Genomic DNA, 57671 nt, shown 5'->3' on the forward strand with positions numbered 1-57671 from the left:
GCCAGGTCCGACAGACATCACCACATCGGATGTGTCGACGATGACTGTCGATTGGATCCGCTACTTTCGCTGAGTTCGGTAGTTGGAACTCGTGCTTATCCTTTGCAGCATAGTGGTATTCGCATGGAGAGGATGTGCGCGTGAGAGCAGTCGATCCCTACTGATTCCGGGAATGTTGTGTTTCTCCGCGAAGGGATCGACTGCAATTTGTCCGCTTACCACGTAGGTGTGGGCGCCAGTCAGTTTTCGTGGAACCATCGGACATAGTCCACGGTCATGGTAGCTGGCCATGGGGTCGTGGAATTCACTGCGCCAGGCCAGTCTCCGCCAATCGCGATGTTGAGCAAGGTATATGCGGGGGCGTCGAATACCCATGCCTCGGCTCCGGAGACTTGGGACTTGTCGAGATACAGCATTCGGACACCGTCGATGTACGTTTCGATCCGACCAGGTCGTTTCAGAATGCCATAGGTGTGAAATGCCGTGAAGTCGGTGCCAGGGCGGGTTCCACCGACGCTCCGATCCCACACGCCGGTTACTCTCGTGCCTGATTTTTTCGGACCATGGACCGCGCTCGTGTATGTCGTTGCGTCGTTGATGGTTTCGATGGCATCGATTTCACCACAGCCGGGCCAGCCTGCTGAGTACAGGTTCGTTCCGAGCGTCCAAAACGCCGGATGTAAGCCCTTCCCCGCGGGCAGTTTGATTCTTGCTTCGAGTAGCCCGTAGGTGAAGTCGACCTTGCCGTAAGTCCCCAGCCTTGCGGAAGTCATCGTATTGCCAACTTTTTGGGTCTGAATCAGGAGATTGCCTTGTCCGTCCAAACGGGAGTTCGCGCGAGAATCGGTATATACCTGTTTCTCGTTGTTTCCCCAGCCTCCGCCGGTTTCGTAACGCCAGATGTTTGGATTCGGAGCTGAATTTGCAGGACCGTTGAACTCGTCGTAGGCGTAGACCGTGAAGCGGTCCGCCGCAGCTGTCGGTGATACCAAGGGCGACAGCGTAATCGCCGCCACTGCCAGAGTTGTTGAAACTATGGAAGTGCGAAGGATCGATGAAATTGTCATGCGCAGATCGTAAGTTCGAGTTGTCGGTTTAATCCCGATCGTTCGGAATTGTTATAATTTCGATATAGTAATAACGTGCAGTTTGGTTCCAAGTATGGTATCGGGATTTTTCCCGGTCTATTCGCTCGAAAACAGTGTTTCGCCCCAATAACTTCCTGTTGAAAGTCCACCAGGGCAGGCAAAGACGGCAGAACCGACGTGCTGGATGTATTCGTTCAGTGCGTCGTGCCGGGAGAGGTTTTGCTGCATCGGAACAAACTGCTCGACAGGGTTCCGGCAGTACGCAACAAAGAACAAGCCGGCGTCGAGGTGACCGAGCCCGTCGGAACCATCGGTGAAGTTGTATCCGCGCCGCAGGATTTGGATTCCGCCCAGTTCTTCGGAAGACGCCAGACGGACGTGCGCGTCCTCGGGAATGACAAAGTCGTGGCCTTCCTTCGAGTCCAGATCGAGTTCGTCGAACTCGTCCTTTCCGCCGAGCGGAGCGCCACTGCGCTTCGACCTGCCGATGACGGCTTCCTGTTCCTTGAGGACTGTGCGATCCCATTGCTCGATCAGCATCCGGATGCGGCGGGCGACCAGAAATGATCCCCCCGCCATCCATTCCTGATCGTCGGCGCCGTCGACCCAGACGTGTTCGCTCAGTAGCGCTGGATCCTCCGCCTTGATGTTGGCGGTTCCGTCCTTGAACCCGAACAGGTTTCGCGGAGTTTGTTGTGTCGTGGACGTCGAGGATGTTCGCCCGAATCCTAGTTGCGACCATTTGACCGACGCCGTTCCGAAGGCCACGCGCGCGAGGTTGCGGATGGCATGAACCGCGACCTGGGGATCGTTGGCGCACGCCTGGATTGCGATGTCGCCGCCACTGCGCGCCGGATCGAGGTTGTCGGCCCGGAAATGCGGAAGGTCCAGTAGCGCAGCAGGCTTCTTGTCAGCCAGTCCGAAACGGTCGTCGAACAGTGACGGTCCGAAACCGATAGTGAGAGTCAGTTGTGAGGCAACAAGGTCGAGTGCCTCGCCGGTATCGCTCGGCGGTGCATACGGGCCGTCACCGGTTGCACCGTCCTCGGTTGCTTCCTCACCCTTTGTCATTCGCTCGGCCATAGTGGTCCAGGTCTGCAACAAAGCGATCAGTTCGTCGCGGGACGTCGTCGTCACGTCGAACGCGACGAAGTGCATACGATCCTGGGCGGGCGTTGTGATGCCGGCCTGATGGTCACCACGAAAAGCCACCACGTCGGAGTTGTCGGTGCTGGAACTGTTGTCAGCGGTGACCCGTCCGACAACAGCACCGGCACCAGCGAGGGCAACACCGGCTCCCACGGCGCCGAACAGTTTGCGCCGTGAGAGTCCTTGCGGTGTCGGATTTTCCGGGCTAGGTGTGCCCTCTGGTGCATCAGTCATTACTGCCCCGCAACTACTTCCTGAACCTGGCTGACCTCTGCGGACAGAGCGTCGATCTTACGTGAAAGATCCTGGCGCTGAGCTTCGGTGACGGTGTCGTAGAAGACAAATCCGTCGCCGACGCGGAACTGCGCGAGCGCTGCGTCGAGGTCGGCAAATCGATCCGAGATACGCTGGGCAAGTTCGGGATTGCGTTCCTGCAGAATCGGGTTCAGAGCGGCGATCGCAGCCTGGGAGCCGTCGACGTTGGCTTGGAAGTCCCACAGGTCGGTGTGCGAGAAGATGTCTTCTTCGCCGGTGATCTTGGATGTCGAGATCTCGTCGAGCAGTCCCTGTGCATCGCCGGCGATCTTGGTGGGATCGACCGAGTAGTCTTCGGCGTTTACCTGATCAGCCAGATACTGGATATCGACGAGCAGCTGATCTGCGACGGCATTGGTGTCGGGCTGCAGGCCGGTGACCCACAGATCCTTCTCGAGGCGGTGGAAGCCGGTCCAGACCTGGCCGGGCTCTAGGTCTGCCTCACGCAAGTCGAGCTTGGGATCGAGCTCACCGAAGCTCTCGGCCTCGGGCTCGATGCGTTCGTAGTACGTGCGATTGACCGGGAACAGCGCCTTGGCCTGCTCGATGTCGCCCGCCTGAACGGCTGCGACGAACTGAGCGGCGGTGTCCTGTAGTGCCACGATCTGGCTGCGGATGTATCGGCGGTACCCGTCTGCTGCTTCTGCGAGCTGGCCACTCTCGTCGGTGGCTGCCTGCGAATCGCCGGTGACGACAAAGTCCTGTCGGATACCGGTTCCGACCATTCCGGGCTTGCACGCAAGCTGATACGTCGCTGCCTCGGGGAGTGAGACGATGAGCTGACGCGTCAGACCGGGCCCGATGTTCTCGACCTCGCCCATCGCGCGGTCACCCTCGGCGAAGACGTAGAACTCGGTGACCTTCGTGCCGTTGTTGGTGACCTGGAACGTCGACTTGCCCGTCGTACCCGTGGTGGCACTGACGTCGCACGAATCATCGGTGGCAGTGACGATGACGTCGCCGTCGCTTGCCGTCGACTTCTCGGTGCACGCGGCAAGTGAGAAGGGGAGTACCGCGGCTGTCGCGAGCACGAGAGTGGATTTGCGCATCGTTGGAAGTGCCTTTCAGGATTCTGTCGGTTCGGACGAAGTGGTCGGCGATGCAGCGATGGCAGGTGCCGGTGACGATTGCGGACGCAGGAAGAGCGCCAGCACGACGACGAGATACACGACCCACGCGGTCGCTTGCAGAACCGTCGGGTCAGGGCGGAAGTTGAAGATGCCGGCCAGGACAGTGCCGTACCACGTGGACGGGTCGTAGCCCGGGGTGAGGTTGAAGGCGATGTTTTCGGCTCCTGGCAGGACGTTCCCGATCTGCAGGGCGCGGATGCCGTACGAGAGGATTCCGGCGGCCACGACGATGAGGAAAATCGCGGTGTAGCGGAAGAACGTCGTGAGATTCAGACGTAGCGCCCCGAAGTACATGGCGACGGTCAGGATGGCGGCCAGGAGAATGCCGAGCAGCAACCCGATGAGTGGCCATGAACTGCCTGCCGTGTTCTCGGCGTACCCGACCATCAGCAGTGCCGTCTCGACGCCTTCGCGGCCGACAGCAAAGAATGCGAGCGTCAGGATTGCGATCGGTCCGGCGACGAGGGCCTTTTCCATTCCGGCCTTGAGGTCGCCGGAGATGGTCTTGGCCGCGGTTCGCATCCACAACACCATCGCAGTCACGATCACCACGGCGATCAGTGACGCAATTCCGGCGATGACTTCCGCGGTAAGGCCGTCGACGGTGGATGTTCCGTAGTGGATGACAAGGAAAATGATCGCGACCATCGCCACGGCGGCAAAAACGCCGAGCCACACCCACTTCAGTGCGTCCCGCCGCTGTGCCTTGACGAGGTACGCGGCCAGGATCATGACAACGATGCCGGCTTCGAGGCCTTCGCGGAGACCGATCAGGCCACTGCCGAATAGCTGCGTGGCAACTGACGGACTGCTCGACGCTGCGAGTACCGACACGGGCACGGATGCTCCTTAATTGGAGGAAGCTCGGCAGCTTCACGGAATCGGCCAAAAGTAGGACAGCCTTAACTCCGATGAAGATACTCCACCTTGCGGCTGCTATCCACACCCTGACCAGGCCTTTTAATTCTCTTTACTATCAAATTCGGGTGTTCAGTCGACTCGTGTGGATGATGGAGGGGTGTACCGAACCACTGCCAAGACCCCGAGACCCCGGCGCGTCGTGCGCGTCGTCGCCGCGATAGCTGCCGGAACGGTGCTTGCCGGAGTGGGTATTGCAGCGTGTGGATCCGACGAACCGAAGATCGCGATTCCCGAAGGAATCCCGCCGGGCGTTGGCTTGCCGACACCGCCGATCGACATCAATGCACCCGGCCGCAGCGCAGATCAACTCGGTGATTGGGCCGCCGGACTGAGCAGTGACGTCGGAATCGGTACGACAGCGCTCACGGCCTACGGGTACGCCGCCGCCGTGATGGCTGAGACGTTGCCCGGTTGCGGGATCGGGTGGACGACCCTCGCGGGGATCGGGAGCGTCGAAAGCCGTCACGGAACGTACGACGGCTCAGCGGTAGACGCCGTGGGTCAAGTCAGTCCGATCATTCGCGGCATACCACTCGACGGTGGGCCGGGCGTAGCCGAGATTCCCGACACCGACGGCGGCACCATGGACGGAGATTCCGTCCACGATCGCGCGATGGGACCGATGCAGTTCATCCCGGAAACCTGGTTGAAGTGGGGCGTCGACGCCAACGGTGACGGTCGTATCGATCCCGACAATATCGATGACGCCGCCCTCACCGCGGCGCGGTATCTGTGTGCCCGCGGGGGAGACCTGACCACAGCCGCAGGGTGGCAGCAGGCTCTGATGGCGTACAACCTCTCCGGGGACTATCTCGCGCTCGTGCGCGATCGGGCTTCGGCATACTCGGTGGGAACGCGGCCGGCATGAGTGCTCATGACCGCAGTTCAGGCCGGTGTGTGCGCGTCGATAAAGAAGCCTTCGCGCGCTGCGGTTAGGCTGTGTGCTGGCACTACGGGGGCCCCGGCACGATCGTGGTCCAATGCCCATGCACGCAGTGTGTGTCCCAATGTCCACGCACGCGGAGTGCGCCCCAATGCGAAGCCCATCGAAGGAGAACCACACAGTGGCCAGTATTGAGCAGGTCGGAGCTCGCGAGATCCTTGATTCCCGTGGCAACCCCACGGTTGAAGTTGAGGTTTTGCTCGACGACGGAAGTTTCGCCCGGGCCGCAGTGCCCTCCGGCGCATCCACCGGTGAGCACGAAGCCGTCGAGTTGCGCGATGGTGGCGCTCGCTACGGCGGAAAGGGTGTCGAGAAGGCAGTCGAGGCAGTTCTCGGCGAGATCGCGCCCGCAATCATCGGCATCGACGCCACCGAACAGCGCACCGTCGACCAGGCGCTGCTCGACGCCGACGGCACCCCGGACAAGTCTCGCCTCGGCGCCAACGCACTCCTCGGCGCTTCGCTGGCAGTTGCCCGCGCCGCAGCGGAGTCCTCGGGCCTCGAGCTGTTCCGCTACGTCGGTGGCCCCAACGCCCACGTCCTGCCCGTCCCGATGATGAACATCCTCAACGGTGGCGCTCACGCCGACACCGGCGTCGACGTCCAGGAGTTCATGGTTGCTCCGATCGGTGCACCGAGCTTCAAGGAATCCCTGCGCTGGGGTGCCGAGGTTTACCACTCCCTCAAGTCCGTCCTGAAGGAAAAGGGTCTGTCCACGGGCCTCGGAGACGAAGGCGGCTTCGCGCCTGACGTTGCCGGCACCAAGGAAGCTCTCGACCTCATCACGATCGCCGTGAACAAGACCGGCCTCAAGCTGGGTACCGATGTCGCGCTCGCGCTCGACGTTGCAGCCACCGAGTTCTACACCGACGGCACCGGCTACAAGTTCGAGGGCAAGAATCGCACGGCAGCCGAGATGGCAGCGTTCTACGCCGAGCTCATCGACGCGTACCCGCTCGTCTCCATCGAGGATCCGCTCGACGAAGACGACTGGGACGGCTGGGTTGCACTCACCGATCAGATCGGCAACAAGGTTCAGCTCGTCGGCGACGATCTGTTCGTCACCAACCCCGAGCGCCTCGAAGAGGGCATCGTCAAGGGCGCGGCAAACGCACTGCTGGTCAAGGTCAACCAGATCGGCACGCTGACCGAGACCCTCGACGCAGTCGACCTCGCTCACCGCAACGGCTACAAGACGATGATGAGCCACCGGTCCGGCGAGACCGAGGACACCACCATCGCGGACCTCGCAGTTGCCGTCGGCAGCGGCCAGATCAAGACGGGTGCGCCGGCTCGTAGCGAGCGCGTCGCCAAGTACAACCAGTTGCTGCGCATCGAGGAGAACCTCGGTGATGCCGCTCGTTACGCCGGCGAGGTTGCATTCCCGCGCTTCGCATTCGAGGCCTGAGCAACACATTTAGGTATCAGCAGTGTCTGCACAACGCGGTAAACCACGATCCCCCGGCGGAAGTCCGGGGGGTCGTGGTTCCGGGCGCGCGGACACTGCTCGTCGCACCAAACCCGGCAGCACCCGCCGTGCACGCGGCACGGAAGCCGAGTCGGCGGAAGCAGCGTCGACCGGGGCAAAGGCAACGTCGGCCTCGACGCGTAAGTTCTGGTCGAGACTGCCCAGTTCCGACAACACAGTCTTCGGGCTCTCGACCAGCCGGGCTGTCATTCTCGCGATGGTTGTTCTGATGCTCGCGTTGACGTTGGCGGTGCCGTTGCGCACGTACATTTCTCAGCGTTCCGATGCCGCTCAGATCGCTGCCGAACGACGGGTACTCCAGGAGGAAGTTGACGCGCTCCGGCAGCAGAATGCGCGTTTCGATGATCCCGCCTATGTCGAAGCGCTTGCGCGGGAACGCCTTCGGTACGTCAAGCCTGGCGAGACGCCGTTCCAGGTACAACTTCCCGGTGACTATCAAGAACCCGAGAAGAAGCAAGTTGAAGAAGCCCCGCTGACAGGTCCGTGGTATCGCGATCTGTGGCAAACGATTTCGGAGCCACCAGTGGTTCCCGAGACGAAGGCAACGCCGGCGCCGATGCCGGTGATGCCGACAGAGCAGTCAGAAGAACAAGGAGTACCCACCGGGTGAGCAATCCGTCCGAAAATTCCCCTCACGTCGCGCAGGCAGATCTTGACGCCGTCGCAGCTCAGTTGGGCCGTGAGCCGCGCGGAGTGCTCGAGATTGCATACCGCAGTCCCGACGGCACACCAGGCGTGGTCAAGACAGCTCCCAAACTTCCTGACGGAACACCTTTTCCGACGCTCTACTACTTGACAGACCCCAGGCTGACCGCAGAGGCCAGCCGTCAGGAATCTGCCGGTGTGATGCGTGAGATGACCGAGCGCCTGACGCAGGATCCCGAACTGGCTGCTGCGTACCGCCGCGCGTACGAGTCGTATCTTGCCGAGCGCGACGCCATCGAATCCCTCGGTACCGACTTCGCCGGTGGCGGGATGCCGGATCGCGTCAAGTGCCTGCACGTTCTGATGGCGCATTCACTGGCCAAGGGGCCTGGCGTCAACCCGCTCGGTGACGAGTCGGTGGCTCTTGCAGGGAAGGGCAAGCTGCGCGGCACCGCCATCCCCGCTGATTGGCCGGGCATCGACGACGCGGTAGATCCCGAGAAGTGAAGGGTCGCGTTGCCGCCGTCGATTGCGGCACCAATTCGATCCGCCTACTGATCGCGGATGTCGGTGCAGACGGGCGATTGGTTGACGTCCGCCGCGAAATGCGGGTTGTCCGTCTCGGTGAAGGTGTTGACGCAACAGGAACTTTGGCTCCCGAAGCCATCGAACGCACCCGCGTCGCATTGGTCGAGTACGCGGGCATGATCGCCGAAGCCGGAGCAAGCGCCGTTCGGATGGTTGCTACATCCGCGACGCGCGATGCTGCCAACCGCGACGACTTCTTCGCGATGACGCAGGAAGTGCTGGGCGGCGTGATTCCCGGTGCGGGCGCCGAGGTGATCTCCGGCGACGAGGAAGCGCGATTGTCCTTCAGTGGTGCTGTGGGAGAGCTTGATCCGTCCGAAGGCCCCTTTGTTGTGGTCGATCTCGGCGGCGGTTCCACCGAGTTGGTTCTCGGCGACTCTGCTGGTGTTCAGGCTGCGTATTCCACCGATATCGGCTGTGTGCGGGTGACCGAGCGGTGCCTGCATTCCGATCCTCCGACCACTGAACAGGTCTCCGATGCAACAGAATTCGCGTCCGCGAAGCTTGCGGAAGCATTTGCGGTTGTTCCCATCGAGAAGGCTCGGACTTTTGTGGGTGTCGCGGGAACCATGACGACGCTCTCGGCAATCGCGCAGGATCTGCCGGACTACGACGCAGACAAGGTGCACCTGTCCCGAATCTCGTTCGGCCAGTTGATCGACGTGTGCGAGCGCCTCACCGCGATGCCGCGCGCCGAACGAGCGAAATTCGGGCCCATGCATCCCGGACGCGTCGACGTGATCGGCGGCGGAGCGATCGTCACCACCATCCTCGCGCGGGCATTCGAGGACAAAGCGGGAATCACCGAACTGGTGGTCAGCGAGCACGACATCCTCGACGGTATTGCCATGTCGATTCCGCTGCCCGCATCCCAATAGTGCTGATGGGCATCACGATCGGTGGGTCTGATTACGATGCCTGAGAGCGCACGATAGTGTGATCCCTGTTGTTGTCGGGAAACCGGCAACAGCAGGGAAGGCCCCCATAGCCCAATTGGCAGAGGCAACGGACTTAAAATCCGTCAAGTGTCGGTTCAAGTCCGACTGGGGGCACCAAAAAGACCAGCTCACCGCACAATTCGAAGCCTCGGATGTTCATCCAACTTCGCTTCGGTACGCAGAGGGCACGCAGGTCTCTCCGACCAGCCGATCGCACGCATTGTGCGCGGTGCTCGGGCAGCGTTGAATACTATGATGCAGGATTTCCACGCGACCATCGGCCTGGAACGGCGGCGGGCAGAGCACCGCTTGGCATCACTCCGCGAAGGGCTCGAATCCATAATCGAAGGTTCCCGCTGGACTACCGATGACGATGAACACGATCCCGAAGGGTCGACCATCGCGTTCGAGCGGGCCAAAATCGCGTCTCTCATTGCCGATACCGAAGCCGAATTGCGGGATTTGGATGCGGCGACAACCCGCCTCCGGTCAGGTGAATACGGAATTTGTGAGGTCTGCCAGGAGCCGATTGCAGACGCCAGACTGGAGGCGCTACCCACTGCGCGGCAGTGCATCGAGTGTGTGCGACGGAGTCGATGACAGTTCTGTGCGTGTATCCGGCATCGAGAAGACTGTCCTGCGCCCCTGTAGCACGGATCGATGTCGAGCAGTCGCGATGGTCCGCACAGTTTCCGCCCGCATCGTGGGTTGGCCATTCCAGTTCGAGTCGCCACCGAATCCGGTGGTGGGTCGGCTAAGCCGAATTGGTGAGAAGGTTCGCCAGCTGATCCGGTATCGGCATCGGTGTCGTGAGCCCAGCAGCAGTGCGCCCAGTGTTGCCGGAGGGGTAGCGGCCCAGGACCGAACCGGGTGCCGCAACCACGATCCGCACGAGCTGTCCGCGCGCTTCGCGCCAATCGCGTTGCCGCAGTGCCAGTGTGAGCATTGCAACGTGATTACGCGTATGCGGCCAGGGGTACGGCTGAGCCAGGATGTGCGCCTGTTCGAGGTGAATCCATTTCTGCGCGTCGTCGCTGGTAGTTCCGACGTCGTACATTTCGGCGTTATACGCGGCGCGAATACGCTCGGGCATCCTTGTCATGCGGGTTCCTTCGTTCGGATTCGACTGTGTGGTGTTCGCGCCGCGTATGCAATCAGATGCTCTAGCTGCCGAACTGGCTCAAGACGCCGTTGAGCAGGCCCTGCAGCAGGGCCGCCGGGTCAAGTGAACCGGTAGCCGGCGGAGTGGTGCTGGTGACCGTGACGCGGACCGATGCGATCGGATCCTGGTACTCGGTGTCGCCGTCTTCCTTGCACTTGGTGCGGACCTGGTACTCGCCGTCGGGGAAGACTGCAGAGGTGCCGATGCCGGAGGCATTGGTCAGTACCTGACCGGCGACCATGGTGTCGCCCACGACGAGGTAGCTCGAGCCGACCTTGGTGGTCGAGTCGAGGATGGTGGCGTCGGCGCGGTAAACGGTGCCCTCACATTTGACGAAAGCCTTGGTGGTGTTGAGGCCGGTGATCGAGGTCGTGATGGTGCCTGCGCCGGCGTTGGCATGCACGGATGCGCCGCCGGTAATCGCTGCGGAGCCGATTGCCGGGTTGACGACGAGGGCGAGTGCCGACAGGCCGGCAATGGTGCCGGCGACGGCCAGGCGGTGCCCGGTACGAGTAGCCATGAATGGTGTCCCTTCGGTTCGTGTGGTGACGACAGCATCTACGGCAAGTCGCACAGAATGCATCCTGGACCAGCAATACTTAGGGGACGCTGAGTTGCGCTACGGATCGAGCGCATGGCGCGTCTACTGTCTTACTCGTGCACTCATCACTCACTGCGTGGACCGGCCGAATTCGTCGGCGGCTCAGGCCTGTGCGTACCCGTCTGACGGTGCTGGCGACGTTGTTGGTTGCGCTTACGTTGACTGTTGCGGCAGGGGCAGTGCTCTACGCTCTGCACCAGTCGTCGCGCCAATCAGCCGACGTGGCAACTACAGCCCGTGCGAGGCAGATCGCGGCGGTCATTGAGTCGAAGGGGCTTGCGGGCCTCGACGAGTCGTTGCTGACTGACAGTCGGTACGTCGACATCATTCAGGTGGTGGACGACGCGGGGCACGTGGTGTTCAGTGGGGAGCGCTATCCCGTTGGTCCGCTGGGCTCGGGGCTGCGGCCTGGCGAGGAACGACGGGAAAGCGGTTTGCAGACAACCCCGGACGGTCCCGCGTATCGCGGGGCACTTGTCGGTGCACTCGCCCCGGGTGGCGAAGCGGTCACGGTGGAGGTCGGGGCGGCCGAGAGTCGCCTCGATTCGCTTTTTCGCTTTGTTGCTGTGCTGGCCGCCGTGGTGATCCCGATCATCGTGATCGGGACAGCTGTCTTGACCCATTACTTTGTCGCCCGGACCCTGAAACCGGTTGACGACATTCGTAGACAGGTTGACGACATTACCGGTGGAGACCTCGATCAGCGGGTGCCTGTACCGGATACCGGCGACGAGATCGCCACTCTGGCAACCACAATGAATGCAATGCTCGAACGCATCGGCACTGCCCGGGCCGAGCAGATGCGCTTCGTGAACGACGCGTCGCACGAGCTCAACAGTCCGTTGACCACATTGGTGGGTCTGCTTGATCTGTCCCGGACAACGAAGCAGCCCATCGACCCGGAGACCGTCGCGACAGTCATGATGCCTGAGGCACTTCGGCTGCAAGGGATGGTTTCCGACCTGTTGTTCCTCGCACGCGCCGACGAACGCGGTGTGCCGCTGCGGCTGGCCGACGTTGACATCGACGAGGTGGTCAGCGCCGAGGTTGCACGGCTCGAAGCGCTTGGTCGGCATACGATTACCGCGAAGATCAGCGCGGTGCGGGTGCAAGGTGACGGCGAGAAACTGGCTCGTGCCTTGCGTAACATCGCGGACAACGCATCCCATCACACTCATGACCGTCTGGACTTCGCGATAACCGTCGACGCCGATCGGCGCCATGTGAGTGTGACCGTGTCCGACAATGGGCCCGGGATTGCCGATGCCGATAAATCGCGAGTACTGCAACGCTTTGTCCGTCTCGACACTGTCCGTGAACGTAGCAGTGGGGGTTCAGGTCTCGGTTTGGCGATTGTCCACGAAATCGTGCGGGCCCACCACGGAAACGTCACTGTTGCAGATGCTCCCGACGGCGGCGCCACAGTCGGATTCACGCTCCCGGTGCCACCGTGGAGCGAATAGCCTCCACGATCGGTGCCGTGGAGCGAATAGCCTCCACGATCGGTACCGTGGAGCGACTAGCCTCCGCCGTCGGCTGCCAACCGGTAGCCGACTCCACGAATCGTTTCGATCGACTTGCACCCGAACGGGGTATCGATCCGTCGCCGCAGGTAGCTGACGTACACCTCCACGACGTTCTCGTCGCCTCGGTAGTTGATATCCCACACGGACTGGAGGATTTCGGTTTTGGTCACGACTTCGCCCTTGTGGCGCATCAAGAACTCGAGCATTCCGAATTCCCTTGGTGCCAAGGTCAACTCGGTATCTCCTCGTTTGGCAACGTGAGACGTGGGATCGACGCTCAGCGAACCCGCAGTCAGCACCACCGGCCGCTCCGGTGCGCCGCGGCGCACCAGAGCTCGCAAGCGCGCGATCAACACGACAAACGAGAAAGGCTTTGTCAGATAGTCGTCGGCGCCGAAATCGAAGGCATCGGCCTGGTCGTACTCTCCGTCCTTGGCGGTCAGCATCAATACTGGTGTCCACACACCGTCGCGGCGCAGCTGGCGCACCACCTCGTACCCGTTGAGTGCAGGCATCATGATGTCGAGTATCACGACGTCGAAATGCTCTGTAGTCGCCTTCTCCAGCCCAGCGCGGCCGTCATGTTCCACGTCCACGACCCAGCCTTCGGTCACCAGCATCCTGCGCACAGTTTCCGCGACATTACGGTCGTCGTCCACCACAAGAATTCGCACGGCTCTACTATCCCTGCTCCGGTCCGGCACCACCAAAGTCCGGTATCGGAACCACCACTGCGTTCGAGCAAGCACGACTTCTGTTTGGAAAGGCACCTGGCCGCGTGAAGGAAATCGTCAACACCACTGAGATGTATCTGCGCACCATCTACGACCTCAACGAGGATCGTGTCCCGGTGCGGCAATCTCGCTTGATCGAACGAATGCACCAAGCCGCTGCGACGGTATTTCACACTGTGACACGGATGAAACGAGCCGGTCTGGTCTCGATTGCCGACGATAACCTCATTGAACTTACCGATCCGGGAAGCATCCGTGCGATCGAGGTGACTCGCAAACATCGACTTGCCGAGCGACTGCTCACCGACGTCATCAACATGCCAACGACACTTGTGCATGGGGAAGCCAGCCGCCTGCAACACGTCATGAGCGAGGAGGCTGAGCGGCGCATTGTCGACCTCCTCGGTGGTCCGACCACTTCGCCGTGGGGAAACCCCATCCCGGGGCTGGAGCACTTCGGAATTACAGTTGAATCAACGGGTGCAGCAACAAAACTGGCCGACATTCCGGAATCGACACTGCCTGTGGCCGGCGTCGTCAGGTCCATTTCCGAACATGCGCAGTCCGATCCCGAACTCATCAGGTTCCTGGTCAACGCCGGCGTCATTCCCGGTGCCCGCGTGACGATCAAGCCGAGTGGAAAGTCCTACGCCGTCAGAGGTCTTGATGAGATCGAAATCCCGAAGAAGCTGGCCCACATCATTGATGTCGACTGCACATCCACTTCTTCGAATATATCGGCATTCAACTGACAGGTCAGAATTATTGCGGTACTTGACTATTCGTTTACGGCAGGGATGAAGGTCATTTCGGGGAATGGAATCCGTGGATGAATCCGCAGGCGATCCAGAAGGTTGCGGCAGCGGCGACGGTGACCCCGATCGACGCGGCGAGGTGAGAACTCGAGATCCACACCATGATCCCGAGGATGACGGCAACGATGACGATCAGCACTGTGTCGGTTCGCTTCACCCACATTCGGATCACCAGTTCAGTCTTGAGAAGCTCGAGGAGAACTTCTTCTCTGGTACCCGTGCCGGTGAGCCGCGAAACCGCGTGTGAAATGGCGAAATTGCGGCGCATTACGTGGCGACGGAGCTAGGTGATGCCCCGATCTCGAGGGAATCGGGGCACCACCGCCGACCAGGCTAAGCACATAGCACGGCCGACCCACTATCGGTGTCGAGTTGACCCCTCATGTCTGACCCCACAGAAATCGAGCCTAGCCAATTCCACAGTCAAATATGGACAAATTGCGCAATAGTGGCAGACCCTGATTGGTCTCGTCGCTGCCTATTTACGGCCCGCAGACCACTGCATGCCCCAACTGTAGGCGCGGTCGAGGTCGGACTGACTGCCGTTGATGTACTGCACTTCCCGGGTAACACTCACGCCTTGTCCAGAACTCTGGATGAAGGCGATTGCGCAGATGCGAGCCTGATTGCTCGCAGAGTCCAGTCGAACTTCCACTTGGGGTCCTGTGGTCGGCTCCAGGGTGACAACGCCGTCGACGGCAGCCCAGTTGGGTGCGCCGTCGTAGATCATCGCGAAGATCAGAATCCGTCGGAAGACGCTCGGGTCGGCGAGATTGACGTGCATGTTCTCGCCGCCGGTGTTCGAACCGCTGCGATCGTCGCCGTCCAACATGATGAACGGCGCGGTATTCAATGCTCCGAAGCTGTTGCCCAGTGCCTGGACAACCCCTTTGGAACCGTCTGCGAGTTCGTAGAGACAGCCGAGGTCGAGATCGACGGCACCAGATCCTGCGCCGGCGAGTTTGGCCAGGAAACCCGTTTTCTTCGGCGCGGCACCTTGTGACCAGTTGAGATTCACACGCATGTTTCCCTGGCGTTCGCCGGCCTTGGCGAGATTGACCGTCGGTGCGGCTTTGGTCAGTGTGATCTTGCTCAGATTGACCGAGCCTGTGGAGGGTGTGGATTCCGAGGGGCGCCGGGTGTAGTCGATTGCCATCGTAGTTGTCCTTCTCTGAACCCGAAGAGTTCGATCGTGGAACCTGGTGCGCGATCAGTTGCGAATTTTGTCCGTTGTGATGGTCGATCAGATCCCATTGTTCCTGATGTCCGATTTTGGTGACGGTGTGGACATCAACCGAGCCTCCTCGACCAGTGCGGAACCTAGCCGGTGTCCGGCCGATGTCACGGCCGGTGTCACGGCCGGTGTCCGGCCGATGTCACGGTCGATTCACATGATGTTGCCATGACGGCGCTCGTGGTTTGCTGACTTTGGGGCAATCGTGTGGTTTCCTACCGTAGTGCCACTTGGACGTCCGTATCGATGGGTGAATTCTTGTTACGGCATAATTGCCGGATTGGTGCAAGGCTGCATGTAGGTCGGTCCGCACAGAGTCCGACGGGCGAGGGGGCTCGATGGGTTTCGAACCACGTTCGGCACTGCTCGCCGAGCAGCGCGCACTGACAGCGGCGCAGCGGCGTGACCTCAGGAACCGGCAGATCACCGTCAGCTTCACGATGTTGCCCTGGGCAGCAGCGGTACACCTTCTGGTTGTACTCGGATTGTCGATGTACGTCATTCCCGAGGACGGCGGCCTTTTGCTCAGGGCCTGGCCGATTGCTGCAGGAGTAGTCGGCCTTGTCGGCGCGTATGTAGGGGTTGCCGTCAGACGAGGGGCGATCGTGCAGTCCGAGCACCTTGCCTATATTTTCCTGGCATTCGAGTTTGCCGCCGCGGGTGTCCTCTACTCAGCGCTCGCGATTGTGTTGTACCCGATCCTCGACGACGCCGGCGACCTGGTGATGACGGGCACGATGGCGGCGATTATCGGTGCGGGTGCGCTGACTACGGCGGTGCTGCGTTCTCTAGGTGTCATCTGGATTCTGTCGAGTACGGTGATTCTCGGCATCGCGTTCTGGCAGCAACCAGGCCCGGAGTTCGGACGGCTTCTGATCAGTCTCCTGGTATACGGAACCGCGCTGATCGCCGGCACGATCGTGGTATCGGGGCATATCGAAGGGCGCTACAAAGCGGAACTCAGCGCCGCGGCAGAGCGGACTGTTGCGCAAATGCTGCTCGACGATTTCGAAGGCAATGCCGCGGATTTTGTGTGGGAGACCGATAGCAAAGGTCGGTTCTTGCGGATTCCCAGCAGGCTCGCGTTCGACGCCGGGATCGATCCGGCTGCGGTGCGAGGTGTGTCATGGCAGCAACTCTTTGCCGAGCTGGGGTCATACGAGCTACCTGGCGGACGTGACGCGTTGTTGGAACTGGAGAAGGCTCGCAGCGCAAAGGACGCGTTTGTCGACGTCATGCTTCCGGTGCGGGTACGTGACGCCATACGGTGGTGGAAACTGTCCGGTCGGCCTACCCCCGGACTGGCACCTGACGATTTTGTCTGGCGAGGCGTCGGCTCGGACGTCACCGATGTGAAGATTCAGAGCGACGAAATCGTTCGCATGGGTCTGATCGACGCGCTGACCGGGATGCCCAATCGACACAATTTCTGGTTGGAACTCGAACGCAGCGTGCGTAACTCGGAGCAAGGGAAACCTCGGATCGCGCTTGCGATGCTGGACCTCGACAACTTCAAATCGGTGAACGACACGCTGGGACATTCGATAGGCGACGAAGTGTTGAAAGAGGTGGGAGCACGCCTGGTGGAGGTAGGCGGAGCAGCACACCTGTGTGCGCGTCTCGGCGGTGACGAGTTCGCAATCTTGTTCCGAACGGTTGACGATCACGACAGCGTGCACACGGATCTGCTGAGTTACGTCGATATTCTCCGAGAACCGGTTTTGGTGTCCGGTAACCGGTTGGATATCGGATGCAGCATAGGGTTCCACGTTCCGGCTGATCGGGGACAAACCGCTGATGCGCTACTGGTGGCGGCGGACCTTGCGCTCTACGCAGCCAAAGAATCGGGGCGAGGAACAATCCTCCAGTATCAGCATTCGATGCAACTGACCGCGACCAGACGCGCACATCTGTTGGAAGACATCGGAAATGGCGTATCTCCCGACGATATCGAGCTCCGCTTTCTGCCGCAGCTCGACGTGGCTTCGCGCTCGATAGTCGCGGTCGAGGTCAAAGCGACGTGGAACAACGCGAGGCTGGGAATGGTGCCGGCAACCGAATTCATGGTTGTTGTCGACGACGCCGGACTGTCGTCGACCGTCGGCTCGATGCTGTTCGAGAAGGCATGCAGCGCTGCGTCGAAAATGCCGGGTGATATCCGGTTGGCAATCAGCGTCTCTGGGCGCGAACTCGAATCGGATGGGCTTGTCGACCATGTTGCGGACGCGCTCGACAGATGGGGTGTTCTTGCTCGTCGAATCGAGTTGCAGCTCACCGAATCATCGGCGATCTCGGATCGAGCGAAGGCTGGGATGCGTGGGGTGGCTGGGCTTGGTGTTTCGTTGACCGTCGACGAGTTCGGAACCGGATTCTCGTCCCTTGCATCGCTGTCGGATCTCCCTTTTACTCGCGTCCGCGTCGATCGGTCGTTCTCGGGAACCGTTCCGGGGCAGTGGCCGATTCTTGCCGCCGTTGTGACCTTGGTCGAGTCGTTGGGTTTGGAGGCGGTGATGCTGGGGGTCGACAGCGAGGAGCAATTCGCGGGTGCGGCCGACATGAAAGTGCGGACGGTGCAGGGTCGTGTCGCGGGTGAGGCGATGACGCTCGAGAATCTGATGCGGATCTTGTCGGTGCACCATGAGTGAGAGCAGAGGGATGAGGCAGCAGGCATTCCACACGGTGCTTCATCTCATCGATCCGTCGTGGACGGGCGACCCCGCGTCGTACTACGAAGATCGAAGACTCCTCGTCCGCCGATTGCACTACTCCGCGCGTGTCATGCCCTTGTCATTCCTCATCGCAGCTTGTTCGTTGAGCATTATCGTTGCTTTCATGCCAGTCGAAACCGGTTGGTTCAGATGGACGTGGATGGCATTAATACTTGCAACCAATGTCGTGCTTACCGTTTTCTGGTTGACGCGGCTCAAGACGCGCGAGCCCGCGTGGGAGATCACGGGCCTTTTCGTCATGGCGGTTCAGGTACTCGTGTGGGGGGCGCTGCTGGCGTGGGCGGCGGTAGTTCTCTTCCCGCTTCTCGAAGCCGCCGAAGAATTGACGCTGACGGCAATCTTGTTGGGAGGCATAGTAGTAGGGATCATTCCGGTAGTCATGTTCCGGGGTTTGACGACAGTGTGGATCTTATTTGTCGGCGGTGGTCTGGCGTGGGGATTCTGGACTGAACCAGGTTCGGAGCGTTGGGTACTACTAGGATTGCTCGGTCTCTATCTCGTGTCGCTCCAATGCGGAACATTGGTGTTGGCAAACGTTTTCGAGCGTCGCCTCCGCGCAGAACTCAACGCGGAGGATCAGCGCGATCTTGTCGAACTGCTACTCAACGATCTCGAAGACGGTGCGCAGGACTGGCTGTGGGAAACCGACGACAAGGGTATCGCGGTGGCTGTGTCCCATCGTTTTGCGGAGAGTCTGGGATTGCCGGCCGCCGAGATCAGTGGACGGGCTATGAGCGAGATTCTGAAGGGCGTCGGGGCCGACAGAACAGCGACCGGACGCATTGCGCTCGACACACTTGTCGAGCGCCTCGACAACGGTGACGCATTCCGTGACATCGAATTGGACGTGTGGATCGGCGGTCGACCTCGACGGTGGTCGATGTCCGGGCATCGTAGGAGTGACAGCCTTTCCGACGGCGGTTGGCGCGGCGTCGGCTCCGACATCACGCGCGTTCATCAGCAGCGGGAGTACATTCGCGAACTTGCCGAGGTGGATTCGCTCACCGGACTTCAGAATCGGTACACGTTCACGGCGCGGTTGTCGAAGATGATCGCCGACGGAGACGATGTCTGGCTGGCCATGCTCGACCTCGACAATTTCAAGTCGATCAACGACCGCTGGGGGCACCGCGTCGGCGATAACGTGCTGGTCGATGTGGCGGCGCGGCTGAACGCCGTGCTGCGCCTGACGGAAATCTGTGCTCGACTCGGTGGGGACGAATTTGCCGTGGCTTTCAGCGGGATCGACGACGAGCAGGAAGTCAAGGAGCGGTTCCAGTCGATCGTCGATGCGATCGATGTTCCATTCGACCTCGCCGGCAACTCGATTCGGGTTCGGGGAAGTCTTGGATACGGTTCACTTCCGAATGATGCGGCAAACCTCGACGATTTGGTCGTTGTCGCGGACCTCGCGCTTTATCACGCGAAGGTGAGTGGTCGGAATCAGATTCGACGGTTCGACTCGACTCTGCGTGAGCGCGCTACCGGTAGGGCCAGGGCACTCCTGGATCTTCGAATGGCGGTGCAGAACGGCGAGTTCGAACTTGCCTACCAACCGCAGGTGTCGGCAGCTACTGGAGCGGTCGTGGGATTCGAGGCGTTATTGAGGTGGAACCACCCCGTCTCGGGTGTGGTTTCACCGGCTGACTTCATCTCGGTCGCGGAGGAAACAGGGCTTATGGTTCCTATCGGGGCAGAGGTCTTGCGCACCGCATCCGCGCTGGCGACGACGTGGCCCGACCACGTGCGTATTGCAGTGAATGTTTCTCAGGTGCAGTTGCGTTCCGTGGGGTACGTCGAATCCGTTCGCGAAGTTCTTCGCGAAACAGGCTTGGCTGCGGAGCGACTGGAGATCGAGGTGACCGAGTCGCTGGTCATCGACGACTCGGATCGAGAAGTCCTGCTACGGATCGCGGAGTTGGGTGTTGCCATTGCCATGGACGATTTCGGCACCGGGTACTCCTCGGTCGCGAGCCTGTCCTTGCTGCCGGTGGACAGATTGAAGATCGACCGAGCTTTTGTGAGCCAATTGGACGCGGATCCGGCGGAGTCGAGAACCGCGGTATTTCGCGCCATTGTCGACATTGCCGAGTCGATGGGCTTGGAAACGGTTGCCGAGGGCGTCGAAACCGATCGTCAGAGAGCCGTGGTGACCGAGTGTGGCTGCCGCGTCGTTCAGGGCTATCTGGAAGGTCGCCCGATGCCGGCGGCGGACGTCGACGCGTTCATCGAGTCTCGCCGGAATTACAGATTGCCTTCTGCCGCTGAGTGAGAACGCGCGCCGCGTTTGGTTTCTCTTTGTGTGATGGTGCATTCCGGAGCGGCCTCATCTCGAGTTGCCGAGCGAGAACAGTGACGGAGTGATGTGTGGTGAGCGATTCGGCGTTTGTCCCGGGGCCGATGTTGGTGGGCAAGAAGGCGGTGGTGACGGGTGGCGCGCACGCCATCGGCGCCGCAATCGCACGGGCCTATGCGAGTCATGGCGCCCAGGTGCTTGTTGTCGACGTCGACACCGAGCCTGTCGCGGACATCGAATTCGATTCCACAGCAGGTGGTTCGGTTGCGAGTTTGTCCTACGACGTCCGCAGGGCCGAAATTCCGCAGGAGCTGATCGACTTCGCACCGGACATTCTGGTGAACAACGTCGGCCACTTTCTGGCACCGCCGCAAACCTTTTCAGCCACGACGCCGGCGTTCTGGTCGGACATGGGCAATATCAACTTCGACCAGGTTCTGCGCCTGACACATGCCCTGCTTCCCGGCATGATCGAACGCGGCGCAGGCGGATCGATCCTGAATCTGACCACCGTGGAAGCGCATCGGGCAATCCCGGGACACACCGTGTACTCGGCGTACAAGGCCGCGCTGACGCAGTTCACCAGAAGCCTCGGCGTCGAGATTGGTAGAACAGGCGTGCGCGTCAACGCAATTGCGCCCGATCTCATCGAATCCGTGCAGGTGCCGTACCGGTCGATCGTGGCCGCCGACGACTGGGCCAAGTGGCCGCAGTGGGCACCGTTGGGTGGTCCGGGGCAACCAGTGGATATCGCCGGGCCGGCACTGTTTCTTGCATCAGATCTGGCAAGGTACATCACCGGCACCGTCATCCACGTCGACGGTGGCTCCCACGCCGCGGGCGGTTGGTTCCCCACCGAAGAGGGTGGTTGGACCAACCGCCCCCGAAAGGCTTGACCCATGACAACTTTGAGTCTCAACGTTCCGAACTTCGGCACTACGTTGGCAGCGGATTCCTACGGGAAACTGGTTCAGGTCTGCCAAAGCGCGGAGTCAGCCGGGTTCGATCGAGTCCTGGTCACCGATCACGTCGTGATGGGTTCGGACAACTCCGCATACACATGGTCGGCGTTTCCCACCGAGCCGGACGCGAATTGGCTCGAACCCTTGAGCGTGCTGGCTTTTGTTGCCGGACAGACTACAACGATTCGACTGGGCACTGGCATCGTGATCGCGGCGTTGCGCGGGGGAGCCGTGCTGGCCAAGACCGCGGCGACCATCGACCTTCTCTCGCGGGGCCGCTTGGATCTCGGAGTCGGAACCGGCTGGCAGCAACGTGAATACGACGCTGCGGGCATGGACTTCGGCAAGCGCGGACCGCTTCTCGACGACGCATTGGCGATCTGCCGGGCACTGTGGACTTCGGCACCGGCGAGCATCGACACACCCCGCCTGAAGTTCGACGACGTGTACTGCGCGCCTCGGCCGGCCACTGGAATCCCGATCTGGGTGTCCGGTTCGTTGTCGAAGGCCGTCGTGCGGCGTGTCGCAACCTGGGGTGACGGGTGGATTCCGATCATGGGCGCCACCAACGACGACCTGCGAGAGGGTGGAGCGCTCATCCGTAAGGCGATGGCGGATCTCGGACGGGATGCGTCGACCCTGGACATTCGTGGACGTCTGACGATTGTCAGGGCGTCGGACGGATCGATCGACCTACATGCGACGATGCTCGGGGCCGAAGAACTTGTCGAGGCCGGCGCGACCGATGTGCTGGTGGCACTGGGAGCGCTCGACCCGAACCCGGACGAGGCGTTGGCCGTATTCGGGGAACTGGCATCTGCCTTCACATCCGTAACCACGTAGTGTCTAACGAACGCTAGTAAATACTCGCTGGTCAAGCCCGAGGAGACGCATACATGACCGAGACCACCGCCACCTTGTCGAGCCTGGAATCTCTCCTCGACTCCCGAATCAGTTGCCGGGCATACGAGGATCGTCAGGTTCCTCGCGAGGTCGTCAACGAGATCCTGCGGCTCGCGCAGAAGACCCCGTCCTGGTGCAACACACAGCCGTGGCAGGTGGCAATCACGGAAGGTGAGGGGACCGAAAGGTTCCGGGCCGGTCTGGGCGCCTATGTCATGGCCAATCCACAGGAGTCCGATTTCGAGTTCCCGCGTGAGTACCAGGGTGTCTACAAGTCGCGCCGGTTCGATTGCGCGATGGCGCTGTATTCGAGCGTAGGTATCGAACACGGTGATCGTGCCGGGTCCGGTGCGCAGACCATGAAGAACTTCGAACTCTTCGGCGCTCCCCACGTCGCCATCATCACCACGGACGAGGCATTGGGGACCTACGGGGCCGTCGATTGTGGGCTTTACGTCAACAGCTTTCTCCTCGCTGCTCAAAGCCTTGGCGTCGCGACGATCCCGCAGGCGGCACTTGCCGGTTGCTCCAAGTTCATCCACGAGCACTTCGGCATCGACGACACCCGCAAGGTCGTGTGCGCGATCTCCTTCGGATACGCGGACACGGAACACCCCGTGAACGGGTTCCGCACAGCCCGCGAGGACGTCGACAACGTCGTGCAGTGGATGTCGAACTGATCACCTGCTCGGAGCGGGATTGAGTGTTGGGCAGGCGGACCTGAGAGACTGGTCCGCATGTCCGACACCCCCGAAATGTTCGATCGACTCCGCCGCTTTCCCGACATCGAGGCACCCAATCTATTTGCTGTCGATGCGGCTGATCGGCTGATCCTCGACGAGGCGGCCGACGCCCTTGCGGCGGCGCCGTCGGGATCGGTAGTTGTTGTCGGCGATCACTACGGAGCGTTGACGGCCGGAGCGGTTCTCGAGCACGGCCGGTCCGAGGTGCGTGTCTACCAGGACCCGCTCACCGGCGAACTGGCGTTGACGAACAATGCCCGCGAACTCGGATTCACCGAGCGCTACACATCGCACGGACTGGGCGAAGCCCTGCTGCGCGGCGCTCGCGTTGTCCTCATGCAGTTGCCGCGCAGCCTCGCCGAGCTGGGGGAGATCAGCCAGCTGATCGCGCTGCACGCCGATCCAGAGGTACGCGTCTTCGCAGGCGGGCGCGACAAGCACATCACCCCGGCCATGAACAAGGTTCTCGCAGAGTCCTTTTCGGCGGTAAGCGCGTCGCGAGGCCGGCAGAAGTCCCGGGTTCTGCGGGCCGCTGAGCCGAAGGCCGACGTCGCCGTCACGTTCCCGATGACCGAGTGGCTCGACGAATTCGGTCTCGACGTGGTTGCACACGGAGCGGTGTTTGCCGGTGCGAGTCTCGACATCGGAACCCGGTTGTTGCTCGAGAATCTGGGCAAGATCGACATCACGCCCCGCGACGTCGTAGACCTGGGCTGTGGCAGTGGCATTCTGGCGACAGCGATCGCGCTGAAGTTCGCAGACGCGCAGGTCGTTGCCACGGACCAGTCGTCGGCGGCCGTGGCGTCGTCGATCGCCACGGCGTCGGCCAACGGTGTCGGAGATCGAGTGCGCGGCCTGCGTGACGACGCGATGAGCACTCTGCCCGACGCCAGCGTCGACCTTGTCCTCCTGAACCCGCCGTTCCACGTCGGTGCCGCCGTTCATACCGGTGGTGCACTCAAGCTGTTCGAGGCAGCAGGTCGGGTACTGCGCCCGGGCGGGCAGCTATGGACCGTGCACAACGCCCACCTGGGATACCGGGAACCGTTGAAAGCAGCAGTCGGTGAGAGTCAAGCGATGGCGAAGAATGCAAAGTTCATCGTCATGCGATCGATCAAAGCGTCCTAGTATCGGGAACTGTTGACCCGCCGGAAACCTGCCGGGAACTACGGCGAATGCTCCGACGTTGTAAATTACGAGTGCTTTACTTTTGTAAGTACACGGACCGGTCGGAAACTCGGATCCGTTCGGCGAACCCGCGACGCACCCGTCGCAGGTCACCACGATGAAGGGATGATCACGGTGCGCACCACCAGCAACCCGGTGTTCCGCAATCTGCCCAAGCAAGAGGGCAACGGATACGCCTCGTTCGGATCTGCGACGGCGGGCGCCTCGCAGGTCACCCAGCAGTTCGGTCAGCCGCAGTACGCTCCGGCCGAGCCTTACCAGACCGGGCCCACCTCACGGGCGATGACAATTGACGACGTCGTCACCAAGACGGGTATCACCCTCGGTGTGCTGTCGTTGTCGGCACTGCTGTCGTACTTCCTCGTCAACAACAACACGGACCTCGCAGGCCCGTTGGTTATCGGCGGCGGCATCGTCGGTCTTGTGCTGGTCCTGGTTGCCACCTTCGGCCGCAAGATGGACAACCCGGCCATCGTGCTGGCCTACGCCGTCGCTGAAGGTCTGTTCCTCGGCGCATTGTCGTTCATGTTCACCGACGTGCAGTTCAACGGCGTCGGAGGACCGACTCTGATCGCTCAGGCCGTCCTCGGCACGTTCGGCGTGTTCTTCGGAATGCTCGTGGTCTACAAGACCGGCGCGATCCGCGTGACACCGCGTCTGACTCGCATGATCATCGGCGCACTGATCGGCGTCGTGGTTCTGGCTCTGGGTAACCTCGTCGCCAGCTTCTTTGTCGACGGCGGTCTCGGCCTGCGCGACGGTGGCACCTTCGCCATCATCTTCAGCCTCGTCTGCATCGGTATCGCAGCCTTCAGCTTCCTGCTCGACTTCGATTCCGCTGATCAGCTGATCCGCGCTCAGGCTCCCGAGAAGGCAGCCTGGGGCGTCGCTCTCGGCCTCACCGTCACCTTGGTCTGGCTGTACGTCGAGATCCTGCGCCTGCTGAGCTACTTCAGTCGCGACTGACAACTCCTACAAATCGAATGGCCTCCGCAATGTTGATGCGGAGGCCATTCGTTTGTCATAGCGCGTTCTGTCGACGCCTGCTCGCGAAGAACCACGCCGCAGGGCCGACGATGGGCAGGATGACGGCGAGGGCAGACCATCCGATTTTTGCGACCGGATCGGCATCGGACCTCACGATGGACACCACCGCAGTCACCGTGAGAATGATCCACAAGAGCATGAACACGGACCAGGCGATGTCGAAACCGATCGGCACCGTCGGATTGTGAGTCTCTTCATTCACGTCGTACTCCTCCATTCCCGCTCCCGTCCCCGTAGACGAGTCCAGGGAGGCACTGGCATTAACCGTATAGACAGGGTCTCCCTCCTTCGGACAAACCGAGTTTGACTGTGTGTCATGTCTGAAAAGAAGGTTTGGTTCATTACCGGCGCTGGTCGAGGAATGGGTGTCGACATCGCCCAAGCCGCGCTCGCCGCCGGACATTCGGTCGTCGCGACGGGACGAAACGCGGACCGGGTCGAGAAGGCTATCGGTGCACATGAGGAGCTACTCGCCGTTGCTCTCGATATCACCTCAACCGAAGCGGCGCAGGCGGCAACTGCGACTGCGGTCGAACGATTCGGTCGAATCGACGTGTTGGTCAACAACGCCGGAAATTTCTACGCCGGTTACTTCGAGAACATCAGTCCTGAACAGTTCCGGGCGCAGATGGAAACCAATTTTTTCGGCCCGCTCAACGTGACTCGTGCTGTCCTCCCCGTCATGCGGCGCCATCGCAGAGGTCAGGTCATCACCATCACGTCCACTGCCGGTCTGATCGGTCAGGAGTTCTGCGCCGCCTACGCCGCATCGAAGTTCGCTCTCGAAGGGTGGATGGAGTCTCTGCGCTTCGATCTCGAGCCGTACGGCATCAGCACGATGGCTGTAGAGCCCGGATTCTTCCGGACGGAACTGTTGGTCGAAGGCTCGTCCACGATCTGGCCGGAGCTCGAGATCGAGGACTACGCGGAACGTACTGCACAGACGATCGAGGCGTGGAAGAGCATGAACGGACAGCAGGGCGGCGACCCCAAGAAGCTCGCCCGAGCTCTCGTTACTCTTTCCGACTCGGAGACATTGCCGCTGCGATTCGTCGCCGGCGCGGACGCGATTAGCGGAGTCGAGCAGAACCTTGCCGTCATTTCGGCCCAGCTCGATGCGAACCGCGACCTTTCGGAATCTCTGTCCTACGACTCCTGACAACTTCTTTTGTCGGTGCGGCCGGGTTACGGTGCTTGGACCTAGCAGTTGCTTGGTTTCCCGTAGATGAAAGGCGTGCGTATATCCATGTCGACACCGGTACTCGTTTCGGACAACGGATCCGTACGGACAGTGACGTTCAACAAACCGGAGCGACTCAACGCTTTTGATGCCGCAGGCTTCCGGGCTCTGACCAAAGCGCTCGACGACGCGGCCGCAGATTCAAGCGTCGCGGTGGTGGTGATCGAGGGTGCGGGCAAGGCGTTTTCGAGCGGAGTGGACCTGCGCGCGCTCTCCGCACCTGGGGCGGACACCGCTGATTTCGGACACGCATTTGCTCCTTTGATCGTGGCGCTGGTGGAGTTCCCGAAGCCGCTCGTCGCTGCCGTGCACGGCGCCGCTGTCGGCATCGGTCTGACGATGCTGCTCTTCTGCGACGTCGTCTACGTTGCCGACGATGCTCGGTTGCGTGCCCCGTTCACATCACTCGGAACGGCGCCAGAGGCGGCAAGTAGCTGGATGCTGCCCAAGGTGATCGGCGCGCAACGTGCGTCCGAACTTCTGTTGACGGCCAGGTGGCTGAGCGGAAAAGAAGCAGCCGAGATCGGCATTGCGGTCGCGGCAGTTCCGGCTGATCAGCTACATCCCCGAGCGATGGAGGCTGCGTCGCAGATCGCGGGCAATATCGGACCCGCAGTCCTGGCCGCGAAAAAGCTACTGCGCCAAGGATGGTCGGAGGAAGCCCGAGCGGCGGTCCAACGCGAAGACGATGCCGCGCGCGAGCTGATCCGCGAGTTGGGAAGTTTTGCTCAGAAATTCACGACTACCTGAAAACGGCCGCCCGGCAGAAGCCGGGCGGCCGTTTTCGACGTGCTCAGGAGATCAGCTGAGGCGCTCGATCACCATTGCCATGCCCTGTCCGCCGCCGACACACATGGTCTCGACGCCGAAGGTCTTGTCCTGCTCGCGCAGGTTGTTGATCAGGGTGTTGGTGATACGTGCACCGGTCATACCGAAGGGGTGGCCGAGTGCCAGTGCACCGCCGGAGATGTTGAGCTTGTCCTCGTCGATGCCGAGCTCACGAGCAGATCCGATGACCTGGACCGCAAAAGCCTCGTTGATCTCGAACAAGTCGATGTCGGAAATCGACTTGCCCGCGAACTTCAGGGCGTTCTTGACGGCCTGGATCGGGCCGAGGCCCATGATCTCGGGGGACAGACCCGAGACGCCGGTGGAGACGATGCGGGCGAGGGGCGTCAGGCCCAGAGCCTTGGCCTTGGTGTCGGACATGATCACCAGAGCGGCAGCGCCGTCATTGAGCGGGCAGGCGTTGCCTGCGGTGACGGTGCCGTCGGGACGGAAGACGGGCTTGAGGCCGCTGATGCCTTCGTAGGTGGTGCCGGCGCGCGGGCCGTCATCCTTGGAGACGACGGTGCCGTCCGCGAGGGTGACCGGGGTGATCTCACGCTCGAAGAAGCCACGGTTGATGGCTTCCTCTGCGCGGTTCTGGCTGCGAACAGCGAAGCGGTCCTGATCTTCGCGGCTGATGCCGGTAGCGGAGGCAACGTTCTCTGCCGTCTGGCCCATGCCCAGGTAGACGTCGGGGAGCAGTCCCTCTTCGCGAGGATCGGTCCAGGCGACTCCACCTTCGGCGAGCTTGGCGCTACGCGCCTGCGCTGCGTCGAAGAGCGGGTTCTTGGTGTTCGGCAGGCCGTCTGCGTTGCCCGTGACGAAGCTGGAGACGGACTCGACGCCGGCGGAGATGAAGACGTCGCCCTCGCCTGCGCGGATGGCGTGCAGTGCCATCCGGGTGGTCTGCAGCGACGAGGAGCAGTAACGGTTGACCGTCACGCCGGGGAGGAAGTCGTAGCCCAGCTGAACTGCGACGACGCGGGCGATGTTGAAGCCCGACTGTCCGGCAGGCTGACCGCAACCCATGATGAGGTCGTCGATCTCGGTGGGATCGAGCTCGGGGATCTTCGCCAGCGCGGCTGCAACCATCTGGGTGGCGAGGTCATCGGGGCGGATGTCCTTGAGCGAACCCTTCATTGCGCGGCCGATGGGCGACCGTACTGCTGAGACGATTACTGCCTCGGGCATGAAAACTCCTTTTGTGTACTGCGTGGTCGGCGCAGACGACTGCGCGACGAGCAGGGCAAGATGAATGCAGCTTCGACTGCCAATTTACGTTGCCGACCCGAAAACAGGGGCACGGAGTCTCACTCAGTCGTCGCCAAGCTCCTGTACTGCGGGTTTCGGGTGGCCGATCCACCCAACGCGGTGCAGAGCAGTGGATACGCGGGCAGCCATCGTCTGTGCCTGTGCGGCGTCCGAGATCTGGGGGAGATCGGGGAGTGGTCCGCCAGTCCATTCGCCTAACGCCGCAGCGAGCACCGGCACGATCTGGCGGGCCGCGAGCTCGTAGCCGGCCGCCGACGGGTGGAACCGATCAGCCGAGAACATCGTGTCAGGCGAAGCGAGGAATTCTTTTGCGAGCAGATCGGCCAGCGGAACAGGATGCCCACCCGCAGCTCTTGTCGCCGACGCCTGCGCTGCCGCCAGACGATGTCCCCACTCGCGTACGACGGTTCGCAGCGGTTGTGGGATCGCGGTGACCACCCCCAGATCGGGACACGTGCCGACCACGACGACGGCGCCGCTCTCACGCAAGCGCCGTACTGCGTCACCGAGACGCCTGGCCGATGCTCGAATAGCGTTCTTGGCAGTCACGTCGTTTGCGCCGATCAGGATCACCGCCGCGTCCGGCGCCGCCCCGGCAATGAACATGGCGTCGACCTGGCCACTCAAACCGCGCGACGTGGCGCCGCCGATAGCCTTGGTGCTCAGGCGGATTCGCTTCCCGGTCTCCTCCGAGAGGAGTTTTGCGATCCGTACCCCCGGTACCTCGTCCGCCGTCACGGCGCCAACACCAGCGGCTGACGAATCGCCGAAAATCATCAGATGGAGGTCGAACGGAACGCCGCGCCACCACCGCTCCGGTGCGTCGATGCCCGGCGAATACACACCGTCCGCTTCGGGTGGTTTGGAGACATTGCGTCCGATCAAGCCGCGTGCGGCACCGGCCTGCGACATCAGGTACTGGTACGCCAACCACGTCGCCGTGCCGGCGCTCGACCCGGCCACCACTGTGGCCACCGACGCTTTCACTCCGGTCCGACTCACAGTGGTCAATCTAGCCGGATCGCCGCACCTTCGCCCGACGTCTACGCGCAGCGATTCGCCGGATCTGGGAACATGGAGCGATGCGCATCGCGGAACACGTCGTAGACCTCATCGGCAACACCCCACTCGTCAAACTCACGTCCGTCACGGGCGAGAACTACGGCACTGTGGCAGCCAAGGTCGAATACCTCAACCCGGGCGGAAGCTCCAAGGACCGTATCGCCGTCAAGATGATCGACGCGGCGGAAGCCTCCGGAGAATTGAAGCCGGGCGGCACCATCGTCGAACCGACGTCAGGCAACACCGGAATCGGTTTGGCGCTCGTCGCTCAGAAACGCGGATACAAGTGCGTGTTCGTCTGCCCCGACAAGGTCAGCGAAGACAAGCGAAACGTTCTGCGTGCTTACGGAGCCGAGGTAGTCGTCTGCCCCACAGCCGTCGCACCCGAGCACCCCAACAGTTACTACAGCGTCTCCGATCGGCTCACCCGTGAGATCCCGGGTGCCTGGAAGCCCAACCAGTACTCCAACCCGGGCGGACCGGCAAGCCACTACGAGACCACCGGCCCCGAGATCTGGGCAGACACCGACGGCAAGATCACGCACTTCGTCGCCGGCGTCGGCACCGGTGGAACCATCACCGGCACCGGCCGCTACCTCAAGGAGGTGTCGGGCGGCAAGGTCAAGGTTGTCGGCGTCGACCCCGAAGGTTCCGTCTACTCCGGCGGCACGGGTCGTCCGTACCTGGTCGAAGGTGTCGGCGAAGATTTCTGGCCCACGGCTTACGATCCGTCCATTCCGGACGAGATCATCGCCGTGTCGGATGCGGACTCCTTCGAGATGACGCGTCGTCTGGCCCGTGAAGAAGGCCTGCTGGTCGGTGGATCGTGCGGCATGGCTGTCGTCGCGGCACTCGAGGTCGCCAAGCGCGAAGGCCCCGACGCACTTGTTGTCGTACTCCTTCCCGACGGTGGCCGCGGCTACCTGTCCAAGATCTTCAACGATCAGTGGATGGCGTCGTACGGCTTCCTGCGGACTCCGCTCGACGGCAAGGCAAACGTCCCCACCGTGGGCGACGTGCTGCGCGGAAAGTCGGGTGAACTGCCCGATCTCGTGCACACGCACCCGTCGGAAACCTTGCGTGACGCCATCGAGATCCTGCGTGAATACGGTGTGTCACAGATGCCGGTGGTTGGTGCCGAACCGCCCGTCATGGCAGGTGAGGTGGCCGGCAGTGTCACCGAACGTGATCTGCTCAGCGCAGTCTTCGAAGGCCGTGCGCAACTTGCCGATTCGGTCGAAAAGCACATGAGTGCGCCGTTCCCGCTCATCGGATCGGGCGAGCCGGTCTCGGCCGCGACCAAGGCACTCGGCGATACTGACGCCCTCATGGTCGTCGACGACGGTAAGCCCGTCGGTGTCATCACCCGCCACGACCTTTTGGGATTCCTCAGCGCCGGATCGTGAGACATCCGAGTTTGTCCCCCGGAAGGTAGGGTCAGCGCCCATGGGGGACAAACTCGTCGGATATATCGGTGTTCTTGCGGCAGTGCTGGTGACAACGGCGTGTAGTTCGACGGTTGCCGGCACTCCGCAAGCAGCATCGGGGGCAAAGGTAGCGGTGTCGACTAGCGCCCCGTCTGGGAAGTCGACTACCACCAAAACGGCGCCGACGACGGTTAGGCCGACGGCATCGCTCGCTCCGGCCTTCTCAGGCTCGGTGAAATGCTCGACCCTCATGCCGGCAGTCCGTGACATCGTCGAACCGTACGGCGCCCCCAACGACATGCCGAACGGGTGCATCTGGATGGACGGCGGCAGGTCCATCGCCATCACGTCCTTTACGATGACCAACTCGCAGAGTACGCGCGACACGATGGCACAAAGTGGATACGACCTGCAGGACCCGCGACTGAGAAGTTTGGGTGCGGTTGCCAAAGGTGGTCTGACGATCACTGTTCTCTCACCCGAACACATGACCATGGTGATGTACAGCCCCGACCTCACCGAGACCGCCGCGTTGGATGCGGCAATCAGAGTCGTGGAGTTGGTCGAGAACTGACACAGCCGCCCTGCATCGGCGAGGTGGCTACTAGTCTGGTGGGCATGAGCGAGCAACGCAGCAAGGCCGACAACATCAGCTGGCAGGGTTTCTCCACGAAAGCGGTACACGCGGGCTACGAGCCCGATCCGCTGACCGGTGCCGTCAACGTTCCGATCTACGCGAGTTCGACCTTCGCGCAAGACGGTGTGGGTGGGATGCGCAGTGGATTCGAGTACGCGCGCACGGGCAATCCCACTCGTCGACCGCTCGAAGCGAACCTGGCGGCACTCGAATCAGGTAGCTACGGTCGGGCTTTCAGCTCGGGCATGGCTGCCACTGACTGCCTCCTCCGATCCGTTCTGCGCCCGGGTGACCACCTCGTCATCCCCGACGACGCTTACGGCGGAACCTTCCGACTCATCGACAAGGTGTTCACACAGTGGGGCATCGAGTACACCCCGGCTCCGGTCTCGGACGTCGACGCGGTACGCGCAGCGATGCGACCCAACACCAAGCTGGTGTGGGTGGAAACACCCACGAACCCATTGCTCAACATCGGTGACATCGAACTCCTGGCCGAGGTTGCGCACGAGGGCAATGCAAAGATCGTGGTGGACAACACCTTTGCATCGCCGTACTTGCAGCAGCCCTTGCAGTTGGGCGCCGACATCGCTCTGCACTCCACTACCAAGTACATCGGTGGACACTCCGATGTTGTCGGTGGCGCACTGGTCTGCGACGACGAAGAGCTCGACCACGCTTTCGCGTTCCTGCAGAACGGTTCCGGCGGCGTTCCCGGTCCGTTCGACGCCTTCCTCACGCTGCGCGGCATCAAGACACTGGCATTGCGGATGGAGCGTCACAGCGACAACGCCGAAAAGGTTGTCGAACTGCTCGACGGGCACCCCGCCGTCGCGAGCGTCATCTACCCGGGTCTCGCCTCGCATCCGTCGCACAAGGTTGCGGCCAAGCAGATGCGGCGATTCGGCGGCATGATCTCCGTGCGGCTCAAGGGTGGCAAGGCTGCTGCTCTCGACTTGTGCTCACGCACCGAAATCTTCACGCTCGCAGAATCTCTCGGCGGCGTCGAATCGCTCATCGAGTTCCCGGGCGCTATGACCCACGCGTCGACGGCCGGTTCGGCGCTCGAAGTTCCCGACGACCTGGTCCGTCTGTCGGTTGGTATCGAAGATGCCTCCGACCTGGTCGGTGATATCGAGCAGGCGCTGGCGTAACTCTGTGCTGTGCGCCTTTGTCAACCGCGGGCGGTTGACAAAGGCGCACAGTGTCAGTCGTCCGGCCACCCCGCCAGGGTGGTGACCCGGAACTCCTGATCGACCAGGCGGGCCGGGCGATCCAGCTTGTGCAGCCAATCGATGGCGGAGCCGCTCATTCCTACGGCTACCCGGCTCAGTGCTGCTGCCTCCGCACAGGATTCGGCTATCACCGATACCGTGCGCCACATCGATGTTGCCGTCGATTCCCGGGCAAGCGGCTTGACGGTGCTGGCCGTCGCGATGCCGCACCCGGAAGGAACGGCAACCTGACACGTGGGGTCACCCGGGAGATCTTGAACCTGAATCTGCCAGCCGCCTTCCGGCGACGGTCCGGCCACGGCTATGTCTCCGCCCAAGGCAACGAGAACCCCGCAGCCGAGAAGTTGGGCTGTGGTTGCGGCGCAATGGTCAGCCGAACTGGCGCGCGCAGTGGCGGATAGATCGAGGACAACGTCGGCCGGGCTGAACACCCGGTTGCTCTCGACGCGGATCTTCCACCAGGAGTGTGGATCTCGCGAGCCTGCCGTTGGGGTGAGTTTGCCGTCGGTGAGGCGCGCGATCGCGAGTGCGTCCGTGAGGAAATGCGCAAACATCGGCGTTATGGGGGCGCCGTCGACCTCGAGAGCCGGGCCGGATCCGAATGTGCGGATCTCGGAGTCTGCGCGATCGCGATTGGTGGCCGCGTCGGCAGCGCTCAGATAACCCCGCACGAGACTGGCGGCGGAGGCGAGGGCACCGGGATCGGTGACGACTACGCGGGCCTGGACGCCCCAGGTGAGCCATTCGGTTGCGGCGCGTGGTGCGTTCACGAACCGTTCGAGACGGCGTCCGGAACTCCGAACCCGCTGGCTACGACCAGTCGTGATGCGGCCGCATGCTTCGAGGTGGTGTCGGTGGAGATGGCCGTCGTGGTGGAACTGTCGGTGGGGTTGGAAACGAGGGATAAGCCACCACTTGCGATGGCGCCCGCAACAGCCGTCGCAGCAAGCGCGAGGTGAACGGGTCGGTATGCCGAGGTGCGAGCCCGAGTGGGCCGTGTCCGATCGTCGCTCATGTCCACAGCCTGCCCGCCGAACCTGAGAAAAGCCTTGGGGTATGTGGTCATTTGGGTAACGTCTGACGTGATAAATGAGACATTGGTTACAGGTTGGTGTGCCACCGGGGATATCGAATGCATGTTCGAAACCCTAGGCGGTGCCACCGACAGGTTCGGCCGGCTCGTGGATCGATCAGTTACCGGAGGTTTTTGATGGCAGTGAGTGTCCTGGCGATCACTGTGTCGATCGGTACTGCACTGGGGGTGATAGGAGCAACACTGGGGACGCCCGCAGTGGCGAATGCAGCTCCCGCCGCGGAAATCTCACTCGCGGCCTGGGGCGGGCCGGTGCGAGCACAAGAGAATCCGGAAGGGCTTGTGCCCTCGGTGCCGTCCAATTTTCCCGGTGCTGCTCTGGCGCCGGTTGGCGCGGTCGCGGTATTTGCTCCGTGGGTCAAGAAAGCGGGCGCAATCTGCCCGGAGATCACGCCGGCGGTGGTGGCATCTCTGTATTCGACGCGCAGTGGCTTTCAATACGGCCCCGGCGCAGAAGTGTCGGACGAGGGTGGGCGCGGACCTGGCCGATTCACCACAGCAGCGTGGACGGCGTACGGCAAGGACGGCGACGGCGACGGCAAGATGGACATCTTCGGTGTCGCAGACCCCGTGATGACGTCCGGCTACCGACTGTGTGAACTGGTGAAGCAGGCCCAGTCGTGGCAGCAATCAGGGGAGGTCCAGGGCGATACCGTCGAACTGGCGCTGGCAGCCTACGACGTCGGGCCCGAGGCAGTGCGGGCAGCGCACGGCGTTCCGCAGGATCAGACTGCGGCACCCTTCGTCGCGCAGGTCACGTCCTTGCAGGATTCCTTTGCCCTGATGCTTGCGCCGTTCAATTACAACAATCTTGCGGCCGCGGTAGGCGGTGTAGTCCAAGCCGGACTGAAATTCCTCGGACTGCCGTACGTGTGGGGCGGAGGAAACATCAACGGTCCGTCGATGGGCGGGTTCGACTGCTCGGGACTGACGTCGTACGCCATCCACGCCGCAACCGGGATCACTTTGCCACGCACGTCGGAAACCCAATGGGGTGTCGGCGTCGAGATTCCCCTCGATCAAGCGCAACCAGGTGATCTGCTGTTCGGAAACTGGCAGGCAGGCGGCCCCGGACACGTCGCGATCTACGTCGGAAACGGGCAGATGCTGCATGCGCCGACCTTCGGCGACGTAGTGAAAGTCGGTCCGATCTTCGCCGGTATGAAGGCGCGACGAGTGATCTAGGCAAGAAAAAACGTCGCCCGGACGAGCAGGTCCGGGCGACGTTTGTTTCGTGTGTAACCGATCAGCTGTGGTACGGCTCCGCGCTAACGAGGGTGACCTTCATGGTGCCGCCGTTAGGCAGGTTGTACTCGCGAGTCTCGCCTTCCTTGGCCTCGAGAAGTGCGCTACCCAGCGGAGAGTTGGGGGAGTACACCTCGAGCTTGGCGTCACGCGCGCCCTCTTCGCGGGTTGCGATCAGGAAGGTCTCGGTGTCGCTCTCGTCGCCGTCGTAGTACACCTTCACTACCGAACCCGGGAGTGCAACACCGGACTGAGTGGGTGCTTCGCCGACCTTTGCGCTGTTGAGCAGATCCTGAAGCTGGCGGATACGAGCTTCCTGCTGCCCCTGATCCTCACGTGCAGCGTGGTAGCCGCCGTTCTCCTTCAGATCGCCCTCTTCGCGACGCTCGTTGATCTCGGCGGCGATGATGGGGCGGTACGCGATGAGCTGGTCGAGTTCCTTCTTGAGCCTGTCATGTGATTCCTGCGTAAGCCAGGTCACCTGGGTCTCGGTCATCTCGATCACTCCCTAGTAGTCGGAGCCGGGGGCTCCCTCGACAGATCACTGCGACAGCACTGAACTCACTGCAACAGCAATAAACAACGGCTCGAACGCGCCTGGGCTAGGCGTGATCTTGCCGTCAGCGCTGCGCTCGACGCCAACCTGGCCGTCAATGCAGCAATACACGGTTCCACCCGGAACCGTGTACCAAGCAATTCTATCACGCAGGACTACCCGCCCTGTCGGAACTCAAACGTCGGGCAGGGCGGGTAGTAGGCGCAGTCAGTTTTTGGTCAGATACTCCGGGACGTCGAGGCTGCATCCGAAGACGTCGGCCATGCCTGGTGGGAGGGACGTTTTGATCTCGGTGTTGAACTCCAAGGTCTGGTACGTCGTAGCCGGAACGTAAACCTCGCGTCGACCGGTTTCGGATCCGCCCTTGGAGCGGGCGCGAACGATGCACACAGCTTCCTGGCTCGGATCGTCACGCGTGACGGTGAACCGGATCTTCATGGTCGAGTCGTCGGCGATGTCGTACGAGATCGTCTCGGTCGTGATCTCTTTCACCGAGAATTTGGTGTATCCGACGTAGGCGATACCGGTGCCCACAACGATGACGAGGGCGGTCAGAGCCCACACGATCCACTTCTTGGAACCGCCCGTGCGAGTCGCGCTCGGGTACCGATCTTGGGGAAGCGTATTACTCATCACTCTGCTCTCGAAGACTCGAGTTCGTGTTCTACGCAACCGCGGACTGGGGTCATGGCTGCATCAGGAACTCTCGGGTGGAACTATAGAGGACGCGCCCACTGGCGCTGCCGGTAGGTTTGACGGCAAGAGTTCGGAGCAGACGCCGGTAACGGCTACAGGTGAAGTTGAGGTGAACGAACACGTGAGCGGATTCCGGCTCATGGCCGTCCATGCCCATCCCGACGACGAGTCGAGCAAGGGTGCGGCCACCACCGCCCGTTATGCAGCCGAAGGCCATGAAGTGATGGTCCTGACGCTCACCGGGGGTGAACGTGGCGACATTCTCAACCCGGCCATGGATGTCCCCGGCGTCCGCGACCGCATCAGCGAGGTGCGCCAGGAAGAAATGGCGGAAGCTGCGCGGATTCTGGGCGTCAAGCACCGCTGGCTGGGCTTCGTCGACTCGGGCCTGCCCGAGGGTGATCCGTTGCCGCCGCTTCCGGAGGGCTGCTTTGCGCTGGTGCCGCTCGAGGAATCGACGCGCGCACTCGTCAAGGTGTTCCGCGAATTCCGTCCGCACGTCATCACGACGTACGACGAGAACGGTGGATACCCGCACCCCGACCACATTCGGTGTCACGAGGTGTCGATGGCTGCGTACGAAGCGGCTGCCGACCCGGAATATCATCCCGAGGACGGCGAACCGTGGGAGATCAAGAAGGTCTATTACTCGCACGGCTTCATCCGTAAGCGTCTCGAACTCTTCCAGGAGGAGTACGAGCGCCGCGGCGAGCCGTTCCCCATGGCGGATTGGCTCAAGAAGGGGAAGACCGAGCGCGGTGACATGATGGTCCGGGTCACCACCCAGATCGCCTGCGGCGATTACTTCCCCCAGCGCGACGACGCTTTGCGTGCGCATGCGACGCAGATCGACCCCAATGGTTCGTTCTTTGCGGTGCCGCTCGATATTCAGCAGAAGATCTGGCCCACAGAAGAATTCGAACTCGCGAAGACGCGGGTTTCTACGTCCATCCCGGAAACCGACCTGTTCGCAGGTCTTGAAGAGGACGTCTGAAAGTGAATGCACTGTCCGCCGAGTTGGTAATCGGCACAACACAATTGCTTGCACAGAGCCCGAGTAACCCCTCCGGGCCCGAGTTCGGCAAGTCGTCGCCGGTCGGACTGGTTGTCGTCTTGGCATTGTTCATCGGTGTGATCCTGTTGGTCGTGTCGATGAACCGTCAGCTCAAGAAGTTGCCGGAAACTTTCGAACCCGAACACCCGGAAGCCGATCAGCAGTTGGATGAAGGAACGGATCGTGGTGCGATCGCCACGCCGGAAACGGATGCCGGCGACGCATCAGCCGAGAAGACTCCCAAGCACGATTCCTGACGCGAGCGAGGTAGGGCACATGGACCCACGGATGAAGAACAATCTGGGTGGGTCCACCAGTCCCTACCTTCGTCAGCACGCCGACAATCCGGTCCACTGGCAGCAGTGGGGGCCGGAGGCCATGGAGTGGGCACGCGAACGTAACGTGCCGATTCTGTTGTCGATCGGATACTCGGCGTGCCACTGGTGCCACGTGATGGCCCACGAATCGTTCGAGAACGGCGACATCGCGGCGGTCATGAACGACAACTTCGTCTGTGTGAAGGTGGACCGCGAAGAGCGGCCTGACATCGACGCCGTCTACATGAATGCGACGGTCGCGATGACCGGTCAGGGTGGCTGGCCGATGACGTGTTTCCTGACTCCTGACGGTTCGCCGTTCTACTGCGGCACGTACTACCCGCCGGCGCCGCGCGGTGGAATGCCTTCGTTCATACAGCTTCTCGAAGCGATTGCCGAGACATTTGCCAACCGTCGCGGCGAGGTCGACGATGCTGCGTCGTCGATCGTGACGGAGTTGGCGCGCGCGTCGGGTGGAATCCCGTACAGCGGTGCGCCGATCGATGCCGCGCTCCTCGACGCAGCGGGCCAGGCAGTATTGGCGGATGAGGACCTGCCCCGCGGCGGTTTCGGCGGTGCCCCGAAGTTTCCGCCGTCCGCGTTGCTCGAAGGACTGCTGCGGCAGTTCGAGCGGACCGGTTCGAACAATATTCTCGGTGGACTGCAGCGCACTGGTGAAGCCATGGCGCGCGGCGGCATCTACGACCAGTTGGGCGGCGGTTTCTCCCGTTACTCCGTCGACGCGGAGTGGGTGGTTCCGCATTTCGAGAAGATGCTCTACGACAATGCGCTGCTGCTCCGGTTCTATGCGCACTGGGCACGTCGGACGGGTTCCGAGTTGGCAGCCCGCATCACGGAGGAAACCGCAGGATTTATTCTCGGCGATCTGCGAACCGAAAACGGCTGCTTCGCTTCGGCTCTGGACGCGGACACCAACGGCGTCGAAGGATTGACCTATGTGTGGACGCCCAGCCAGCTGATCGATGCGCTCGGCGAGGACGACGGACGGTGGGCGGCAGAGTTGTTCCGCGTCACCGACGACGGAACCTTCGAAGAAGGTGCATCGGTGTTGCAGTTGCTCAGCGATCCCGACGATTGGTCGCGCTGGCAGAAGGTTTCCGACGCACTGCGCGCAGTGCGAAAAGACCGTCCGCAGCCTGGCCGAGACGAAAAAGTCGTGACCGCATGGAACGGGCTCAGCATCACCGCCTTGACGGAAGCCGGGCTTGCACTGAATCGACCCGAATGGATTGACGCTGCACGGGTGTGCGCGCACACCCTTCTCGGCCTGCATCTCGTTGACGGCAGATTGCGCCGCGCATCTCTCGGTGGCGTTGTCGGTGAGCCCGCCGGGGTCCTCGAGGACTACGCAGCCCTGGCCACCGGACTCCTCGCGCTGTACCAGGCAACCGGGGAATCGGAGTGGCTCGACACCGCCCGGCAGTTGCTCGACCTCACTCTCGATCATTTTGCCGACCCAGCCGAGCCCGGAAGTTGGTTCGACACAGCAGATTTTGCCGAAAGCTTGGTGACCCGACCCCGCGATCCGATGGACGGCGCAACACCGTCGGGAGCGTCAACTGTCACGGAGGCGCTGTTGACGGCGGCTGCGCTCACCGAGCCCGAGCGCGCCTCTCGCTATGCCCAAGCCGTATCCGACTCCCTTGCACGCGCATCGTTGCCGCTCGAGCGTGCTCCGCGCTCGGCCGGGCATTGGCTTGCGGTGGCGGAAGCGTCGCTGCGCGGGCCGATCCAGGTAGCTGTTGTGGGTGACGGTGATCTGCTGGACGCGGCCCGTCGCCTCGCCCCCGGCGGCGCCGTGATCGTCGCAGGTGAGCCGGATTCCTCACCGCTGCTGGCAGATCGGCCTCTGGTCGACGGCGCTCAAGCGGCCTACGTCTGCCGAGGCTTCGTCTGTGACCGCCCGGTCACAGACGAAGCAGGCTTGGCGCTTGCGCTGGCGCAGTAACCTGGTCAGGACTTGGCGTGCCGCTTTGCCAACATCCAGCGCGAGATCTTCATGTCGCGCGCCTTCCGCTCGATGGTCAGTAGATCCAGTGGTGCGCTGAACTTCTGAACTGCCATCGATTTGACGCTGCTGAACTCGCGCAGTCCGTCTGCCCCGTGGATGCGGCCGAATCCGGAATCGCCGACACCGCCGAACGGGAGGGCGGCGATTCCGGCAAATCCGAGAACCGAATTGACGGTGACCACACCACATTCGAGTTTCTCGGCAATTGCCCGTCCCTTTGATGTGCTCTTCGTGAACACCGACGCGCCCAATCCGTACTTCGACGCGTTGGCGCGCTCGATGCCTTCGTTCATGTCGGCAACCTTGTTCACCACGACGCTCGGTCCGAACGTTTCCTCGGTGACCGCGGTGGAATCTTCCGGTACGTCGGTCAGGACGATCGGGTCGATGAACGGGCCGCGGAAGGACTCGAGGCCGCCGAGAACAGCTTTGGCTCCTCGGCCGAGCGCGTCTTCGATCTGACCTCGCACGATCGCCGTCTGCTTGCCCAGCGTCATGGGGCCGTAGGTCGAACCGGCGCGGGCATCGCGCAGCGCCGCAGTGAGTTTCGACAGGAAGGCGTCGTAGGCCGGGGCGGCGACGTAGATGCGCTCGACACCGGCGCAGGTTTGTCCGGCGTTGCCGACCGCACCGAATGCCGCGAAGGCTACGGCGGCATCAAGATTGGCGTCGGAATCCACCAGCATGGCGTCCTTGCCGCCGCACTCGGCAACCAGGGGAGTCAGGGTATCGGCGCAGGCAGCCATGACGCGTTTTGCGGTGGCCGTCGAGCCGGTGAACGCAATTTTGTTCACCCCGGACGAGCACAGCAGTGCGCCGGTCTTGCCGTCGCCGGTAATCGTCTGGAGGACAGGGTATCCGGGTGCGGCGAGGTTCCACAGCCGAGCCAGTTCGACGCCGACGCCTGGTGAGAGTTCGCTTGGCTTGAAGACGACGGCGTTGCCGGCGGCCAGTGCGTACCCGATCGACCCCATCGGTGTGTACAGCGGATAGTTCCACGGACCGATTACACCGACGACGCCCATCGGCCGATAGCCGACGGAAGCGGATTGGTTGGCGCTGATCAAGCCTGCACCGACGCGTCTGCGGCGCAACACCTTCTGTGCGTTGCGGGCGGCCCAGTCGAGATGTTCGACTGCCAACATCACTTCGAGTAGCGCGTCGTCGCTCGGCTTTCCGGTTTCGGTGGAGATGATCGACGCCATCGAATCCGCATGGGAGGCAATGGCAGCCCGGAAGTCACCGAGGACTTTCTTTCGCCCTGCAAAACCGAGTTGATCCCACCACGCCGCTGCGGTGTGTGCTGCGGCCACGGCCTTGTCGACCGCCTGCTGATCGGCGACGGGGTACTGCGCGATCACGGTGTCATCGCGAGGGTCGAGGCTTGCGAAGGTGGGATCGCCTGACGTCGGATCTGTGGACGTGCTGTGTCGGCCGAGCTGTTCGGTCATATTTCTCAGATCCTCCAGGAGTCGACGCATCACATATATGTGATGTGATTTACTGTGCTGGTAGTCACAGTATGCGTCGGACGGAGCTCCGACAAGCCTCCAGCCATTTCTCACCCGGGAGTTTTCGATGCACATGGATTTCACGCAGGAGCAGTCTGATTTTGCCAAGTCGGTGGCCGCGTTCTGCAAGAAGGAAAGCGGTACGCGCGAGCAGCGAGACCTGCTGACCGATCACGGAGCGCACAACCACAATCAGGCGTACTACGAGAAAATGGCGGAACTGGGATGGCTTGGACTGACCGTGCCGGAGGAGTACGGCGGATCGGCCGGCAGCACGGTTGACCTGTGCATCTTCCTCGAGGAAGCGGCCAAGGGGATGGCGCCGATCGGCGGACTCGGCCCGACGGTCATCACGGGGGCGGCGTACGAGAAGTTCGGCAGTCCGGCGCAGAAGGAAGCGGTACTCGGCGGCATCGTCCGAGGGGCTTCGCAGTCGATCTCGATGTCGGAACCCGAGGCGGGCTCGGACGTCGGTAACTTGAGTTGCCGTGCCGAGAAGGTCGACGGTGGATGGCTGATCAACGGACAGAAGACGTGGTGCTCCAATGCGCACTTCGCCGAGAACATCCTGCTCGTCGCGCGTACGTCGAGAGGTGAGGGCAAGCACGAGGGCCTGACGATGTTCCACGTTCCGGCAGATATTTCCGGCCTGAAGATCAGCGGAATCGACACGATGGGCGGCAAGGAGGTCAACGACCTCTACTTCACCGACGTCCTGCTGCCTGACGACGCTGTGGTCGGCGAGGTCGGCAACGGCTGGCGTCAACTCATGGCGGGGCTCAATATCGAACGGCTCATCCTGGCGGCGATGATGCTCGGAACGGCGCAGCGGGCTTTCGATGACACCCTCGAATTCATCACCACCCGTAAGCAATTCGGGCGTCCTGTCGGTTCGTTCCAGGCGCTTCGGCACCGCGTCGCGGATCTGGCTACGGAGATCGAATGCGGCCGACTGCTGGTCTACAGCGTCGCCAGGATGGTCGACGCCAATCCGACGAAGATGTTCCCGCGCGAGGCGTCGATGGCAAAACTGAAGCTCACCGAAACCGCCAAGAAGGTTGCGCTCGAGGGCATGCAGATGATGGGCGGGTACGGTTACGCCACGGAATTCGACATGGAGCATCATGTGCGAAAGACTCTGGTGTCTTCCATTTATGGTGGTACCAACGAGATTCAGCGAGACATCATCGGCAAAACGTACGGACTGTGAGGATCGGTTGTGGCAACGTCTGCACGCACTCGGAGGGTGACGTCTGAGCTGAGGAGACGGCCACAGCTGTCCGAGGATGTGGCGAACCATGTTCGCAACCTCATCATGTCCGGGGAGGTTCGTCCGGGCGAGTTCGTTCGCCTCGACGAAACCGCAGCCGACCTCGGGGTCAGCGTCACGCCAGTTCGGGAGGCTCTGGTCGCGTTGCGCGGCGAGGGGATGGTCGAGTTGGTTCCCCACCGTGGCTATCTGGTATCGCCGCTCAGTCGCCAGGACATCGAAGACATCTTCTGGTTGCAGGGGCAGATTGCGGTCAAATTGGCGTTGCGGGCCGCTGACAAGATCACCGCTGACCAGCTTGCAGAGTTGGTCGAGCTCAATGCCGATTTACGGGCAGCGGTCGACGCGTCGGATGCGGCTGCGATCGAGCAGTGCGAATTCCAATTTCACCGCCTGATCAATCTTGCTGCGGGCGGGGCAAAATTGGCGTGGTTCCTGTTCGGTGCAATCCGCTACACCCCGGCGCGGCTGTACGCGACCGACGCGGGCTGGGGTGAGCTTGCGGTGTCGAGCCACGACAAGTTGATCGAGGCGTTCGAGAAACGAGACCTCGAGCAAGTGGACGCGCAGATGCGAGTTCAGTTCTCCGACGGTGCCGCTCGTCTGCTCGCCCACCTCGACAACATCGGCCTCTGGGACTGAGCTTCGAGTAGGGCCCTCAGGACGGCGGCATTGCCGGAGCGAGCAGGATCGCCGCACATTCGGCAACCAGTTCGTCTTCCGTGACGTCGATGTATCCGTCGAGCCATGCGCTCAGCGTTTGAGCGAGGCCGCCGACCAGGAAGGTTGCCGTCAGCGTCAGCTGGCCGCTGTCGCCGAGTCGGTAGAAGCTCTTGGCGTTGGCGGCGAGGAGACCGATGAATACCGTGGTCGACGCCCGGCGTTTCTCGACGAGGAGCGGGCTTGTGAGCGCGCTCGAGAAGAGTAGTCGCCCGCGCCTTGGGTCGCGGGCAACGGTGCGGACGATGTTGGCTATGGCCGCCACTGCCTTGTCTCGTTCGGCGTCGGCCGCGTCCACTGCTGCCTGGGTGGAGACGGCGATATCCGTGATGACCGTGTCGTACACCGCGGAGATCAGAGCGTCGCGGTCGGTGAAGCTCTCGTAGAAGTACCGGGCAGCTACACCAGCCTGTTTGCACACCCCACGCACTGTCAGTTCGGGTTCGGCTGATCCCATCAGTTCGAGCCCGGCTTCGATCAGCGTCTCGCGGCGCGCAGCGACGCGGAGGGCGCCGTCGACGCCACCGTACAAACGCGGTTGGTCATTCATGTAGACCATCTTGGCATCTCGAAGCTATTGACATCGTGAGGTTTCAGCGCTTCACTCATCTGAGAACACGCGTTCGCAGATATCCGACTCGAAGGGGTTAATGCCGTGACGGTGAGTAGAGATTCGATCGACATCGATGCTGAGGTCGAGAAGGCGATGTCCGGGTTGGGACTGTTGGCCGCCGGCGCAAACGTAATCATGCAACTTGCGCGCCCCGCGGTGGGTTACGGCGTGTACGAGAGCAAGGTCGAGACCGGCAGGTTGGACCGTCATCCGGTCAAGCGCACTCGCACAACGCTGACCTACCTGGCGGTGGCAAGCCTCGCCACCGAGGACGAGAAGAAGCAGTACCGGCGCGCAGTCAACGGAGCACACAAGTATGTCCGTTCGGACGAGAACAGTGCCGTCGAGTACAACGCGTTCGACCCCGAACTCCAGTTGTGGGTTGCTGCCTGCCTGTACCGCGGCTTCGAGGACGTCTACAAGGCACTGTACGGAGATCTCGACCCCGCAACCCAGGACGCCTTCTATCAGCGTAGTTCAAGTTTTGGCACCACCCTCCAGATGCGCCGTGACATGTGGCCGGTGGACCGAGATGCGTTCGAGGTCTACTGGAACGAGAACCTGAACAAGGTCAGCATCGACGACACGATCCGTGAGCACCTGTACGGGATCGCATCGGCTACTTTCACCCCGAAGCTGTTGCATCCCTTGGTCGGCCCGCTCAATCGCTTTCTCACGACGGGATTCCTGCCGCAATCCTTCCGGGACGAAATGCGCCTCCCGTGGTCCGAACGGAGGCAGCGCGGATTCGACCGATCGATGCGCGTCGCGGCGGCAGTCAATCGCGTTACCCCGAAGGTCATTCGCATGTTCCCGTACAACTTTTACCTGTGGGATCTGCGTCGTCGAATTGCCAAGGGGATTCCGTTGGTCTGACGGGACAGTCCACAGTTCAGACGAGGTTCTTGCTTCGCTTGATCCGGCGACGGAGGTCGCGCATCTGAATGGTGTTGCCTGCCTGTCGGATCGATCGAGGTATGAATCTGTTGACGAAGGACACGAAGATGAAGAGATGTTCGAAGCGTCGACGGTCGTCCTCGGTCCACTCGAGTCCGAGTTGGTCACGGTAGATCGGGGGAAGAAACCCGATTGTCAGAAATCGCAGCAGGTTTCGAAACACCAGGCGCAGTGGCCACGCAATCATGCGTAAGTCGATCAGATCGTTCAGATACCGGCTGGTGCGTTCGTCGATGATCACACGTTCACAGCCGAGGTTCCAGTACCGTTCGAAATCCGCGCGCGTGGCCGGCCACATCTCTTCGGTAACCTGCAGAGTGGTTCCCAGAGTAGAGGCGGATTGGTAGAACGACTCCGCTTGTTCTTCGGACATCACACCGTGCAGCAACTGGTGACTGTCTTCGAATCCGATGAACAGGCAAGCCGCGACCCATAATTGGAGTTCACGATTGAAGGCGTTGTACTTGACCGGGCTGTTTGCATCTGACCGTACGTGCCGGTGCACCGAGTTGACTGCTTCGCGGTACGCCAGACGCTCTTCCTCGTTACCCAGAATCGCGACAGTCAGATATTGCGTGGTGGTCCGCGCGCGTTTCCACGGATGTGCTGTCAGAGCACCTGATTCGACCTTGCTTTCCATGACGCCGTACGCCACTTCCGGCCAGCCGAGTTGCAGGACGACGTTGGCGGCGGCGCCGGCAAACGACCAGAAGTCGAGCGCATCGGTGATGTGAGCAGGTTTCCTGGCCCACCGCCGGCGCAGGCCGGTGATGGTGATTCGCGTCTGATCGGTTCGAAGTGACGACTCGGTCTGTTCGGAATCCAGGTAATGAGTGGGCATCGACCCTCCTATTTCGTCTCTACGTTGCTGACGAGCCACTGGTCGTTCGATCGGACCATCGAGATGACCATCCGATACTTCTGCGCATTCCCTTGCGGCGCAGCAACATTTTTGGCTTCCTGATCGACGAACACCAGAACTGTTGCCGATGAACTGTCCATGGACTCGATACCTACGTGTGCCGCCGTAGCGGTTGCCTGCCCCTGCCCGCCGGCGACGACATCGCGCAGCGAATCGACCATGGTTCGGTAAGTACCGGCAAACTCGTCGGTCGACATGGAGGCAATCGAGTCCTTGTTCGCGTCCAGATCCTGGTAATCGAAGGAAGACATGATGACCGAGTATTCGCGGGCAGTGCCGAGAGCTTCCTGGCGCAGGGTGTTGTTCCGGCTTTCCGAATACATCTGAAATCCCCACGCCGCCACTGCTGCGACCAGTGCCAGAGCCAATACGGCAGTCAGGGCGGTGCGCGGCGTCTTCAGGCGTCGCAGCAACGACGGACGGTCCGGCTGGTCACCCGATTCCTGCTCGGTCTTGTCCATCAGTGTGCTTTCAGCGGGTGCCATTTCCCAGTCCTTCCAACATCGATCTCCAATAGTTCAGTGCGTCTACGCCGGTCGGAATGAGAATGGGATCATCGACAACCGGCGGGCCGATTGGCGTGCCGGGGATGGTGGCATTCTGCAATCCGAGATCGTTCGGTCGCGGAGCATTCCGCGCTCCGCGTTGGACCAGATCATCGGCCGGTGGGCAGTACATCGCGAGGTTCGGGCTGGTGGGGGAGAGATCACCCACTTCGCGCCTGGCAGTGTCGTAGTTGCATACCGGTCCTTGTGTGGCGACCAGCGCAAAATCGGCGCGATCACCCTTTACGATCGAAGCCAGATCCGCGAGGCCTCGAGGGATCGTGACCAATCCCGTTTCCAGGGCATCCGTGCGGTCGGAGATGATCGGAGCAACTGTCACGAGATTGGCCAACACGGCTCCAAAAGTGTTGTGGTACTGGTCGAACAACTGTTGTGCACTGCTCAACGCTGCCGGTGAATGATCGGTGAGGTAGATCAGCACCGGCGCGTTGGAATCGAGTTGCTCGGTGAAGTTCTTGGCAGCCGACATCCCGCGGACAAACGAATCCGATTGTGTTGCCATGGAATCAACCAACGTCGAGGTGCGTGAGAGCAGCGCCGCGAGTTCCGCGGACTGATCGTTCAACTGTGCGGACAGCGTCCCACCGTTCTCGATCATCGTGGACAGACTTGGGCCGAGTCCGTTGAACGAGTTTCCCAATTCGGTTCCGATGTCGCTGATCGCCTGCGGATCGAGACCCTCGAGCACATCCGACGCCTGAAGCATCAACTGGCTCATCTGAACCGGCTGTTGATCCGCCGGCATCGCGATCTCGTCGCCGTCCTGAAGGTAAGGTCCCTGATCGGTGTTGGGATAGATGTCCACGTTCTGAATTCCGGCGGCAGTTCCCATCGTCACTTTGGCAACACTGTCGGCGGGTATCTCGGCGTTTTCGTTGAGCGAGAGCTCTACGCGAGCGGAACGGGTACTCGAGTCGAGAGCAACCTCGCTGACCTTTCCCACCTGCACCCCGCGATAGGTGACCACCGTTCCCGCGGTCAGGCCGAAAGCGTCGGACATGGTGGCGTGAAGCCGGATGTGATCTCCGAAACCTTGTGGACCGACGACGTAGACGATGCCGAACGGAATGACGACGGCAGCGGTGAGCGCAAACAAGACAAGTTGCACGAGCGCAAGACGTTTCATCGTCGGCCTCCCTGCAGAAGATCGGTCAGAGTTCCGGGCGCCGCGATAGCTGCTGCGCCGCCGGCCATCCCACCGGTCCAGAGTTTGTCGATCGTGCCGGGAATGTCGAGGGCGCCGTCGAACATCAGGTAGTCGCCGCGCACCGCATAGGTGAAACTTTCGAGCATTCCGTTCATATTTGCCAGTGTCTGGCCCATCTCGGAGTTGAACGAATCGAGAGTCCCGACAACGGTCGACGCATCCTGGAGCATGCTGTCGAGCCCGCCCGGAGAGGAGTCGAGAATCGTGTTCGCGTTGACGGCGAGTTGAACCGTCGAGTTCAACAGGCTGGAAATCTGATCCTTCTGACCGACAAGAATCGACACCACCTGAGGGACGGAATCCAAATAGTTGTCGATGATCTCGCGTTGTCCGGCGAGCTGCGAGGAGACCCGAGCGGCGAGATCGACGGCCTCGTTGAACTCGTCCTGATGACTACTGGCTTCCGCCATGAGGGAGGTGAGAGTATCGGTCAGGGAGCGCACCTCACCGGACCGGCCGGAGAACGCAGTGTTGAGTTCTCTCACGACGGTATCGAGTTGGTCGATGCCGCTCCCGGTGAGAACTGTCCCGAGTGTCGCGAGTGCACTTTCCACCTGCGGGCCGATCTCGGTGCGGGACTCCGGAATGGTGTCACCGTCGCTCAACACCGAACTCGATGGTACTTCCGGCAGAAGTAGTCGAATGAACGGATTACCCAGCGCTGAGGGAAGTTCGACGGATGCTTCGACATTGTCCGGCAACTGAGTCGCAGTGTCCAGACTCAGACTCACCCGGGCTCCGACCACGTCTGCGGACAGTGCGGATACCCGTCCGATCACCTTCTGACCACTGCGGACGTCGGCTCCCAGAACAAGACCGTCAGCGCCCGCCAACTGCACTGCCACGGTGTACGCATCACCGTCTGCCGAGCGGCCCAACGGAAGATCCTGGATACCGGCGCTGCAACCGCCGAACGCAAAGACCACCGCGCAACCAACACCTACTGCCGCGACTGCGGTGAGTATCCGAACAGACTGTCGCATCAGTTGCCACCTCCCGAGGCCACGCCGCCGGATACCGCAGACGCGATTCCGAGCGGATCGGACGCACTGAGCGGGAAGGAAATGGGGTTGGTGAAGCCGGCACCGGTGCAGATCGGCAGCTTGTACGTCTCGCACAACGGTTGCGCCACAGCAAATTGCGTCAGTGCTGTCGAGACATTGAGTCGAATACGTCCACGCTGATCGGGGCCGATGGTGCCGGACAGGTTTGCCATCATCAACGGCACAAGGTCCATGAATTCGGCGAGACCCGGTTGTTTTGCCGCCAGTACGTCGCCGAGGACCGCAACGTTGCCGGCGATGGCACCGACGTCGTCGCCGTGAGTGGTCATGAAGCGCTCCAGCTGATCGAACACCACCTGCAAATCCTGAAGTGGTTGGGAGATGTCCATGTTCTGGCTCGACCACTGATCACCCAATTGGCCCAAGTCGCCGACAAGTTCGTCGAGACCGACCTGCCGGGCGTCGAGAGCGGCCATCAAGGTGCTGAGGTTGTCGACGAGTGCGCCGATGTCTTCGGACCGAGCACCGACTACTCCCGTTGCCGTACTGAGGTTTCGGATTGCCATGTTGAACTGATCGCCCTGGCCCGCCCACCCGGCCGCACCGCGACTGACAAGATCCCCGAGATTGCCGCCGTCGCCGGCAAACGCTTCGGCCAAGGTGCTGACACTTCCCATCAAACCGTCGAAATCGATTGGGGAATGTGCGCGTTCGACGGGAATCTGATCGCCGTCTTCCAAAGTGTCTCCGCCGGTGTACGCCGGTCCGAGTTCGATGTGGCGATCACTGATCACCGAAGGATTGAGAACATACGCCGACGCATCTGCCGGAAGTTCCACGGAGGTCGGCATGGACATCGCCACCCGAACCGATGTTCCGCGGGGCTCGACCGACGTGACTGTCCCGACGCCGACACCGAGAACTGTGACCTTGCTTCCCTCGTAGATCCCCCCGACGTAACTGAAATCGGCGTAGACGGTCTTCGACTGATCGGTTCGTCCGAAGATGTACCAGCCTGGCAGCGCGATCGCGAGGGTCACGACGAGCAGGGCAGTGACGGCTTTTCGTGGATTCACTTGCAGCCCTCCATGATGCCGAGCGCGCAGAGTAGATTGTCCGGAATCACGGCTGCCGGTGCGTTGACGTCGGTCCAGTCGCCCGTGCCGGTGGCGTCGGTGACCGAGCGCAATGCAGACGGAAGACGTGTCATCAGCAGGTCGATCTGATCGGCATTGTTCTTCAGCGTTGTGGTGACGGCGACCAGGTTGTCTGTCAGTGCTCCGAATTCGCCCTCGCGTGCGGTGAACGTAGTGGAAAGCTTCGAGATGATGATCGTCAGGTTGTCGACGAGTTGAGTGAGGGCGTCCTTGCGCATGGCAAGTGTGCGCACGATGGTCTGAGCGTTTGCAGCCGTGTTCACTATCGAATCAGTCTGCGCCACAGCCATGTCCGACAGCTCTCGCGACATCGTCAGAATTTGGTCGATCTGCTCGCCGTTCTGTGCGAAGGCTGCGGAGGCACCACTGATTCCGGCCAGCGCTCGGCCCACCTGATCGGAGTCGGTCGGAATCACCTGCGAGAGAGTGTCCATCATCGACTCCATCGCTTGCAGATCTACGCCGGTTGCCGCGTGGGTTGCGTCGGCGCTGACGTCGTCGAGGCTGTACGGCACCGTTGTTCGCGAGAGTGGGATGACGCGTCCGTCGTTGTCGTCCACAACACCGGCAGGCACCACTTCGAGGTAACGCTTACCCAGGACGGTCTTGAGTCGGACGGTGGCGGTGCTCTGGTTGCCCAACGGTTGATCCTTGTCCAGGCGGAAGCTGACGATCACGTGGTCTCCGGCAAGTTCGATGGAATCCACCCGTCCGGCGGGAACTCCGGCTACGTACACCGGGTCGGTGTCGGAAAGGCCACTGGCATTGGCAAATTCAGCTGTGTATGCCGACGTTCGAACGTTGTACCAGAGTTTCGGAATACCCAGCGCGGCAGCCAGTCCGACCACCAGAACAAAGATCCCGAGGCTGCCCAACGCCAAAGCAGTTCCGCTGCCGCTCTGGCGACGGTCCCCTTTGAACAGAAAGAGCATGATGCCGACAAAAACGTCGATCAGCTTGACCAGAAACATCATGAGCACACCGGCGAATGTGTTGTGCCGAAGATATTGGCTTCCACGTCCCCTGCCTTCAGTGTGAAATTGCACAGATAAAGATTGATGAAACTTCCGTAGCTGCCGATCCGGTTTGCGGCATCGGCAAACTGGGGGAGGTTCGCGACAAGTCGATTGAATTCGTCGGTGCTCGCAATCCAACCGGCGGTAACATTTTCGAGTTGCGCAACCGTCGTGCCGAAAGATCCGTTCGATCCGGTCATCAGCTGAGCCAACGACGAGACGGTGCGGTTTCCCTGATCCAGAAGTGTGGCAAGTTGGTCGTTCTGTTCGACAACCGAGGTACTGAGACCGTTCAAACCGTCAAGGAGGCTGACCATTTCGGGTTGGCGATCGTCGACGGAGGTGAGGAGTGTGTTCATGTTCGTCAACAGTTGCGCAAAAACATCTTGGCGGTCGACGAGACTTGATGTCATGGCGGCGATCTGGTCGAGAAGCGCGGAGATCGCGCCACCTTGCCCGTTGAACGTTTCGACAAAACTCCGAGTGAGTGTGTTGACCTGCTCGGGTTGTAATGCGGCAAACAGTGGTTTGAAGCCGTTCATCAACGCGGTCAGGTTGATCGGGGGCGTTGTCTGCGTCAGCGGAACAGTCCCACCAGGTTCCAGCGTTCTCGCTGACACCGATGCTGGTCCCGATTGCGCACCGTCATTGTGAGTCAGTGCGAGGTAGCGGGCGCCCAACATGTCGCCGTAGCGGACGGTAGCCCGAACATCGGACGCGAGAGAATACTGCGATTCGATCTCGACGTCGACGATCGCTTTGCTTGTGCCACCACCGTTGTCGGCAAACGCGACCGAGTCCACCCTGCCGATCCGGACACCCGACATGGTCACCGGATTACCGGGATTCAAGCCCTCCACGTCCGTGAACTCGAACGAATAGGAAGCGGTGTCCCCACGAACCGGTACCGACAACGTGTTCGCCACGAACGACGCGCACGCGAGGCCGGTGATACAGAACAGTGACAAGCGAACTACCTGAGCGGTCCGAATTTTCACGGAATACTCACCTCGTTTCCCCGGACCAACGGCCCCAACATGAGAGTTGTTGCGGGGTTGGGAGCGGTGGCATCGCCGGCCGTGTTGTCGAGTGGCGTGTTGTCGAGTGGCGTGTTGTCGAGTGGCGGGTTGCCGAGCAGCTGATCCTCGAGAATGAGAAGCGCTGAGGCTTCCTCAGCGCCACCGGTAACCGGCACCAGATTGGTGCCCGAACTCAGATTGGTACCCGAACACTGCGCGCCGCGCTCATCCACGTACTGAGGGCAATCCTCGCCTGTGTACGGAAGCGGATCGGCAAACGTGGGAACTGCTGTGATGTTGAATTTTCCGGTGGAGAATACCCGCGCACCGGCGGCGCCGAAAGCGCCGGCATTGGCCAGAGTGGAGCGTAGGCCTTCGGGGTTGGCTGCTGTTGTTGCGAGTATCTTTCCGGTGGAGTCGATGACGGTGATGATGTTGCCGGTGTTCTCGTCGACAAAGTTGTCGAGCGTCGCGGCGAAGACCGCGGCCGCGCTCATCGATCTCTCGAGGTTTTCCTGGTTGGCGACCATGCTGTTGGAGACTGACGTGGCCGCTGCAAGGGTGTCGAGTATGTCGGGAGTTGCGCGGTCCAATGCGTCGACAACCGACGTGAATTCCGGTGTCGAATCGAGGAATTGGTGTGCCGCCGGTGTCAGCACTGTCGAGGCGGCGCTGAGATTGTCGATAGTGGCACCGATTTCGGCGCCGTTCCCGTCCAAGGCCTGACCCAGCGCGGTCAGAGCGGTGTGCATTTTCTCGGGGCGCATCGCGGTGAGTACCGACACCAGTTCGGTGTACACGTCGTAGAGTGCGACGGCTTCGGGACCGGTGTCCATGGGGATGGTGTCGCCCTGCGACAGCGTTGTCTGACTCTGGGCATTCGGATTGTCGACAAGCTGCATGTAGATGTCGCCGAAAAATGTCCGGGGTACTACTCGTGCCACGACGTCTGCCGGGATCTTCGACGCTTCACCGGTATCGATCTGCAGCTGCACCACCGATTCTGTAGTACCCGAATCGATGTCGCCGATGCGGCCGATATTGACCCCGTGGTATCGAACCGGAGCCTCGCCACTGATCAACCCGGCGTCGGCAGGAACCGCGACGTACACATCTGTGCTGCGTTCGAGATTGCCCGAGCCGCGCAACACCATGGCGACTGCGGCGACGACGGCTACCGCTATAGCCACCGCGCCGCGCAGTGCGTAGGCCATCTTGGTGCGCGTAGTAAGTCTGTCCACGGCTCAGACCCCCATTCCGGGGATTTGGGGAACCAGACCCCACAGGCCGAAAGTCATGATGACGTCGAGGATTCCGATCGCGAGGATTGCAGTACGGAGCGCGCGGCCGGCTGCCTGACCCACACCCGCCGGTCCACCGGAGGCGTAATATCCGTAGGCGCAATGCACCAGCGCGACAACGGCTGCGAAGACCACAGCTTTGAGACCGGAGTAGAGGAGGTCCTGCGGGGAAATTGCGAGGTGGAAGAAGTAGTCGTACGTTCCGGCCGATGCGCCGTTGAAGAACACGACGACAAGTCGGGTCGACAGGTAGCTGGCCAGCAGACCGATCATGTAGATCGGAATGACGCAGATCATTGCCGCGATCACCCGAGTGCCGGCAAGGAACGGGATGGATCTGATCGCCATCGAGTCCAAGGCGTCGATCTCATCGGAGATGCGCATAGCGCCGATCTGCGCAGTAAAGCCCGTTCCGACCTTGGCGGCCAACGCAATTGCAACTACAACCGGCGCAAGTTCACGTGTGTTGGCAACGGCCGACAGCATTCCCGACAGTGAGGTCATGCCCACGAGTTCGAGTCCTCGATGCATTTCGACACCCAGCATCATTGCGGCTGCCAGGGACATCGCGAACACGATGCCGATAGTTCCGCCGCCCGACAGCAGCGAGTTCGTGCCGAAGCTGACTTCGCTGATCTGGCCGAGTACATGCTTGCGATACTTGGTGAGGGCAAACGGAATTGACGCGACTGTACGGACGTAGAACGTCACATGCTGACCGAGCGACACCAAACCGTCGGCAGCGGTCCGCAGCGGTCTGCTCGCCTGGTGGGCTCTGATCCGTAGATCGACGAGCGACATCAGAATTCACCGACTGCCGGAACTATCACGGTATACAGCGCGGACAGAACCGTGTTGGCGATGAAGACCAGAGCAAAGGCGATGACCACGGCTTCGTTGACGGCATCGGCGACGCCGCGGGGGCCGCCCTTGGCGTGGAGTCCTTTGAAGGTGGCGACCAAAGTCGAAGCGATACCGAAGATCGCGGCCTTGACCAAGGCCATGACAAAGTCGGATGACCGGCCGTACTGGCTGAACGTCGCCATGAATGTTCCGGCAGGCAGATGCTGAACGTAGATGTGGTAGAGGTAGCACGCAATCACTCCGCCGAACGTGACCATGGAACATAGAGCTAGGGAAACAACTACCGCTGCAACCAATCTCGGAGCAACAAGACGCTCGATGACGTCGATACCCATGACTTCCATGGCGTCGATCTCTTCGCGGATCTTCCGTGAACCCAGATCGGTACAGATTGCCGATCCGGCAACCCCTGCCATCATCAGCGCGCACACCAGCGCTGCGGCCTGACCCACGATGATGAACGCGACAACCGCACCGGAGTAACCGCCTGCGCCGATTCGCCCCGCGAGCTCACCGACCGACACCGCGATGAAGACGCCGATCGGGATCATGAGCAGCAGGGACGGACCGGTGCTCACCCGGCCGATGAACAGCGTTTGAGTTATCGTCTCGTGCAACGAGAGCCGCCTGCGGATGATGGCCGTGAACAGGCCGAACAGTGCCTGCACCGAGAATCCGATCAGGTAGCCGCCCTCGAGCGCTACGTCTCGTACCGGGCCTTTCGAGGCTGGCAGTTCGTACGTCACCTGGTTCTATTCCTTTGCAGCTCAAGTTCTTTCATTGAAGATGTCGAGTGTGTTCAGGCGTCGAGACGGGCCGACGTGCAGGGGTGCGATCGTGGCGGATTATGTGTGAATCATTTCACAGCAACTCGCGTGCGGCAATAGTTATGTGAATGGGAATTCTTCTCAGAACTTATCTGGTTGGCGACGGAAACTTGATATAACTACAGTTGAAAGCTGCATCTTCGAGTGCGTGCACGGTAGGTGCGCGCAAGATGTGTACGACTATTCTCGATACGGAAGCAGGCCGGAGACAGTGACAACAAGAGACCTGAGGGTTGCTCCGGCCGTCGGTCGGAGTCGTGCGGTCGAAGCAAAGAAGAGACCGAAAGACCGCAAGGCACAAATTGCGGCCGCAGCGGCAATCGCCTTCAGTGAGCGCGGCTACCACGGTGTCAGTGTCGAAGACATCGCGTCGTCGGTGGGCATCTCGCCCTCGGCTCTCTACCGCCATTTTCCGAAGAAGTACGCACTGTTTCAGTATTCGGCGCTGTCGTTGATGGAAGCGCTCACCGAGGCTCTCGATGCGGTGGAGAGCAGCGGGCAAGATGCCGATCGGCTTCCGCGCGATCTGCTGGCTGTAATCCGAACCACGATCAGCAATCGCCGGACCGCGGGTATCTACCGTTGGGAGAGCAGGTTTCTCGAACCATCAGACAAAGCGGTGATTCGCGAGCATTCGATTCTGATCAATCGCCGGGTGGGTGCCCATTTGTCACCGTCGGACACTCCGGTCAGTGAGCGCGACGCAAGGCTTGTGGTGGCCGCGATGTTCAGCGCGATCGGAAGCATCACGGCCCACAATCTCGTATTGCCGCAGAAGACAATTGAACGCATCCTGCTGAGTGCATGTGTGGCGATAGATCAGGCGAGATTTGCGCGAGGTCGCCAGGACAATCCACAAAGCCGCCGCTCGGTGCTTGCGCCGCTGGGGGACAACAAGCGGGAGCGTCTACTGCATGAAGCGGTGCGGCTCTTCGACTCCCATGGCTACCACGACGTCAAGATCGAAGAGATAGCTGCCGCAGCTGGTTTGAACGCGTCCGGCATGTACCGATACTTCCCGAGCAAAGCCGACCTTCTCTCCGCCATCTTCTACCGGGCTGCAGATCGCCTGGACGTCGCTACGGTGTCGGTGCTGGACGCGTCGGATTCGCCGGCCGAGGCACTGGCATCACTGTCGTTGATGTATGTCGACTTGTCTTTTGCGCAACACGAGTTGATGTCCATCTACTTCTCCGAGATGCACAATCTGTTGCCCAGTCATCGAAATGACTTGAAGAGTCGGCAAAAACTCTACGTGGTCGAATGGGCGCGATTGCTCCGTGAGATCCGACCGGAGCTCACGGAGCCCGAGAGCATGTTCGTCGTGCATGCTGCGCTGAACGTGGTTCCCGATGTCGGCCGTCTGCTCGGATTCGATCCTGGGCCGGAGAATGTGTGGAAAGTTCACTGCTTGGTTTCGGCAGTTCTGTTCGGTGGACCAGCGCAGCGGTGATGCGTCAGTTGAAGACGACGAGCCAGACGGCGATGTAGTGGCAGATTGCCGCGACGACCGTTGCGGCGTGGAAGAACTCGTGATGTCCGAACGTCGTGGGCCACGGGTTCGGCCATTTGGTGGCGTAGAGAATTGCTCCGACGCTGTAGAGGATTCCGCCGACCAGTAACAGCACCATCGGCGCGACGCCAACCTGGTGGGTCATCTCACCGGCGACGGGCACGATGGCCCATCCCAGAATCAGGTACAGCGGCACACCCACCCACTTAGGGGCTGTCGGCCACAGCATCTTGAGCGCAACGCCTGCGAGTGCACCAGCCCAGACGACCGCAAGGACGACAGTGCCGGTCTCGCTGGGCAAGCCAAGCATCGCAAACGGTGTGTAGCTGCCCGCGATGAACAGGAAGATCATCGAATGGTCGGCGCGCTTCATCCAGATGCGGGCGTCGACGGTTTTCCAGTGGATGCGGTGATAGGTCGCGCTGATGCCGAAAAGGCCACAGATAGTGATGCTGTAGATCGCCGTGGCCAAGGCCGCCTTGGCTCCGACTTGAGCGCCCGCCACCGCGACGAGAACGATGCCCGCTACGACGGAAACGCAGAGTGCCCACAGATGGATCCATCCGCGCATGCGTGGTTTGACCGGAAGTGCATCCAACCCGAGTGCTGTCATCGTTTAACTCCTTTCGGCAACGCTGCCAGAACCTACGGTACCGTAGGTTACGTGTCAGTAGCATAACCTACCTGCAGCTTTTCGGCGTGCCCATAAAGCGTGACGGCGCTCGCAAGTGGGGACAAGGTCCCGGCGTAGTCTTTGTCACCATGGTGATGTCACGGTGAAGGTGCGCGGACTGCTGTACAGCATCTACGAGCGACGGCTCTTGAAGCATTTGGATGGACTCACCCATCCGAGGCACGTCGCGGTGATGTGTGACGGTAACCGACGCTGGGCGCGCGAGAACGGTTTCACGGACGTCAGTCACGGGCACCGGATGGGCGCACTCAAGATCTCCGAACTGCTCGACTGGTGCGATGCCGCCGGAATCGAGATGGCAACGATCTACCTACTCTCCACCGAGAATCTGCGCCGGGACCCCGAAGAGTTGGACACACTCCTCGAAATCATCACCGATGTGGTCGAGGAGATTTCCGGGCCGAGCAAGAACTGGAGCGTGCAGATCGTCGGCGCTCTGGATCTGTTGCCGGCCGAGCAGTCGCGGCGCCTTCGTGATGCCGCGGACGGAACCGAAGGCCGCACCGGAACTCACGTCAACATCGCGATCGGATACGGCGGCCGCCAGGAGATCGCCGACGCCGTTCAGTCGCTGCTGAGTGAGAAGCTCAGCCAAGGACTCAGTGGCGACGAACTGGTCCAGGCGATCACCGTCGACGGTATCGACAGTCACCTCTATACGTCAGGTCAG

At 61.4% G+C, this 57671-nt stretch carries 59 protein-coding genes and 1 tRNA gene (2 of these 60 running past the window's edge); 31 read left to right on the forward strand and 29 right to left on the reverse strand.

Going from position 1 to position 57671, the window contains the following annotated elements; translation table 11 throughout:
- On the forward strand, positions 1-73 hold the final stretch of the coding sequence (locus tag R4P64_RS20135; protein WP_317822393.1) for a glycoside hydrolase family 16 protein. Its footprint begins 767 nt before the window's first position; the window shows 73 of its 840 coding nt (coding positions 768-840); its start codon lies off the left edge, out of view; it ends in the stop codon at positions 71-73.
- A 166-nt stretch (positions 74-239) separates the two neighbouring features.
- Here the strand turns inward: R4P64_RS20135 and R4P64_RS20140 are convergent, their stop codons facing one another.
- From R4P64_RS20140 to efeU, 4 genes are all read right to left on the reverse strand, one after another.
- Complete coding sequence (locus tag R4P64_RS20140) at positions 240-1067, reverse strand: glycoside hydrolase family 16 protein (protein ID WP_233363443.1); 828 nt, start codon at positions 1065-1067, stop codon at positions 240-242.
- A gap of 117 nt (positions 1068-1184) precedes the next feature.
- Positions 1185-2471 carry an iron uptake transporter deferrochelatase/peroxidase subunit gene (gene efeB / locus R4P64_RS20145; RefSeq protein ID WP_317822396.1) on the reverse strand — a complete coding sequence of 429 codons (1287 nt, stop codon included), beginning with the start codon at positions 2469-2471 and terminating at the stop codon, positions 1185-1187.
- Entirely contained in the window at positions 2471-3601 is a 1131-nt protein-coding gene (gene efeO / locus R4P64_RS20150; protein ID WP_317822397.1) for an iron uptake system protein EfeO, read from the reverse strand. The genes efeB and efeO overlap by 1 nt, the downstream gene beginning before the upstream one ends.
- Positions 3602-3616: 15 nt before the next feature.
- Positions 3617-4516 carry an iron uptake transporter permease EfeU gene (gene efeU / locus R4P64_RS20155; RefSeq protein WP_045069322.1) on the reverse strand — a complete coding sequence of 300 codons (900 nt, stop codon included), beginning with the start codon at positions 4514-4516 and terminating at the stop codon, positions 3617-3619.
- A 244-nt stretch (positions 4517-4760) separates the two neighbouring features.
- Here efeU and R4P64_RS20160 point away from each other — a divergent pair, with 244 nt between their 5' ends.
- From R4P64_RS20160 to R4P64_RS20190, 7 genes are all read left to right on the forward strand, one after another.
- A complete protein-coding gene (locus R4P64_RS20160) occupies positions 4761-5471 on the forward strand; it encodes a lytic transglycosylase domain-containing protein (RefSeq protein WP_371851326.1) in 711 nt (236 codons plus the stop codon).
- Between the two features lie 196 nt (positions 5472-5667).
- Positions 5668-6954, forward strand: coding sequence for a phosphopyruvate hydratase (gene eno, locus R4P64_RS20165; RefSeq protein ID WP_033234550.1), 1287 nt, complete (start codon positions 5668-5670; stop codon positions 6952-6954).
- A 22-nt stretch (positions 6955-6976) separates the two neighbouring features.
- On the forward strand, positions 6977-7645 hold the full coding sequence (locus tag R4P64_RS20170) for an FtsB family cell division protein (protein ID WP_033234549.1): 669 nt from the start codon (positions 6977-6979) through the stop codon (positions 7643-7645).
- A complete protein-coding gene (locus R4P64_RS20175; protein WP_045069327.1) occupies positions 7642-8187 on the forward strand; it encodes a DUF501 domain-containing protein in 546 nt (181 codons plus the stop codon). Before R4P64_RS20170 ends, R4P64_RS20175 begins: the two co-directional genes overlap by 4 nt.
- Entirely contained in the window at positions 8184-9146 is a 963-nt protein-coding gene (locus R4P64_RS20180; RefSeq protein ID WP_317822402.1) for a Ppx/GppA phosphatase family protein, read from the forward strand. The genes R4P64_RS20175 and R4P64_RS20180 overlap by 4 nt, the downstream gene beginning before the upstream one ends.
- A 100-nt stretch (positions 9147-9246) precedes the next feature.
- Positions 9247-9323: transfer RNA gene (locus R4P64_RS20185), tRNA-Leu, on the forward strand.
- Positions 9324-9461: 138 nt separating this feature from the next.
- Positions 9462-9806, forward strand: coding sequence for a TraR/DksA family transcriptional regulator (locus R4P64_RS20190; RefSeq protein ID WP_317822549.1), 345 nt, complete (start codon positions 9462-9464; stop codon positions 9804-9806).
- Positions 9807-9960: 154 nt separating this feature from the next.
- On the opposite strand, the gene R4P64_RS20195 is transcribed toward R4P64_RS20190, so the two are convergent.
- Entirely contained in the window at positions 9961-10308 is a 348-nt protein-coding gene (locus R4P64_RS20195) for a DUF3703 domain-containing protein (RefSeq protein ID WP_317822404.1), read from the reverse strand.
- 61 nt (positions 10309-10369) lie between these two features.
- A complete protein-coding gene (locus R4P64_RS20200) occupies positions 10370-10888 on the reverse strand; it encodes a hypothetical protein (RefSeq protein WP_317822406.1) in 519 nt (172 codons plus the stop codon).
- Between the two features lie 137 nt (positions 10889-11025).
- On the opposite strand from R4P64_RS20200, the gene R4P64_RS20205 reads away from it, so the two are divergent.
- The gene (locus R4P64_RS20205; protein WP_317822408.1) at positions 11026-12432 is read left to right on the forward strand and encodes a HAMP domain-containing sensor histidine kinase; all 1407 of its coding nucleotides are present in this window, start codon (positions 11026-11028) and stop codon (positions 12430-12432) included.
- 56 nt (positions 12433-12488) lie between these two features.
- Here R4P64_RS20205 and R4P64_RS20210 read toward each other — a convergent pair whose 3' ends face one another.
- A complete protein-coding gene (locus tag R4P64_RS20210; protein WP_045069336.1) occupies positions 12489-13169 on the reverse strand; it encodes a response regulator transcription factor in 681 nt (226 codons plus the stop codon).
- 104 nt (positions 13170-13273) lie between these two features.
- Between R4P64_RS20210 and R4P64_RS20215 the strand changes: the two genes are divergently transcribed.
- Positions 13274-13981: a metal-dependent transcriptional regulator gene (locus tag R4P64_RS20215; protein WP_317822410.1), complete on the forward strand. Its 708-nt coding sequence runs from the start codon at positions 13274-13276 to the stop codon at positions 13979-13981.
- A gap of 52 nt (positions 13982-14033) precedes the next feature.
- On the opposite strand, the gene R4P64_RS20220 is transcribed toward R4P64_RS20215, so the two are convergent.
- Entirely contained in the window at positions 14034-14312 is a 279-nt protein-coding gene (locus R4P64_RS20220) for a hypothetical protein (RefSeq protein WP_033234543.1), read from the reverse strand.
- 210 nt (positions 14313-14522) lie between these two features.
- The gene (locus tag R4P64_RS20225) at positions 14523-15200 is read right to left on the reverse strand and encodes a Tellurium resistance (protein ID WP_033234542.1); all 678 of its coding nucleotides are present in this window, start codon (positions 15198-15200) and stop codon (positions 14523-14525) included.
- A 416-nt stretch (positions 15201-15616) separates the two neighbouring features.
- Here R4P64_RS20225 and R4P64_RS20230 point away from each other — a divergent pair, with 416 nt between their 5' ends.
- From R4P64_RS20230 to R4P64_RS20260, 7 genes are all read left to right on the forward strand, one after another.
- Positions 15617-17923 carry a putative bifunctional diguanylate cyclase/phosphodiesterase gene (locus tag R4P64_RS20230; RefSeq protein WP_317822414.1) on the forward strand — a complete coding sequence of 769 codons (2307 nt, stop codon included), beginning with the start codon at positions 15617-15619 and terminating at the stop codon, positions 17921-17923.
- Positions 17916-20279, forward strand: a complete 2364-nt coding sequence (locus R4P64_RS20235; RefSeq protein ID WP_317822415.1) for a putative bifunctional diguanylate cyclase/phosphodiesterase — start codon at positions 17916-17918, stop codon at positions 20277-20279. Before R4P64_RS20230 ends, R4P64_RS20235 begins: the two co-directional genes overlap by 8 nt.
- A gap of 128 nt (positions 20280-20407) precedes the next feature.
- A complete protein-coding gene (locus R4P64_RS20240) occupies positions 20408-21199 on the forward strand; it encodes an SDR family oxidoreductase (protein ID WP_317822551.1) in 792 nt (263 codons plus the stop codon).
- Positions 21200-21202: 3 nt separating this feature from the next.
- Positions 21203-22108, forward strand: coding sequence for a TIGR03619 family F420-dependent LLM class oxidoreductase (locus R4P64_RS20245; protein WP_317822416.1), 906 nt, complete (start codon positions 21203-21205; stop codon positions 22106-22108).
- Positions 22109-22161: 53 nt separating this feature from the next.
- Positions 22162-22848 (forward strand): nitroreductase, encoded by a 687-nt coding sequence (locus R4P64_RS20250; RefSeq protein ID WP_141486289.1) that lies wholly within the window; start codon positions 22162-22164, stop codon positions 22846-22848.
- A gap of 57 nt (positions 22849-22905) precedes the next feature.
- A complete protein-coding gene (locus tag R4P64_RS20255; protein WP_317822417.1) occupies positions 22906-24039 on the forward strand; it encodes a class I SAM-dependent methyltransferase in 1134 nt (377 codons plus the stop codon).
- A gap of 174 nt (positions 24040-24213) precedes the next feature.
- Positions 24214-25065: a Bax inhibitor-1/YccA family membrane protein gene (locus tag R4P64_RS20260; protein ID WP_317540927.1), complete on the forward strand. Its 852-nt coding sequence runs from the start codon at positions 24214-24216 to the stop codon at positions 25063-25065.
- A 55-nt stretch (positions 25066-25120) separates the two neighbouring features.
- On the opposite strand, the gene R4P64_RS20265 is transcribed toward R4P64_RS20260, so the two are convergent.
- Positions 25121-25348 (reverse strand): PLD nuclease N-terminal domain-containing protein, encoded by a 228-nt coding sequence (locus R4P64_RS20265; RefSeq protein WP_233364245.1) that lies wholly within the window; start codon positions 25346-25348, stop codon positions 25121-25123.
- A gap of 114 nt (positions 25349-25462) precedes the next feature.
- Between R4P64_RS20265 and R4P64_RS20270 the strand changes: the two genes are divergently transcribed.
- Both R4P64_RS20270 and R4P64_RS20275 read left to right on the forward strand, forming a co-directional pair.
- Positions 25463-26305 carry an SDR family oxidoreductase gene (locus tag R4P64_RS20270; protein WP_317822420.1) on the forward strand — a complete coding sequence of 281 codons (843 nt, stop codon included), beginning with the start codon at positions 25463-25465 and terminating at the stop codon, positions 26303-26305.
- An 87-nt stretch (positions 26306-26392) separates the two neighbouring features.
- Positions 26393-27136 (forward strand): enoyl-CoA hydratase/isomerase family protein, encoded by a 744-nt coding sequence (locus R4P64_RS20275; protein WP_317822422.1) that lies wholly within the window; start codon positions 26393-26395, stop codon positions 27134-27136.
- Between the two features lie 51 nt (positions 27137-27187).
- Here the strand turns inward: R4P64_RS20275 and R4P64_RS20280 are convergent, their stop codons facing one another.
- Both R4P64_RS20280 and R4P64_RS20285 read right to left on the reverse strand, forming a co-directional pair.
- The gene (locus R4P64_RS20280; protein ID WP_033234533.1) at positions 27188-28405 is read right to left on the reverse strand and encodes an acetyl-CoA C-acetyltransferase; all 1218 of its coding nucleotides are present in this window, start codon (positions 28403-28405) and stop codon (positions 27188-27190) included.
- A gap of 123 nt (positions 28406-28528) precedes the next feature.
- Complete coding sequence (locus tag R4P64_RS20285) at positions 28529-29497, reverse strand: SGNH/GDSL hydrolase family protein (RefSeq protein WP_045069350.1); 969 nt, start codon at positions 29495-29497, stop codon at positions 28529-28531.
- 71 nt (positions 29498-29568) lie between these two features.
- Here R4P64_RS20285 and R4P64_RS20290 point away from each other — a divergent pair, with 71 nt between their 5' ends.
- The 3 genes from R4P64_RS20290 to R4P64_RS20300 are packed head-to-tail and all read left to right on the forward strand — an operon-like array spanning position 29569 to position 32766.
- The gene (locus R4P64_RS20290; protein ID WP_033234532.1) at positions 29569-30954 is read left to right on the forward strand and encodes a cystathionine beta-synthase; all 1386 of its coding nucleotides are present in this window, start codon (positions 29569-29571) and stop codon (positions 30952-30954) included.
- Between the two features lie 40 nt (positions 30955-30994).
- Complete coding sequence (locus tag R4P64_RS20295) at positions 30995-31549, forward strand: hypothetical protein (RefSeq protein WP_317822425.1); 555 nt, start codon at positions 30995-30997, stop codon at positions 31547-31549.
- A gap of 44 nt (positions 31550-31593) precedes the next feature.
- Positions 31594-32766: a cystathionine gamma-synthase gene (locus tag R4P64_RS20300; protein ID WP_045069354.1), complete on the forward strand. Its 1173-nt coding sequence runs from the start codon at positions 31594-31596 to the stop codon at positions 32764-32766.
- Positions 32767-32819: 53 nt separating this feature from the next.
- On the opposite strand, the gene R4P64_RS20305 is transcribed toward R4P64_RS20300, so the two are convergent.
- Both R4P64_RS20305 and R4P64_RS20310 read right to left on the reverse strand, forming a co-directional pair.
- Positions 32820-33617, reverse strand: coding sequence for an FAD:protein FMN transferase (locus tag R4P64_RS20305; protein ID WP_287160062.1), 798 nt, complete (start codon positions 33615-33617; stop codon positions 32820-32822).
- Positions 33614-33913, reverse strand: a complete 300-nt coding sequence (locus R4P64_RS20310; protein ID WP_239654783.1) for a hypothetical protein — start codon at positions 33911-33913, stop codon at positions 33614-33616. Before R4P64_RS20310 ends, R4P64_RS20305 begins: the two co-directional genes overlap by 4 nt.
- Before the next feature lie 144 nt (positions 33914-34057).
- Between R4P64_RS20310 and R4P64_RS20315 the strand changes: the two genes are divergently transcribed.
- Positions 34058-35125 (forward strand): C40 family peptidase, encoded by a 1068-nt coding sequence (locus tag R4P64_RS20315; RefSeq protein WP_317822428.1) that lies wholly within the window; start codon positions 34058-34060, stop codon positions 35123-35125.
- A 61-nt stretch (positions 35126-35186) separates the two neighbouring features.
- Here the strand turns inward: R4P64_RS20315 and greA are convergent, their stop codons facing one another.
- Positions 35187-35681 (reverse strand): transcription elongation factor GreA, encoded by a 495-nt coding sequence (gene greA, locus R4P64_RS20320; RefSeq protein WP_033234619.1) that lies wholly within the window; start codon positions 35679-35681, stop codon positions 35187-35189.
- 267 nt (positions 35682-35948) lie between these two features.
- Positions 35949-36374, reverse strand: coding sequence for a DUF4307 domain-containing protein (locus R4P64_RS20325; RefSeq protein WP_033234528.1), 426 nt, complete (start codon positions 36372-36374; stop codon positions 35949-35951).
- A 184-nt stretch (positions 36375-36558) separates the two neighbouring features.
- Between R4P64_RS20325 and mca the strand changes: the two genes are divergently transcribed.
- The 3 genes from mca to R4P64_RS20340 are packed head-to-tail and all read left to right on the forward strand — an operon-like array spanning position 36559 to position 39777.
- A complete protein-coding gene (gene mca, locus R4P64_RS20330; protein WP_317822553.1) occupies positions 36559-37431 on the forward strand; it encodes a mycothiol conjugate amidase Mca in 873 nt (290 codons plus the stop codon).
- A gap of 2 nt (positions 37432-37433) precedes the next feature.
- The gene (locus R4P64_RS20335; protein ID WP_033234527.1) at positions 37434-37748 is read left to right on the forward strand and encodes a hypothetical protein; all 315 of its coding nucleotides are present in this window, start codon (positions 37434-37436) and stop codon (positions 37746-37748) included.
- 19 nt (positions 37749-37767) lie between these two features.
- Positions 37768-39777 carry a thioredoxin domain-containing protein gene (locus R4P64_RS20340; RefSeq protein WP_317822432.1) on the forward strand — a complete coding sequence of 670 codons (2010 nt, stop codon included), beginning with the start codon at positions 37768-37770 and terminating at the stop codon, positions 39775-39777.
- Between the two features lie 5 nt (positions 39778-39782).
- Here the strand turns inward: R4P64_RS20340 and R4P64_RS20345 are convergent, their stop codons facing one another.
- Positions 39783-41291 carry an aldehyde dehydrogenase family protein gene (locus tag R4P64_RS20345; RefSeq protein WP_317822434.1) on the reverse strand — a complete coding sequence of 503 codons (1509 nt, stop codon included), beginning with the start codon at positions 41289-41291 and terminating at the stop codon, positions 39783-39785.
- 127 nt (positions 41292-41418) lie between these two features.
- On the opposite strand from R4P64_RS20345, the gene R4P64_RS20350 reads away from it, so the two are divergent.
- Both R4P64_RS20350 and R4P64_RS20355 read left to right on the forward strand, forming a co-directional pair.
- Positions 41419-42561, forward strand: a complete 1143-nt coding sequence (locus R4P64_RS20350; RefSeq protein WP_033234524.1) for an acyl-CoA dehydrogenase family protein — start codon at positions 41419-41421, stop codon at positions 42559-42561.
- Positions 42562-42570: 9 nt separating this feature from the next.
- Entirely contained in the window at positions 42571-43263 is a 693-nt protein-coding gene (locus R4P64_RS20355) for a GntR family transcriptional regulator (protein ID WP_033234523.1), read from the forward strand.
- 16 nt (positions 43264-43279) lie between these two features.
- Here the strand turns inward: R4P64_RS20355 and R4P64_RS20360 are convergent, their stop codons facing one another.
- A complete protein-coding gene (locus R4P64_RS20360) occupies positions 43280-43900 on the reverse strand; it encodes a TetR/AcrR family transcriptional regulator (protein WP_317822437.1) in 621 nt (206 codons plus the stop codon).
- Between the two features lie 147 nt (positions 43901-44047).
- Between R4P64_RS20360 and R4P64_RS20365 the strand changes: the two genes are divergently transcribed.
- Positions 44048-44830, forward strand: a complete 783-nt coding sequence (locus tag R4P64_RS20365) for an oxygenase MpaB family protein (RefSeq protein ID WP_051730520.1) — start codon at positions 44048-44050, stop codon at positions 44828-44830.
- Between the two features lie 16 nt (positions 44831-44846).
- Here R4P64_RS20365 and R4P64_RS20370 read toward each other — a convergent pair whose 3' ends face one another.
- From R4P64_RS20370 to R4P64_RS20415, 10 genes are read right to left on the reverse strand one after another with little or no spacing between them, the layout of a single operon-like run.
- Complete coding sequence (locus R4P64_RS20370; RefSeq protein ID WP_045069357.1) at positions 44847-45752, reverse strand: oxygenase MpaB family protein; 906 nt, start codon at positions 45750-45752, stop codon at positions 44847-44849.
- Positions 45753-45760: 8 nt separating this feature from the next.
- Entirely contained in the window at positions 45761-46318 is a 558-nt protein-coding gene (locus R4P64_RS20375) for a mce associated protein mas1a (RefSeq protein ID WP_287160049.1), read from the reverse strand.
- On the reverse strand, positions 46305-47525 hold the full coding sequence (locus R4P64_RS20380; protein WP_287160047.1) for an MlaD family protein: 1221 nt from the start codon (positions 47523-47525) through the stop codon (positions 46305-46307). The genes R4P64_RS20375 and R4P64_RS20380 overlap by 14 nt, the downstream gene beginning before the upstream one ends.
- Positions 47522-48589 (reverse strand): MCE family protein, encoded by a 1068-nt coding sequence (locus R4P64_RS20385; RefSeq protein ID WP_245005947.1) that lies wholly within the window; start codon positions 48587-48589, stop codon positions 47522-47524. The genes R4P64_RS20380 and R4P64_RS20385 overlap by 4 nt, the downstream gene beginning before the upstream one ends.
- Complete coding sequence (locus R4P64_RS20390; RefSeq protein ID WP_092807124.1) at positions 48589-49686, reverse strand: MCE family protein; 1098 nt, start codon at positions 49684-49686, stop codon at positions 48589-48591. The genes R4P64_RS20385 and R4P64_RS20390 overlap by 1 nt, the downstream gene beginning before the upstream one ends.
- A complete protein-coding gene (locus R4P64_RS20395) occupies positions 49683-50738 on the reverse strand; it encodes an MCE family protein (protein WP_092807367.1) in 1056 nt (351 codons plus the stop codon). The genes R4P64_RS20390 and R4P64_RS20395 overlap by 4 nt, the downstream gene beginning before the upstream one ends.
- A complete protein-coding gene (locus R4P64_RS20400) occupies positions 50738-51781 on the reverse strand; it encodes an MCE family protein (protein ID WP_317822443.1) in 1044 nt (347 codons plus the stop codon). The genes R4P64_RS20395 and R4P64_RS20400 overlap by 1 nt, the downstream gene beginning before the upstream one ends.
- Entirely contained in the window at positions 51778-53043 is a 1266-nt protein-coding gene (locus R4P64_RS20405; RefSeq protein ID WP_317822444.1) for an MCE family protein, read from the reverse strand. The genes R4P64_RS20400 and R4P64_RS20405 overlap by 4 nt, the downstream gene beginning before the upstream one ends.
- Before the next feature lie 3 nt (positions 53044-53046).
- The gene (locus R4P64_RS20410) at positions 53047-53904 is read right to left on the reverse strand and encodes an MlaE family ABC transporter permease (RefSeq protein ID WP_033234515.1); all 858 of its coding nucleotides are present in this window, start codon (positions 53902-53904) and stop codon (positions 53047-53049) included.
- Positions 53904-54713: an MlaE family ABC transporter permease gene (locus R4P64_RS20415; protein WP_033234514.1), complete on the reverse strand. Its 810-nt coding sequence runs from the start codon at positions 54711-54713 to the stop codon at positions 53904-53906. The genes R4P64_RS20410 and R4P64_RS20415 overlap by 1 nt, the downstream gene beginning before the upstream one ends.
- 292 nt (positions 54714-55005) lie before the next feature.
- Between R4P64_RS20415 and R4P64_RS20420 the strand changes: the two genes are divergently transcribed.
- A complete protein-coding gene (locus R4P64_RS20420) occupies positions 55006-56247 on the forward strand; it encodes a TetR/AcrR family transcriptional regulator (protein ID WP_033234513.1) in 1242 nt (413 codons plus the stop codon).
- 4 nt (positions 56248-56251) lie between these two features.
- Here the strand turns inward: R4P64_RS20420 and trhA are convergent, their stop codons facing one another.
- The gene (trhA, locus tag R4P64_RS20425; RefSeq protein WP_033234512.1) at positions 56252-56920 is read right to left on the reverse strand and encodes a PAQR family membrane homeostasis protein TrhA; all 669 of its coding nucleotides are present in this window, start codon (positions 56918-56920) and stop codon (positions 56252-56254) included.
- A gap of 163 nt (positions 56921-57083) precedes the next feature.
- On the opposite strand from trhA, the gene R4P64_RS20430 reads away from it, so the two are divergent.
- Positions 57084-57671: the 5' portion of an isoprenyl transferase gene (locus tag R4P64_RS20430; protein ID WP_033234511.1), read on the forward strand. 180 nt of this gene lie beyond the right edge of the window; the window shows 588 of its 768 coding nt (coding positions 1-588); it begins with the start codon at positions 57084-57086; its stop codon lies beyond the right edge, outside the window.

This window comes from Rhodococcus sp. IEGM 1366 (assembly GCF_033142425.1).
GTDB lineage: Bacteria > Actinomycetota > Actinomycetes > Mycobacteriales > Mycobacteriaceae > Rhodococcus_F > Rhodococcus_F globerula.

Coding starts and splice junctions, on each gene's coding strand:
- R4P64_RS20140 (WP_233363443.1), bottom strand. CDS start 1,067: ATGACAATTTCATCGATCCTTCGCACTTCCATAGTTTCAACAACTCTG.
- efeB (WP_317822396.1), bottom strand. CDS start 2,471: ATGACTGATGCACCAGAGGGCACACCTAGCCCGGAAAATCCGACACCG.
- efeO (WP_317822397.1), bottom strand. CDS start 3,601: ATGCGCAAATCCACTCTCGTGCTCGCGACAGCCGCGGTACTCCCCTTC.
- R4P64_RS20190 (WP_317822549.1), top strand. CDS start 9,462: ATGCAGGATTTCCACGCGACCATCGGCCTGGAACGGCGGCGGGCAGAG.
- R4P64_RS20195 (WP_317822404.1), bottom strand. CDS start 10,308: ATGACAAGGATGCCCGAGCGTATTCGCGCCGCGTATAACGCCGAAATG.
- R4P64_RS20200 (WP_317822406.1), bottom strand. CDS start 10,888: ATGGCTACTCGTACCGGGCACCGCCTGGCCGTCGCCGGCACCATTGCC.
- R4P64_RS20220 (WP_033234543.1), bottom strand. CDS start 14,312: ATGCGCCGCAATTTCGCCATTTCACACGCGGTTTCGCGGCTCACCGGC.
- R4P64_RS20225 (WP_033234542.1), bottom strand. CDS start 15,200: ATGGCAATCGACTACACCCGGCGCCCCTCGGAATCCACACCCTCCACA.
- R4P64_RS20230 (WP_317822414.1), top strand. CDS start 15,617: ATGGGTTTCGAACCACGTTCGGCACTGCTCGCCGAGCAGCGCGCACTG.
- R4P64_RS20235 (WP_317822415.1), top strand. CDS start 17,916: ATGAGTGAGAGCAGAGGGATGAGGCAGCAGGCATTCCACACGGTGCTT.
- R4P64_RS20240 (WP_317822551.1), top strand. CDS start 20,408: ATGTTGGTGGGCAAGAAGGCGGTGGTGACGGGTGGCGCGCACGCCATC.
- R4P64_RS20245 (WP_317822416.1), top strand. CDS start 21,203: ATGACAACTTTGAGTCTCAACGTTCCGAACTTCGGCACTACGTTGGCA.
- R4P64_RS20250 (WP_141486289.1), top strand. CDS start 22,162: ATGACCGAGACCACCGCCACCTTGTCGAGCCTGGAATCTCTCCTCGAC.
- R4P64_RS20255 (WP_317822417.1), top strand. CDS start 22,906: ATGTCCGACACCCCCGAAATGTTCGATCGACTCCGCCGCTTTCCCGAC.
- R4P64_RS20270 (WP_317822420.1), top strand. CDS start 25,463: ATGTCTGAAAAGAAGGTTTGGTTCATTACCGGCGCTGGTCGAGGAATG.
- R4P64_RS20275 (WP_317822422.1), top strand. CDS start 26,393: ATGTCGACACCGGTACTCGTTTCGGACAACGGATCCGTACGGACAGTG.
- R4P64_RS20280 (WP_033234533.1), bottom strand. CDS start 28,405: ATGCCCGAGGCAGTAATCGTCTCAGCAGTACGGTCGCCCATCGGCCGC.
- R4P64_RS20290 (WP_033234532.1), top strand. CDS start 29,569: ATGCGCATCGCGGAACACGTCGTAGACCTCATCGGCAACACCCCACTC.
- R4P64_RS20295 (WP_317822425.1), top strand. CDS start 30,995: ATGGGGGACAAACTCGTCGGATATATCGGTGTTCTTGCGGCAGTGCTG.
- R4P64_RS20300 (WP_045069354.1), top strand. CDS start 31,594: ATGAGCGAGCAACGCAGCAAGGCCGACAACATCAGCTGGCAGGGTTTC.
- R4P64_RS20310 (WP_239654783.1), bottom strand. CDS start 33,913: ATGACCACATACCCCAAGGCTTTTCTCAGGTTCGGCGGGCAGGCTGTG.
- R4P64_RS20315 (WP_317822428.1), top strand. CDS start 34,058: ATGGCAGTGAGTGTCCTGGCGATCACTGTGTCGATCGGTACTGCACTG.
- greA (WP_033234619.1), bottom strand. CDS start 35,681: ATGACCGAGACCCAGGTGACCTGGCTTACGCAGGAATCACATGACAGG.
- R4P64_RS20325 (WP_033234528.1), bottom strand. CDS start 36,374: ATGAGTAATACGCTTCCCCAAGATCGGTACCCGAGCGCGACTCGCACG.
- R4P64_RS20340 (WP_317822432.1), top strand. CDS start 37,768: ATGGACCCACGGATGAAGAACAATCTGGGTGGGTCCACCAGTCCCTAC.
- R4P64_RS20345 (WP_317822434.1), bottom strand. CDS start 41,291: ATGACCGAACAGCTCGGCCGACACAGCACGTCCACAGATCCGACGTCA.
- R4P64_RS20350 (WP_033234524.1), top strand. CDS start 41,419: ATGCACATGGATTTCACGCAGGAGCAGTCTGATTTTGCCAAGTCGGTG.
- R4P64_RS20360 (WP_317822437.1), bottom strand. CDS start 43,900: ATGGTCTACATGAATGACCAACCGCGTTTGTACGGTGGCGTCGACGGC.
- R4P64_RS20365 (WP_051730520.1), top strand. CDS start 44,048: ATGTCCGGGTTGGGACTGTTGGCCGCCGGCGCAAACGTAATCATGCAA.
- R4P64_RS20370 (WP_045069357.1), bottom strand. CDS start 45,752: ATGCCCACTCATTACCTGGATTCCGAACAGACCGAGTCGTCACTTCGA.
- R4P64_RS20375 (WP_287160049.1), bottom strand. CDS start 46,318: ATGGCACCCGCTGAAAGCACACTGATGGACAAGACCGAGCAGGAATCG.
- R4P64_RS20380 (WP_287160047.1), bottom strand. CDS start 47,525: ATGAAACGTCTTGCGCTCGTGCAACTTGTCTTGTTTGCGCTCACCGCT.
- R4P64_RS20385 (WP_245005947.1), bottom strand. CDS start 48,589: ATGCGACAGTCTGTTCGGATACTCACCGCAGTCGCGGCAGTAGGTGTT.
- R4P64_RS20395 (WP_092807367.1), bottom strand. CDS start 50,738: ATGTTTCTGGTCAAGCTGATCGACGTTTTTGTCGGCATCATGCTCTTT.
- R4P64_RS20410 (WP_033234515.1), bottom strand. CDS start 53,904: ATGTCGCTCGTCGATCTACGGATCAGAGCCCACCAGGCGAGCAGACCG.
- trhA (WP_033234512.1), bottom strand. CDS start 56,920: ATGACAGCACTCGGGTTGGATGCACTTCCGGTCAAACCACGCATGCGC.